Source organism: Comamonas terrae (assembly GCF_001544075.1).
Lineage (GTDB): Bacteria > Pseudomonadota > Gammaproteobacteria > Burkholderiales > Burkholderiaceae_C > Comamonas > Comamonas terrae.
Genome location: NZ_BCNT01000010.1, coordinates 1 through 57,375 on the forward strand (window position 1 = coordinate 1; position 57,375 = coordinate 57,375).

Genomic DNA, 57,375 nt, shown 5'->3' on the forward strand with positions numbered 1-57,375 from the left:
AGCTGCTGGCGCCCAGTGAGCCTTCTCTTCAGCCTTGTTGATTGTCAGAAATGATGACTGGCCGGCGCAGAAAGCTATCAATACAGAAGCAGCCGTGCAACTTCAGCGGCCGCTGTCGCCGCCCGTGCGCTTGACCCTGGGTTCCGCATAGGTCAAGGGCTCGTTGCGCGCGCCCTGCTTGTTGTTCATCTGGTCCTCGGTCTGGCTGGCCTGCTGGGCCTGCTCCACCGCCTGGGCGCTGGCACGCCACAGCGATTGAAGGTGCTCGATCAGCATCTTGGAAATCGGCTCCTTGGGCGGCTCCTTCACCTCTTCCTTTTGCTTGACTTCCTCGGCCAGCGTCCAGTCACGGTTCTTCTGGTCCGCATTCGACGGCTTTTCGGGACTGCGCACGCTGCGCCCTTCGCCGATCTTGTCGACGGATTCGGTGGCATTGGCGGCATGCACGGGCCGCACGGGGACCGCTCCCGACGCGCCCGTGGAATACAGGTCTGCTCCCTGGGTGCGCCAAGAGGCGTGCGATCGGTCGACCGGTGGAATTTGCATGGCTGGGCCCCTCTGTGTGGTTTGTCTGCAGACGGGCGTGGAAATCCCGCCCTCGCCTCGTTATCGGCAGGCCTTGAGAAATCTGAAGCACTTTCCCACAAAATAATTTGATAGCAACCGCCACTTGCCCGGCAAGCTCCGGGGCCTGAAAACACAAAAACCTTGCCGCAATGCAGCAAGGTTTTTCAACGGCGCATCTCCGGCGACTCAGAGAAAGCGTTCAAGCAGCTTGCGCGAGTGCTTGTCCAGGGCGGCTGTATTCGGCACCTTGAACTGCACGCCATCCTGGCCCGCGATCAGCAGCTTGCTGCGGCCCGAGAGCTTGCGGATGTCCTCCTCGGCCTTGAGCACCATCTGCGTGGGCCCGCGGTCGGTCAGCAGGTCCCAGGTGCTGGGCGTGGAAAAGCTCGAGACCTTGAGGATGCGCTCGATGGTCGGCACGAATTCGCGCACCGCCAGGTCCTGCTCGATCAGCTGGCGCGCCTGCGGGTCCAGGTCGGCCATATGGGGTATCCACAGTGCTTCCTTGCCGTCGGCCGCGACCAGGGACAGGCCGTCCTCGGGCGCGCCCAGGGGAAAGGCGCGCACCGGCACCACGGATTCGAAGCGCGTGCCGTCGCCCAGGGTCAGCACCAGGCGGCCATGGGCGTTGCGCTCCAGGCGCATGCCGGCCGCGCCGGAATGCGGTGCGGGGTTCGGAGCGTGGGGGTCGTGCAGCATGGCTTATTCCTCGGTCGTCATTTGCAGGGTCAGGCCCGCAGCCTGGGCGTCTTCCTCGGCGCGGCGCGCCTGCGCCTCGTACAGGCGCCAGTAGTGGCCCTTGAGGGCCATCAGCTCGTCGTGCGGGCCGACTTCGACGATCTCGCCGCGGTCCATGACCACGAGGCGGTCCGCCTTGCGCAGCGTGGACAGGCGGTGGGCGATCGCGATCGTGGTGCGCCCCTGCACCAGGTTGTCCAGCGCCTTCTGGATCTCCTTCTCGGTCTCGGTGTCCACGGCCGAGGTCGCCTCGTCCAGGATCAGGATGCGCGGATCGATCAGCAGCGCCCGCGCGATCGAGATGCGCTGTCGCTCGCCGCCCGACAGGCCCTGGCCGCGCTCGCCCACCAGCGAGTCGTAGCCGTGCGGCAGGCGCAGGATGAATTCATGGGCATGGGCGGCGCGCGCCGCGGCCACGATCTCCTCGCGCGTCGCATCCGGCTTGCCGTAGGCGATGTTCTCGGCGATCGTGCCGAAGAACAGAAAGGGCTCCTGCAGCACCAGGCCGATGTTGCTGCGGTAGTCGGACACGGACATGCGGCGCACGTCCACGCCGTCCAGCTGTATCGAGCCCTCGGAGACGTCGTAGAAGCGGCAGATCAGATTGACCAGCGTGCTCTTGCCCGAGCCGCTGTGGCCCACGAGGCCGATCATCTCGCCGGGTCGGATCTGCAGGTCCAGATGCTTGATGACGGCGCGGCTGCCGTAGCGGAAGCTCACGTCCTCCATGGTGATGGCGCCCGTGGTCCGGGGCAGCTTCACGGGATTGACGGGTTCGGGCACGTTGCTCACGTGGTCGAGGATGTCGAAGATGCGCTTGGCGCCGGCCGCGGCCTTCTGCGTGACCGAGACGATGCGGCTCATGGAGTCCAGCCGCGTATAGAAGCGGCCGATGTAGGCGATGAAGGCCGTCAGGATACCCACGGTGATCTTCTCGTGGGCCACCAGGTAGATGCCGAAGCCCCAGACGATGAGCAGGCCGATCTCGGTCAGCAGCGTGACGGTGGGGGTGAACAGCGACCAGGTCTTGTTCACCTTGTCGTTGGCCTGCAGGTTGACCTGGTTGGCATCGGCAAAGCGGTCGGATTCGCGCTTTTCCTGGGCGAAGGCCTTGACCACGCGGATGCCGGGAATGGTGTCGGCCAGCACATTGGTCACCTCGGACCAGACGCGGTCGATCTTCTCGAAGCCCGTGCGCAGGCGGTCGCGCACGGTATGGATCATCCAGGCGATGAAGGGCAGCGGCACCAGCGTCACCAGCGCCAGCCAGGGGTTGATCGAGAACAGGATGACCGAGGTCATCACGATCATCAGCACGTCGGTGGCGAAATCCAGCGCGTTGAGCGACAGAAAGAGGTTGATGCGGTCGGTTTCGGCGCCGATGCGCGCCATCAGGTCGCCCGTGCGCTTGCTGCCGTAGTAATCGACCGACAGCGTCAGCAGGTGGTTGTAGGTGGTGGTGCGCAGGTTGGCGCCGATGCGCTCGGACACCTTGGCCAGCACGAAGGTGCGCGCCCAGCCCAGCGCCCAGGCCAGCAGGGCCGAGCCCAGCAGCGCGCCCAGGTAGAAGGTCACCAGGCCCGGGTCGATCTTCTCGCCGTTCTGGAACGGAATCAGGATCTTGTCCATCAGCGGGATGGTCAGGTACGGAGCCACGAGTTGCGCGCCGGTCGTGGCCAGCGTCAGCAGAAAGCCCAGCAGCAGCTGGTTTTTGTAAGGTTTGGCAAAACGCCAAAGCCGCAGTAACACCCAGGTCGAGGTCTGAGGCCCCTGCTGGCGCGCGCAGGCCGGGCATTCCTCGGTGTCGGGCGGCAGCACCGTGTGGCAGACCGGGCAGTGGGCGGTTTCCTCGTCTTCCTGGTCCACATAGTCCTGGCCGCGCGCCATGCGTTCGCGCTGGCGGTCGAACTGCTGCATCAGCAGCACGATGGAGGTCTGGTGGGTGAGCGTGATATGCCACAGGCCCAGGCGCCGGTCGTGGTCGTGCAGCTCCAGATTGCCCACGCCGCCATGGTCCTGCAGGCGCAGGCTCTGATCCACAGCAAGCGGCCACTCACGCCATTGGTGGTCGACCGGATCGCAGGCCAGCAGGCGCTCCTGGGTCAGTGCCAGCAGACCGTTTCCGAAGCGCAGATCCGCGCTCAGGTCAACCGGGACGATAGCTAGTACGTTTTCTTGGGGAGCGAGCCTGGCTCGCAGTTCGTCCCCCAAAGGACCGGCAAACACGGCCGAAGCGTCCACAGTATGGTGATGTTGCATGTTGAGTTATTTTCTTTCCGCCTCCGGCGGCTCCTTGGGCCTTGCGGCAGCCGCCAGGCAGGACGAACGCGGCAGGGCCGTGCGCTCGATATACCCTGGTTAACGCGCGAACCTGCATTTAGGCTGACAGCCCGACAATATGATGATTCTGGGCGCACAATGCCTTTCCCTCCTGCGCAGCGCCTAAACGCCTGCCCCTCATTTCGCTATCCGCTTACCCGCTGACCACGACATGGCCAAATTCAACGACATCCAACTCCTGCGCACCACTTTTCTGCGTGGCCCCAGCGTCTGGACCTACCGCCCCGTGCTGGAAGTCTGGCTGGACCTGGGAGAGCTGGAAGACTATCCGTCCAACAAGATTCCCGGCCTCAACGAGCGTCTGACCACCTGGCTGCCCGACCTGATCGAGCACCACTGCGGCGTCGGCGAGCGCGGCGGCTTCATCCAGCGGCTGGAGGGCGGCACCTGGATGGGCCATGTGCTCGAGCATGTCATCATCGAGCTGCTCAACCTCTCGGGCATGCCCGCCGAATTCGGCCAGACGCGCGAGATCTCCAAGCGCGGCATCTACCGCATGGTGTTCCGCTGCCCCGAGGAGGCCGTGGCCCGCGTGGCGCTGGAACAGGGCCACCAGCTGCTGATGGCCGCCATCAACGACGAGCCCTTCAATCTCAAGCAGGCCATCCACGCCATCAAGACGGCCATCAACGACCGCTACCTGGGCCCCAGCACGGGCTGCATCGTCGATGCGGCCGGCGAGCGCCGCATTCCCCATATCCGCCTGAACGACGGCAACCTCGTGCAGCTGGGCTACGGTGCCGCGCAGCGCCGCATCTGGACCGCCGAGAGCGACCAGACCAGCGCGATTGCCGAAGGCATTGCGCAGGACAAGGACTTCACCAAGCGCCTGCTGGCCGCCTGCGGCGTGCCCGTGCCCGAGGGCCAGATCGTGCACTCGCCCGAGGAAGCCTGGGAAGTGGCGCAGGACATCGGCTTTCCCGTCACCGTCAAGCCTTCGGACGGCAACCACGCGCGCGGTGTGACGCTGGAGCTGTCCGAGGAAGAAGACATCAAGGCTGCCTTCGCGCTGGCCCAGCCCGAGGGCTCGGACGTCATCGTCGAGAAGTTCATCGACGGCGTGGAGCACCGCATCCTGGTCGTCGGCGGCAAGGTGGTCGCGGCCACCAAGGGCGAGACCGTGAGCGTGCACGGCAATGGCAAGTCCACGCTGCGCGAGCTGGTGGAAGTGCTCAACCAGGACCCGCGCCGCGGCCCCGAGCAGGAATACCCGCTGGACTGGATCAATCTCGACTCGGGCGCCGTCAAGCTGGAACTGAACCGCCAGCACGTGACGCCCGACTCCGTCATCGCCCAGGGCCAGAGCATCCTGCTGCAGCGCAACGGCAACATGGCCATCGACTGCACCGACGACGTGCACCCCGACGTGGCCTACTACGCCACGCTGGCCGCCAAAATCGTGGGCCTGGACATCGCGGGCATGGACATGATCCTCAAGGATGTGTCCCAGCCCATGAAGGGCCAGGGCGCCATCCTCGAAGTCAATGCCGGCCCTGGCCTGCTGATGCACCTCAAGCCCACCAGCGGCGCGCCGCGCCCCGTGGGCATGGCCATCGTGGACCACCTGTTCCCGCGCACCGAGGAAGGCACGGGCGCAGGCCGCATTCCCATCGTCGGCATTGCCGGCACACGCGAGAACGCCTTCATCTCGCGCCTGGTGGGCTGGCTGCTGCAGCTGTCGGGCAAGCTCACGGGCGTGGCCAGCAGCGAGGGCATGTTCCTGGCCAACCGCCAGACGCAGAAGACCAACACCGCCAACTGGGCGGGGGCGCACCGCCTGCTGACCAACCGCCTGGCCGAGGCCGCGGTGATCCAGACCACTTCGCGCTCCATCCTCGAGGAAGGCCTGGCCTACGACCGCTGCCTGGTCGGCGTGGTCACCGACATGGACGGCTACGAGGAGCTGGCCGACCACGACGTGCTCGAGCCCTCCAAGATGCGCCGCGTGCTGCGCACCCAGATCGACGTGGTGCTGGACGAAGGCGCCGGCGTGCTCAATGCCGACCTGCCCGAGGTGGCCGACCTGGCCGAGCTGTGCGACGGCGAGGTGATCTTCTACAGCGCCGATGCCGGCAACGCCGTGGTCGCTGCGCACCGCCAGAGCACCGAGAAGAACCACGACGGCGGCCGCGCCGTGCTGGTCAAGGGCCAGAACGTGGTGCTGGCTTCGGGCGGCCAGGAACGCGTGCTGGGCACGCTGGCGGCGCTTTCGCTGCCCGGCGGCAAGCGCCCCGACACGCCGGCCCTGCTCGCCGCCATCGCCACGGCCTGGGCCCTGGATATCACGCCCGATCTGATTGCCGCAGGCATCAAGACCTTCGAATACAACGCCTGATACGCCGCCCACGACGAAATGCCAACCGCCCGTGCCCGACGCCGGGCGGCCATCTGAAAGAACCACTATGCAGATCACCCGCATCCGAGCCTTGCGTGGCCCCAACCTCTGGACCCGCAGCACCGCCATCGAAGCCGTCGTGCAATGCGAGGAAAGCGAACAGCTCTACACCGCCATTGCCGGGTTCGAGGACAAGCTGCGCGCGCGCTTCCCGACCATCGGCACGCTGCAGCCCCACGGCGCCGACCAGAAGCTGTCCCTGGCCCATGTGATGGCCGTGGCCGCCCTGTCGCTGCAGGCGCAGGCCGGCTGCCCGGTCACCTTCAGCCGCACGCACGAGACCGTGGAGCACGGCACTTTCCAGGTCGTGGTCGAGTACACCGAGGAAGCCGTGGGCCGCCTGGCCATGGAGCAGGCCGAGGCCTTGATCCAGGCCGCGCTGAACGACACGCCCTTCGACAGCGGCAAGGTCATTGCCCAGCTGCGCGAACTTGACGAGGACGAGCGCATCGGCCCCTCGACCGGCGCCATCGTCGAAGCGGCCGTCGCCCGCGGCATCCCGTTCCGCCGCCTGACGTCCGGCTCGCTGGTGCAGCTGGGCTGGGGCTCCAAGGCGCGGCGCATCCAGGCGGCCGAACTGGACTCCACCAGCGCCGTGGCCGAGTCCATCGCGCAGGACAAGGATCTGACCAAGCGCCTGCTGCATGCGGCCGGCGTGCCCGTGCCCATGGGCCGCCCCGTGACCGACGTGGAAGACGCCTGGGCCGTGGCCCAGGAAGTGGGCCTGCCCGTGGTGGTCAAGCCCCAGGACGGCAACCAGGGCAAGGGCGTGGTGGTCAACATCACCACGCGTGAAGGCCTGGAGGCCGCCTACAAGACCGCCAGCGAATTCGGCGACGAAATCATGGTCGAGCGCTTCCTGCCAGGCCACGACTTCCGCCTGCTGGTGGTCGGCGGCCAGCTCGTGGCCGCGGCCCGCCGCGAGCCGCCCCAGGTGCTGGGCGACGGCAAGCACACCATCCGTGAACTGGTGGACATCGTCAACCAGGACCCGCGCCGCGGCTCGGGCCACGGCACGGCGCTGACCAAGATCCGCCTGGACGACATCGCCATCGCACGCATTGCCTCCGAGGGCCTGACGCCCGACTCCGTGCCGGCCCAGGGCCAGCGCGTGGTGCTGCGCAACAACGCCAACCTGTCCACCGGCGGCAGCGCCACCGACGTGACCGACGACGTGCACCCCGAAATCGCGGCCCGCGCCATCGAGGCGGCCCAGACCATAGGCCTGCACATCTGCGGCGTGGACGTGGTCTGCGAGACCATGCTGCGCCCGCTCGAGGAGCAGAACGGCGGCATCGTCGAAGTGAATGCCGCTCCAGGCCTGCGCATGCACCTGGCGCCTTCGTTCGGCCGGCCGCGCAACGTGGGCGTGCCCATGGTGGACGAGCTGTTTGCGCCCGGCAACGACGGCCGCATTCCGCTGGTGGCCGTGACCGGCACCAACGGCAAGACCACGACCACGCGCGTGATCGCCCACCTCTTCACCTCGCACGGCTGGCGCACGGCCATGACCAATACCGACGGCGTCTACGTCAACGGCCGCCAGATCGACAGCGGCGACTGCTCGGGCCCCAAGAGTGCGCGCAACGCCCTGGCCCATCCCGAGACCGACGCAGCCGTGCTCGAATGCGCACGCGGCGGCATCCTGCGCGAAGGCCTGGGCTTCGACCGCTGCCAGGTGGCCGTGGTCACCAACGTGGGCGAAGGCGACCACCTGGGCCTGAACTTCATCACCACCAAGGAAGACGTGGGCGTGCTCAAGCGCGTCATCGTGCAGAACGTGGCCACCGACGGCTACGCCGTGCTCAATGCGGCCGACCCGCTGGTGGCCGCCATGGCCACGGCCTGCCCCGGCAAGGTGATCTTCTTTGCCGCCGACCGCCACCACCCCGTGATGGCCACGCACCGCGCCCAGGGCAACCGCGTGGTCTATGTGGACGGCGACAGCGTCGTGGCCGCCGAAGGCTCCTGGCGCGAGTCCATCCCGCTGCGCGAGATTCCGCTCACGCGCGGCGGCGCCATCACCTTCCAGGTGGAAAACGTCATGGCCTCCATCGGTGCCGCCTGGGCGGTCGGCCTGCCCTGGCAGACCATCCGCCGCGGCCTGGCGGGCTTCATGAACGACAGCGACAACGCTCCGGCGCGCTTCAACGTCATGGACTACCGCGGCGCCACGGTGATTGCCGACTACGGCCACAACCCCGACGCCATCCGCGCCCTGTCCCAGGCCGTGGAGGCCATGCCGGCCAAGCGCCGCAGCGTGGTCATCAGCGGCGCCGGCGACCGCCGTGACCAGGACATCACCGAGCAGACCCAGATCCTGGGCAAGGTGTTCGACGATGTGATCCTCTACCAGGACGCATGCCAGCGCGGCCGCGAGGACGGCGAGGTGCTGGCCCTGCTGAGAAAGGGCCTGGAAGGCGCGCCGCGCACCAGCTATTCCACCGAGATCCATGGCGAATTCATCGCCATCGACCATGCCCTGGCGCGCCTGCAACCCGGCGACCTGTGCCTGGTGCTGGTCGACCAGGTGGAAGAAGCGCTCGAGCACCTGCGCAAGCATGTGAGCGGCAGCGTGGGAACGGCCACGGCTTGAAGTCCATGAAACGCCTGTCCATCGCCCTGACCGCGCTGGCCACTGCCGTGGGTGCCCTGCTTTTGCTGGGCACCGGCCGGGCCGAGACCATTGGCTCGGTCGATACCGTGTTCAAGCTCATCGGCCCCGACCACAAGATCGTGGTCGACGCTTACGACGATCCCCGGGTGCCCGGCGTGACCTGCTATGTCTCGCGCGCCAAGACCGGCGGCATCAAGGGCGGGCTGGGCCTGGCCGAGGACCGCTCCGAGGCGTCGATCGCCTGCCAGGCCACGGGCAACATCCAGTTCCCCGCGCCGCTGCCGCAGCAGGAGGAAGTGTTCACCGAACGCACCTCGCTGCTGTTCAAGCGCCTGCGCGTGGTCCGCATGGTCGATGAAAAGCGCAACACGCTGGTCTACATGACGTATTCGGACCGCGTCATCGAAGGCTCGCCGCAAAACAGCGTGACGGCCGTTGCCGTGCCGCGCGGCACGCCGATTCCACTGAAGAAATAAAGGCCCGGCAGCCTGCGCCATGGCGGCGCAGGCTGCCGCGGCCACAGGCCGTTCACCCGGGCACCATCCCGCCCGCATCCAGCGCCGGCGGCCGCAGCAGGTCCTCGTTCACGCCCATGGCCTGGCTGGCGCGCTCCACGGCCTGCCAGAGCGGCGCAGGCATCCGCAAAATGGCTTCGGGCGATTCGGCGGCCGCAATCCAGCGGCTGATCTGAAAGTGCTGCTCGCTGGTGAGCAGGTCCAGGTGCAGCATCTCGTCAATGGTCTTCATGCCGCCATCATGCACCGTCTTCCGGCACGGACTGATGGCAGGCCTGCACAAAAGCCTGCAGTGCGGGCGAGCGCCGCTTGCCCTCGCGCTGCACCAGCGAGAAATGCCGCCACATGCGCGGCAGCGCGGTCGGCAGGATCACCAGCTCGCCGGAGGCCAGCTGCGCCTGCACCAGCACCCGCGACAGGCAGCTGATGCCCAGGCCCTGGGCCACGCAGCGCGCAATGGCCTCGGAGCTGCCCATGGTGGACGACGCCGGCATCTGGTGCAGATGCGGCAGCAGCGCATGCTCGACCATTTCGCGCGTGCCCGAGCCCGGCTCGCGCAGCAGCCAGGCGGCCTTGCGCAGCGCCGCCACGCCCAGCGGCTTGTGCGCGGCCTGGGCCACCAGCGCATGGCGGGGCGAAGCCACCATCACCAGCTCGTCGCGCAGCCAGGGTTCCACCTCCAGGCCCGGCCAATGGCTGCTGCCCTCGATCAGGCCCAGGTCCACCTCCAGCGCCTGCACGGCTTCGCCGACTTCACGCGTGTTGGCGATCTGCAGGTCCACGCGCACCTTGGGATGGGTGCGCGCCAGCCGCGCCAGCACCTGGGGCAAGGCATAGGTGCCGATGGTGGTGCTGGCCGCCACGCGCAGGTGCACGGGCAGGTCGGCCGCGCTGGCGGAGAACGCCTGCTCTATGCTGCGCGCCTGCTCCAGCGTGCCCAGCGCCTGGGGCAGCAGCGTGCGGCCCGCATCGTTGAGCGCCAGGCGCTTGCCCACGCGCTCGAACAGCTGCACGCCCAAGGCCTGCTCCAGCTGCTGCAGCGCCGCGCTGGTGGCCGATTGCGACAGCGCCACGGCCTGGGCCGCAGCCACCGTGGAGCCGGTCTGGGCCACGGCACAGAAAATCTCGAGCTGACGCAGCGTGAGGTGCAGCATGGGAGACCCTTCAACCTGTTTTATCGATTGATGTTAGAAAAACTATTCGTTATACAAATATAACCAACAAATCTAAAGTGCTCTTCACCGCGGCAGAAAGCCTGGCTTCCGCAGGCCGCTGCGCTGCAAGACACCATGAACACCTCGTCGATTTCCGCCACCGCCCAGCCCGCCGCACAGCCCGGCTGGCTGCACAAGCCCCTGGGCATGCTGCCCGGCCTGCTGCTGGCAGGCGCCATTGCCGCCTTGGGCCTGTGGGCCGCGCGCTTTCCCTCGGTCGCTGCCCATGGCCTGAGCGCGCTGACGCTGGCCATCGTCATCGGCCTCGTCATCGGCAATACGGTCTACCCGGCCATGGCGGCCCGCTGCGGCAGCGGCGTGGGCTTTGCCAAGGCCCGGCTGCTGCGCGCGGGCATCATCCTCTATGGCCTGCGCCTGACCTTCCAGGACATCGGCCAGGTCGGCATGGCCGGCGTGCTCATCGATGCGCTGGTGTTGTCCAGCACCTTTTTGCTGGCCCAGTGGATAGGCCAGAAGCTGCTGGGCATGGACCGGCGCACCACCTTGCTGATCGGCGCGGGCAGTTCCATCTGCGGCGCGGCGGCCGTGCTGGCGACCGAGCCCGTGGCCAAGGGCCGCGCCGAGGATGTGGCCGTGGCCGTGGCCACCGTAGTGGTGTTCGGCACCATCGGCACCTTTCTCTACCCCGCGCTGTTCCACTGGAATGCCGAGCACGGCTGGTTCGACATCGGCCTGCAGCAATACGGCCTGTACGTGGGCTCAACGGTGCACGAGGTGGCCCAGGTGGTGGCCGCCGGCGAAGCCGTCGGCAGCCAGGCCGCCGACGTGGCCGTGATCTCCAAGATGGTGCGCGTGATGATGCTGGCCCCCTTTCTGCTGTTCCTGTCCATGTGGCTGGCCCGCAGCGAGCGCGGCCAGGGTGGTGAAGGCGGCGCCGGCGGCAGCCGGATCACCATCCCCTGGTTTGCGCTGGGCTTTGTGCTGATGGCCGGCATCCACTCGCTGGGCGTGCTGCCCGACGGCCTGGTCGCCGCCGGCGTGGAGCTGGACAACGTGCTGCTCACCCTGGCCATGGCAGCCCTGGGCCTGACCACCCACATCGGCGCCGTGCGCGCCGCGGGCACCCGGCCGCTGCTGCTGGCCTCGCTGCTCTTCGTCTGGCTGCTGGTCGCGGGCTGGGCCTTGAATCTGTGGATTCCTGCGCTGTTCTGAATGCGCTATGGTTTTGCAAGCTATCTACGCTGGTGGAATAGCATTTTCAAGGCCTAAATCCATCAAAACCCTTCCAAAGAGAGCGCCATGCGCTCTCTTTTTTTATCAGAACCTAGTAAATACCCTTGGATTTCGATTGCAAATAAATTAGCTTGAATTGCAAATTAATTGCATGAACATCAAAATTCGGCCATGTCTTTTGCCGATGCTCCCGATCGCGCCCGCCTGGGCTTTCTCATGGTCACCCTGGTACGCCAATGGCGCCGGCTGGTGGAGGAACAACTGGCGGCCAACGGCCTGACCGATGCCACCTGGACGCCGTTGCTGCACCTGCGCGCCTGGGGCGACGGCGTGACGCAGAAGGAGCTGGCCGAACGCGTGGGCCTGGACGGCTCCAGCCTGGTGCGCCTGCTCGACATCCTCGAAAGCCGCGGCTGGGTGGAGCGCCGCGCGGACGCCTCCGACCGCCGCAGCAAGCGCATCTTCCTCACCGATAGCGGCCATGCCGAAGTCAGCGGCATCCGCGCCACCATGCTGGATGCCGAACTGGCCATGCTGCAGGACCTCAGCGACGCCGAGGTCAGCGCCATGCTGGGCGGCATCCACAAGATCCGCGCGCGCATGGAACAGATCCACGGCACCCGCAAGCTGCCCGCAGGCGAAGGGGAAGCCCAGTGACCGTCGCCGCCTACGACCGCTTCCTCGAACGCGCCGCGCACTGGGGCTTCGACAGCGCGCGGCTGCGCCAGCACCTGCGCACGGCCTTTGCCGCCTGCCTGGCGGTGCTGGCCGCCTGGGCCCTGGGCCTCGAACATCCGCAATGGGCCGGCATGACGGTCTGGGCCGCCTCCCAGCCGCTGCGCGGCCAGCTGCTCGAGAAAAGCTTTTTCCGGACCACCGGCACCGTCGTCGGCACCGCCGCGGGCATAGGCCTGGTGCTGCTGGCCCATGGCGACCTGCTGTGGCTGGTCACGGGCCTGGCGCTGTGGCTGGGCCTGTGCGCGGGGCTGGGCAATCTGCAGCGCGGCTTTGCCTCCTACGGCACCATGCTGTCCGGCTACTCGGCGGCCATGGTGGCGCTGCTCGATGCCGGCCATCCCGAGCATGTCTATGCACTGGGCTGGGACCGCCTGTTCACCGGCCTGACCGGCGTGGCCGCCGCCCTCGTCGTGGGCTGGCTGTTCACGCCCGTGGGCGGCGAGATTCCGGGCAACGGCCAGGTGCGGCGCCTGTGCGCGCGGCTGCTGCGCGACATCGCGGCCGCAGCCCGTGGCCAGGCCGGCTTCTCGCGCCAGGCCCTGGCCGAACGCCTGTCGGCCATGGCCGTGATCGAGGAAGGGCTGGATCCCCATGCGGCCGGTTCGCAGCGCTCGCGCCGCGCCGTGCGCGCCCTGCGCCGATTGATCAACACCCAGATTTCGGCCCTGCTGTGGCTGCGCGACGATACGTCCCAGCAGCGCGGCGCGCACTTCACCCCTGCGCAGGCCACCACCTTGGCCGAGGCACTGGAGCAGGCAGCGCTGGCGCTGGAAACCCAGAGCCTGCCGCAGTCCGCCGTGGACCAGCTGGCCCGCGCCGGCGCGGCGGCTGCCGGCTGGGGCGCGGCGCAGGGGCTGATCGAGAACCTGCGCCTGGCCCTGCATGCCCATCTGGTCGCTTCCACCGACGAGCCCCTGCCGCCCCAGCACCGTGCGCGCCAGCTGCCCGTGGTGCTGCACCGCGACTGGGTGGGCGCGCGCCGCGCCGCGCTGCGCGCCGCGCTGGCCGTCTTCATCGTCGGCATGGTCTGGGTGCTCACGGGCTGGAGCGGCGGCATCTACATGCTGCTGGGCCTGTCCATCATGATCACCGTCTTCTCCTCGTTCGAGAACCCGGCCTTCACCATGCGCTATGTGACGGCGGGCCAGGCCCTGGGCGTGCTCGTGGCGCTGGCCTGCCAGTGGCTGGCCTGGCCGTTCGCCCACAGCCAGCTGCAGATGGTGCTGTGGATGATGCCGTTCATCGTCCTGGGCGCGCTGCTCTTCAGCCACCGCCGCACCATGCTCAGCGGCTACGACTGCAACATGGTGCTGCTGCTCCTGCTCTCGCCCCATTACCCGCAGACCGGCACCCTGCCGCACTCGCTGGCCCTGGGCTTTGCCGTGGTCACCGGCCCGCTGGCCGGCTGGGCCACCTACCGCTTTTTGCTGCCCGTGACGCTGCAGGGGCGCCTGCAGGCCCTGCGCGCCATGATGGTGCACGAGATCCAGGACATGGCCGCACGCCCGCTGGCCACGCGCGACGCCAGCGCCGACGAGCGCACGCAGCGCGTCTGGCGCGCGCGCCTGTACCACCGGCTGCTGCGCCTGGTGCGCACCGCCGAAAAGGCCGGCGCCCAGCAGGCCCAGGCCGCCGCCGACTGCGGCCTGGCCGCGCTGCGCGTGGGCAAGTCCGTCTACCTGCTGCAGACCCTGTCCCGGGACGGCTCGCTGGGCGAAAGCACGGCGCGCTGCGTGCGCAGCGCCCTGCTGCGCCTGCAGCGGCTGCAAAGCGCCCCGGCCAAGGCCTTGCCGCTGCAGGAAGCCGTGGGCCGGCGCATTGCTCCGCAGGCGCCCGAGAAGGCCCTGCTGCTGCAACAGGCCGCGCAGGACATCGCCAGGCACACATGGTTTTTTTCAGCGTAAATCCGCCATCTGTTTCAATTTGTTTCTATCTCAATATATGATCGGCAACCGCCTGGCGACCCGGCCAGCCTCACCCGACGGGCCGACTGGCGCAAGCAAGAGAGTTGGCCCTTTACCATGACCCCACGGCAAAGGAAAACTTCTTCATGCAGCACACAACCTCCCCCTTCTGGAAACTGAGCCTGACTGCCGCAGCCTGCGCAGTACTGGCCGCCTGCGGAGGCGGCGGTAGTAGCGACAATAACAATGGCGGCGGCGCCAGCGTCTCGGGGGTCGCAGCCACGGGCGCTCCCATTCGGCAAGGGACGGTCAGCCTGCTATGTGCCTCGGGTAGCGCTCAGGTCAAGACCGACGAAAACGGCCGCTGGGAGGTCACAACGCTCAAGCCCGATGCCTTTCCCTGCGCCATTCAGGTGTCAGGAGGCGGCGTGACTCTGCATTCGATTGCACAGCAGGCAGGCACAGCCAACATTACGCCCCTGACGGACTTGATGACGGCTGCGGCTCTGGGCCGGGCCGACCTATCCATTTGGTTCCAAAAGCCGAACCTGAATGGCTTCCAGTTCCCGGCCGATCTTCTGGGCACACTCGGCACCGCTCTGGGCTCGCTAGGCCTGAGCCTGCCCGCTGACACCAACCCGATCACGACACCCTTCAAGGCCGAACATGGCAACGCCCTTGACGATTTGCTGGAAGGCTATGCAAGTGCCCTGCAAGTTGCAGGTCTGACGCACAGCGATACCAGCAGGAGCATGGCCGATAAAAAAACTGAGCTTACTCAGAATTTCAATGCCTACACCGGTTTCACTACGCCTTACCGCAGCCCATTTATCGCCGGTTGGGACACCATCACCAACACGCTGTCCCTCTACGATCCGGTGCGCAAGATGCTGCTCAAGAACAGTGTGAGCAAGGACGCCGAGGGAAATCTGAACCTGACGATGACGACGAGCGGAAGCTTCACCAACATTGTCAGCTTGCACGGCAACCGCATCGCCACGCTGTGCGTTGCGGGTCCTGGCGTCCATGACGATTCGACGCATCAGCAGCATCCAACGCATTCTCAGTACATCTACCTGTCGAGCGATTTCAAGCTGGTGAGAGACAAGGAGGAAATCCGGCAGGCGCTGCTGACCCACTCCTTCACGGAATACGAGGACTGTGTACCCAAGAACATCGGCACTTTCCAGCTGGATGCACAAGGCAATGTTCTGAACAGCGATGGGGATGACATCCTGGACATGAATGACTTCGTGGGGGACAACACCGTAGAGGAGCACTACAACGGTGGCACCTCCATCAAGCGCATCCGCATCTACAAATACCAGACATCCGGTAAGACCGTCTACGCTGCAGTAGACATCGGAAGCGACAAAAACGGCAGCACAAACTACGATCCGACCAAGGACTGGAACAACATCATTCTGACCGTGTCGAACCCCCAATAATCCGGTCGCAGCGCAAAGCACAACGGCCCGCCAAAAGCGGGCCGTTGTGCATCTAACACCAAGCCCTTACACGCAGGTGATGGCCACCGCCTTGGACACCAGATAGGCCTCCAGCGCCTCGGGGCCGCCCTCGGAGCCGTAGCCCGAATCCTTGATGCCGCCGAACGGCAGCTCGGCCGAGGGCAGCGCGGGCTGGTTCACCCACAGCATGCCGGCTTCCACGTCCTGCGCCAGCTGGTGGGCCGACTTGAGCGAGCGCGTGAATGCATAGGCGGCCAGGCCGTAGGACAGGCGGTTGGCCTCCTGAATCGCGTCCTCGAGCCTGTCGAAGCCGCGGATGGCGGCCACGGGGCCGAAAGGCTCCTGGTTGAAGATGTCGGCCTCCAGCGGTACTTCGGACAGCACCGTGGGCGCGAAGAAGTTGCCCGAAGAACCGAAGGATGCGCCGCCCGACAGCAGCTTGGCGCCCTTTTTCTCGGCGTCCTGAATGAACTGGGTCAGCGCCGTGACCCGGCGCGGATTGGCCAGCGGGCCCATCTGCGTGCCCTGCTCCAGGCCGTTGCCCACCTTCAACGCCTCGGCATGGGCGACCATGGCGCGCGTGAATTCCTCGCGCACGCTGTTGTGCACCAGAAAGCGTGTGGGCGAGATGCAGACCTGGCCGGCGTTGCGGAACTTGGCCGCGCCCGCGGCCTTCACGGCCAGCTGCACGTCGGCGTCCTCGGCCACGATCACGGGCGCATGGCCGCCGAGTTCCATGGTGGAGCGCTTCATGTGCTGGCCGGCCAGCGCGGCCAGCTGCTTGCCCACGGCCGTGGAACCCGTGAAGGTCACCTTGCGGATCACCGGATGCGCGATCAGGTACGAGGAAATCTGCGCCGGATCACCATAGACCAGGCCCACCACGCCGGCGGGAATGCCGGCATCGACAAAGCACTTGAGCAGGGCCGCGGGCGAGGCCGGGGTCTCCTCGGGCGCCTTGACCAGGAAGGAGCAGCCCGAGGCCAGGGCCGCGCCGATCTTGCGCACGATCTGGTTGACGGGGAAGTTCCAGGGCGTGAAGGCCGCCACCGGGCCCACGGGCTCCTTGATCACCAGCTGCTGCTGCTCGGGCTTGCGCGAGGGCACGATGCGGCCGTAGATGCGCAGCGCCTCGTCGGCAAACCACTCGAGGATGCCGGCGCCGGCCACGATCTCCACCTTGGCCTCGGCCAGGGGCTTGCCCTGCTCCTGCGTCAGCAGCGCGGCGATCTCGTCGGCACGCTCCCTGAGCAGGGCCGCCGCGCGGCGCATGACGGCACCGCGCTCATGGGCAGACACCTTGCGCCAGACCTGGAAGCCCTGGTCGGCCGCGGCCAGCGCACGGTCCAGGTCGGACACATCGGCATGGGCCACGCGGCCGATCACCTCGCCCGTGGCGGGATTGCGCACATCGATCTTCTTGCCGCCGGCGGCGTCCTGCCACTGGCCGCCGATCAGAAGCTGGGTATCGGGATATGTGGGATATGCAGTGCTCATCACAGCTCTCATCTGTGCCGGCCTCCATCCCCCTGCAGATGTGCAAGGCCGGGCGTGGTGAATGACAGGGTGCCTGAGAGCGTTCGCGATCCCTGCAGATGCCGGCGACCATGAACACGCTCCGAAAACCAGGCGCGGAAAAATTCTAGCCGTCCATGCTAACGCGCGATGACAAGCGCGGGACGCCAGGCGCCCGGGCAACCCTTTCCGTTTCGCGAGTTCTTGCTATCGCAATCAAAGCCTGCGGCCAGGGTCATCCCTGTGGCAACGAACCGCCGGGCGGCATCAATCGATGTGGGCGCCCGAGTCCCTGACCACCTGCCTCCAGTGCGCCAGCTCGCCCGGCAGCATGGCCTTGAAGCTTTGGGGGCTGGATTCCACGCGCTCGGCGCCCAGGGCCTTGAGGCGCTCGCCCATCTCGGGCTTGGCCAGCACGGCGCGAACGGACTGGTACAGCCGGTCCACGATGGGCTGGGGCGTGCCGGCCGGCGCGAACAAACCGTACCAGCTGGTCACGGCCAACTCCTTGCCCAGCGGGGGGATCTCGGGCGCCAGCGTGGTGGGCCTGTCGGAAGCCACACCCAGCACGCGCAGCTTGCCGCTGGCGACAAACGGCATCACGCCCGGAAAGCTGCCGAAGGTCATGGGCAGCTGGCCGGCCACCACGTCGGTGGCGGCGGCCGAGGCGCCCTTGTACGGCACGTGCAGCAGCTCCACGCCCTTTTGCTTCTTGAGCATCTCGCCCAGCAGGTGGTTGAGCGTGCCGTTGCCGGCCGACGCATATTCCACCTTGCCCGGATTCGCCCTGGCATAGGCCACCAGCTCGTCCAGGTTCCTGGCCGGAAAGCTCGGGTTGACCACCAGCAGGTAGGGCGCCACGGCCAGCTGCATCACGGGCGTGAAATCCTTGACGGGATCGAACGGCACCCTGGAGTACAGCGCGGGGTTGATGGTGTAGGCGCTTTGCGCCGTCACCAGAAAGGTATGGCCGTCGGCCGCCGCGCGCGCCACCTGGCCCGTGCCCAGGTTGCCGTTGGCGCCGGGCCGGTTCTCCACGATCACGGGCTGGCCCAGTGCGTTCTCCAGGCCCTGCGCCACGGCGCGGGCAATCACGTCGTTGGCGCCGCCGGGCGCCTGGGGCACGACAAAGGTGATGGGCCTGGCAGGCCAGCCCGATTGCGCCAGGCCCAGGCCCGGGCCTGCGCAGACGGCGGCAGCCGCCGCGGCCATGAGTTTGCGTCTTTGCATCATGCGCTTGTGTCTCCTTGCGAATCGTTTTTGTCTACAGCAGCACCAGCCCCGGCGGCAGGCTGTCGCCAAAACTGCGCCTGTGGTCCTCGGCCTGCATCTGCACCGCCTGCTCCACCATGGCCGTCCAGCGCGCAGGCGCGCCCGCGGCGCGCATCTTCTCCAGCACGCGTGCGCGCACCTCGTCCGAAAGATCGCGCGCGCGGTCGCCCGTCATGCGGGCCATCTGCACGGCGGCGAACATGGCCGTCTCGTTCTTGCGCCAGTCCTGGGCCAGCGTGGCGTCCAGGAACTCCTGCGCCGCCTCGGGCGGCATCACCAGGTGCGCATTCGCAGCCAGCGGCTGGCGCGCTGCCAGTCGGCCCAGGGCCCACCAGGTCTGCACGCTTTCATCGGGGCGCTTGAGGCGCTGCAGCATCCACTGCCCCATTTCCTGGCGGTACTGCCAGGGCACGGCCTCCATGGCGGCAAACAGGCGCAGCATATCGTCATAACTGCCGTGGCTGCTCTTGCCACCACTGCGCGCGGTTTGCTGCACGGCCTTCTGCATATGACCGGCCACGTCCTCGAGCAGCTCCATCTGCTGTGCCTCGTTGAGACCCGCCGCCACGCGGCGCCAGAAGACCCACCATTCGGTCCAGTTGCCGGCCTCCTTGCCGTGGCCCAGGCCCTGGGCGTACAGCGCCCAGACCTGCTCCATGCGCCAGGCATCGAGCTCGGCGCCCACGCCAGGGCGCAGGCACCAGCCCGCAAGATTGAGCCAGACGCGCTCGTGCTCCACCGTACGGCGGCGGCGCTTGGCGCGCGCCAGCAAGGCGTCGAACAGCACACGCAGCAGGCCGATGCTCCAGGCCTCGCGCGGGCCCAGCACCTTCTCCAGCGACTGGCGCAGCTGGCGCACCTCCTTCACGTCCACCGCCCGGGCCTGCTGGCCGAAGATGCGGTCTATCAAATCAATAGCTGCTTGCGATTTACCATCGACTATTTCAGGTGGTTTTTCATCTGAATCCTTTTCTGATTCAGCACCAGAAGCTATCGAATCAGAAGCAGCCACGGCATCGCGCACGGCAAACGGCAGCAGCCAGGATTGCGCCGCATCCTCCACGGCCACGCAGCGCACCTCCAGCGTGCCCACCTCGGTCATGCAGGCCTGCAGCTGCACCTCGACCTGGGCTTTGTCACGGCCTTCGGGCGCGGGCAGCACGGCGGACAGCGGCGGCAGTTCCACCCAGCCTTCGCCACCCACCTCCGCGATCTGTCCGGCCTGCGCGGGCTGGTTGCCACGGCTGCTGGCCAACAGGTTGAAGCGCACAGCCTGGCCCAGCCTCAAGGCAAAGCGCCGGCCCGAGAGCACGATGCGCACGCCCTCTTCCGTGCCGCGCGGCAGCAGGCAGATGCCCTGCGGCCGGCCGCCGGCCTTGGCGGGCAGCAGCAGCCAGTAGCTGCGCGCCGAGCCGCCACCGATCTGCGGCAGACGCGGTGCAACCACGGGCTTGCCGGTTTTGCGGTCTGCCTGGCCTGGAGCCGACTTTTCCTCGGCCATCGGCTGAAAGCGCGCCAGCCCATAGGCCGCCGCGCCGCGCGCCACGGCCCAGTCGGGGTGCGGGTTGTGCAGCACGCGCACGGGGCTGCCGCGCCAGACCGAGAGCTGCTCGGTCAGCCGCTGCACCACCGCATGCGCATGGAAGACGCCGCCGTTGAGCAGCACGCTGTCGGGCAGTTCACCTTCCGCATGCTGCGACAGGAACTGCGCCAGATGCCGCGAAATGGCCGCATCGGCCGGATACGGCAGGCCAAAGCCGCGCAGCGCGCCCTGGCGCCGGGCCGGCACATCGCCGATCCGCGCGGGCGGCAGAAAGCCTTCCACCACCCATTGCCGCACCTGCTCGCGCGTCAGCGTGGCGCTGCGGGTCTGGGCCAGCAGGCGGCTGCCGCCGCCCAGCAAGGTGACGGCCACGCTGTCGGGCGCGTCCGCGGCCAGCAATTGCTCCTTGGCAACGCGGCAGCGCTGCACCAGATGGGCAAACCGGGGCGCCGGCAGGCGTTGGCCCTGGCCTGCAAACTGCGCCTCCAATTGGTGCGCCAGCGCCAGGTCCATGTTGTCGCCGCCCAGCATCAGGTGATCGCCCACGGCCGTGCGCGTGAGCACGGGCAGGCCGCCATCGGGCGGGGCCTGCACGCGGATCAGCGTCAGGTCGGTGGTGCCGCCGCCCACGTCCACGACCAGCACCAGCCGGCTGCCGGCCAGCTGCTGCGCGAGCTGCCCGCCCTGCAGCACCAGCCAGTCGTGGAAGGCGGCCTTGGGCTCTTCGAGCAGATGCACGCCCGGCAGGCCGGCCAGCTTCGCAGCCTCCAGCGTCAGCGCGCGCGCGCCTTCGTCGAACGAGGCGGGCACGGTCAGCACCACGGTCTGGGCGTACAGCGGGTCTTGGGGGTGCTGGCTGTCCCATGCGGCCCTGACATGGGCCAGGTACGAGGCCGATGCCGCCAGCGGCGAGACTTTGGCCACGTCCTCGCTGGCGCCCCAGGGCAGTATGGGCGCCGTCCGGTCCACGCCGGTGTGCGACAGCCAGCTCTTGGCGCTGGCCACCAGCCGCCCCGGCACGGCAGCTCCCAGCTCGCGCGCCCAGCGGCCGATGACGGCGGGCGCCTGTTCATCCGCATCCTGCGCCGGCCAGGGCTCGCGCCAGGCATCGCCCAGCTCGCCGGGCGCGGCCTGGTAGCGCACCGAAGGCAGCAGCGGCTGGGCCACCACTTCGCCGGCCGTGCTGCGCTGGGGAATATCGAGCAGCGCGATATCGCTCGCATGGCCCGCCAGCGGCGCATGGGCCACGACCGTATGGCTGGTGCCCAGGTCTATGCCCACCACATAACGTGCGGGGCCAAAAGAAGTGCTTTCAGTCGCGGCAGTCATGCGGCAGGCGGTTCAAGCCATCAGTACGCTGCGGGCTCGGCGTCGGCGGCCGTGGGCTCGGCGCGCACATCGAACTCCACCTTCCAGCGCTCGCTGCCGCCCACGGGCACGGCATTGAGTTCCAGCGTGCCGATGTCGGTCACGCGTGCATGCAGGGTGACGGGCACGACTTCGCCGCTGGCACGGCCTTCGGCCGGCAGATGGGCTTCGATCTCCTGCAGCTCCACCAGCTCCTCGGGGCCCCAGAAGTCCAGCATGGTGCCCACGGCATCGCTGCGGCGCACGCTGGAGCCGAAGAAGCGCAGGCGCACGGGCTCGCCGACGACCAGGCCGAATTCCTGTGCGTCCAGCGCCACCTCCGTGCCCTCTTCCATGCCGAAAGGTGCCAGGCACAGGGCCGAGATCGGCGGCTCCATGCCGGGAATGGCGGGCATATTGGATTCCACACCCACGTAATTGCTTTGCGCCGTGCCGCCGCGGATGCGCACGCCGCGGCCCTGGCGCACATGGCCGTAGTAGGCGGCGCCGCGCGCCACGGCCAGGTCCAGGTTGGCGCCCTCCAGCAGGCGCGCGGGCTGCGCACCTTCAGCCACCAGCCAGCCGTTCACCACCTCAAGAATGCGCTGCTCGATCTGCGCGGCCTTGAGCACGCCGCCGTTGAACAAAATGGCCGTGGGGTGCAGGAAAGAAGCGTCCGCGGGCTGCGTGCCCTGCAGGCCCTCGATCTGCTCGGTGGCGCCGGCCTGGCGCGACAGGAAGGCCGCCAGGTGGCGCGTGACGGCCGCGTCCTGCGCATAGGGCAGGCCCAGCTGCGTGAGCGCGCCGCGCGCGCGGGTCAGGGGCTTGTCGCTGACGGCAACCTTGGGGAAGAAGCCTTCGACCAGCATGGCCAGCACTTCGGCGCGCGTGACTTCGGTGCGGATGCTGCCGCCGATGAGCCTGCTGCCGCGGCTGGGCACCACCACGGGCACGGCCTGCAGGCTCTCGTCGGCCAGAAGCTGTTCCTTGGCCGCGCGGCAGCCGTGGGCCAGCGCGCGAGTCTGCCAGGCGTCGAGCTGCCTGCCTTCCTGCGCGAGCTTGCGCGCCACGCCATAGGCCAGGGCCAGGTCCATGTTGTCGCCGCCGAGCAGGATGTGCTCGCCCACGGCCACGCGCTGCAGCGCGAGGTTGCCGTCCTTTTCGAGCACGGCGATCAGCGACAGGTCGGTGGTGCCGCCGCCCACGTCCACGACGAGGATGACGTCGCCGTTGCTGACCTGCTTGCGCCAGTCGCCGCCGCTGGCCTGGATCCAGCTGTACAGCGCGGCCTGGGGTTCCTCCAGCAGCGTGAGGTTGTGGAAGCCCGCGGCCTTGCAGGCCTCGGCCGTGAGCTCGCGCGCGGCGGGGTCGAACGAGGCGGGAATGGTGACGGTGATGTCCTGGGCGTCGAACGGCGCCTCGGGATGGGCCTGCTCCCAGGCCCAGCGCAGGTGCGAGAGGTAGCGGATGGACGCCGTCAGCGGCGAGACGCGGTGCACCTCGGGCGGCGCATCGGCCGGCAGCAGCGGCGAGCGGCGGTCCACGCCGGGGTGGCACAGCCAGCTCTTGGCGCTGGACACCAGGCGTATGGGCGTGGCCGCGCCGCGCGTGCGCGCCATCTCGCCGACGACGAAGTCCTGCTGTGCGCCCCAGGGCAGCGCCATGTCGACGGCCGTGAGTTCGCTCTCGTGCGGCAGGTACAGGAAGGACGGCAGCAGGGGTTTGGCTTCCACGCTGGCCGGGCCGGTGAGCTGGGGAATGTCCAGCACGCCCTGCACCACTTTCTCGCCGTCGCTGGCGGCCTTGTCCACCCAGGACAGCGCGCAGTGCGTGGTGCCCAGGTCTATGCCTATGCTGTACTTGGCTTGGTGGTCCATGTTCACAGCTCCACCTCGGCTTGCGCGATGATCTTGGCGGCCTGGATGTCGGTGAGCTGCGGCAGCCGCACTTCGGTGACCTGCCAGCCGCGGTGGCCCAGGGTGCCGGTGAACGGCGCCTGGCCCACCACATTGCCGGTCAGGCGCACGGCGGCGGCGTCGAAGCCGGCCTGCAGCGTGACGCGCGAGCCCTCGGCTTCGCTGCGCACGGGCTGGATCGCGAAATGCTCGCGCAGCACCTTGCGGCAACCTTCGTGCACCACGCGGGCGGCGGCGCCGATCTCGGCATCGGTATAGGGCGCGACCTCTTCCTGGATGAAATCCACGAAGCGCGCCTCGCGCTGCAGCAGGCCCAGCAACTGCAGCGCGGCGGTGTCCGTGGGCACTTCGATGGTCTTCTCGACCAGTTTCTCGACCGGCACCTCGACGCGCTTTTCCACGGGCACTTCCACGCGTACTTCGACGATCTTCTCGACCGGGACTTCGACACGCACTTCGCGCGGCTCGACATCGGCGGCCAGGGCTTCGCCGCCGCGCAGGCGGCTCACGTCGCCGGCCAGGCGGCCATTGCCGAGGATGGCGAAGAAGCTGCCGATCGCGATGGCGATGCGGCTGAGGAATGAGGGGGGAGTGTTGGCAGTCATGGAATCTGTCTCAAAACAGGCGCACGCATGCCAGGATCATCCTGCGGCACCCTTGCGGGGCCGGCACTGCGCGAACCGGAAAAAAAGGCCGGGCCGGCAGCATCCGCACGGCCCCGGCCCTGGCGGCACGAGGCAGGACGCGCCGGAACCATATGTGCGCGCGGGCCTGTGCAATAGGCGCAGATGTTACCCAAAAAGTGCAAACTGCCGCCCTGCTACGGCTTTGGCGCCTGCGGCGTGGGCCACAGGTCATACGCCGGGAGCATGACCTTCTTCCGTTTCATCGTTATGAAGGCGCCCCCAAATTGCCGGATAGTTGACGCAGGCACTTGACGGCCGGCGCACGACGCCGTCCGGCATTCCCATCATTTCCGAGGAGACTTCCCCCATGCGCCTGATGACCGCGAACATGACGCTGGCATGCACCGCCCTTGTAACCGCCCTGGCCGCCTTCGACGCCCAGGCCCAGACCATGCCCGGCGGCACGCTGGACAAGATCCAGAAGACCGGCAAGGTCGTCATCGGCGTGCGCGAAAGCTCCGCCCCCATGGCCTACGCCATCGGTGCCAACCACCGCTTCACGGGCTACCACGTCGAGCTGTGCGAGAAGGTGCTGGCCCAGATCGCGCCCGCCGCCAAGATCGAATACATGGCCATCACCGCCCAGAACACCATGCCCCTGGTGCAGAACGGCACGGTGGACATGGGCTGCGGCCCCACGACCAACAACCTCAGCCGCCAGAAGCAGGTCTCGTTTGCGGTCACCACCTATGTGAGCCAGGTGCGCATGGCCGTGCGCGCGGATTCGCCCGTCACCTCGTTCAAGCAGCTCGACGGCAAGACCGTGGCGGCCTCGGCCGGCACCACCGCCGTGCAGCTGCTGCGCAAATACAGCCACGAGAACAATGTGAAGCTGCCCACCCAGCTGGGCAAGGACCACTTCGAGAGCTTTCTGATGCTGGAGTCCGGCCGCGCCGACGCCTTTGTGCTGGACGACAACCTGCTGGCCGGCGTGATCGCCAACTCCAAGGACCCCAAGGGCTACAAGATCGTGGGCGAGGTGCTGGGCTCCGAGCCCATCGCGCTGCTGATGCGCAAGGACGACCCCGCGTTCAAGAAGGCCGTGGACGACGCGCTGGTGCGCATGATGAAGTCCGGCGAAGTGGCCAGGATCTACGACAAGTGGTTCATGCAGCCCATCCCACCCAAGGACATGCCGCTGAACCTGCCCATGAGCGACACGCTCAGGCAGCTGCTGCAGGAGCCCAACGACAAGCCGCTGGAAGCCTATAACAGCTAAGAACGTGTCCATGAGTCGACTTTGATTCGATAGCTGGCAGCGCCCTGTGGACGGGCACTTAAGCCGCTTTTCGACCTCAAACCTTGCAAGGAGCTGCGCTGGCAGCTCCTTTTTTCATAGGCATCATGCAGCCGAAGACGGAGCGAATTCCTGCGCGGCCTGCTTGAGCCAGCGTTGGAAGGCCTGCAGCGGCGGATAGGCCGAACGGCTGCTCGGCCAGGCCAGGTAATAGCGCTCGGCGCTTTCCACTTCGGGCAGTTGCGGCAGCGCCTGGACCAGATCGCCGGTCTGCAGCTCGCGCGCGATCAGGAACTTGGGCAGCAGGGCCACGCCCACGCCGGCGATGGCGGCCTGCGCTGCGGTGGCGAACTGGTCGAACAGCATGCCCTGCATGTCGCTGGCCTGGCAGCCCTGGCTGGCGAACCAGCGCTGCCAGGCATCGGGGCGCGAGGCCAGGTGCAGCAGCGGCGCGCGCAGCAGGTCCCGGGGCTCGGCGAACCGGTGCTGGGCCGCCAGCTCCGCGCTGCAGGCCGGCACCACCGTCTCGCTCATCAGGAACTCCAGCTCGGCGCCCGGCCAGTGGGGCAGGCCGAAATGGATGGCCGCATCCACGGCCTCGAGCTGGAAGTCGAACTGCGACAGCCGCGTGGTCAGGTTGATGGTGATGCCCGGATGCGCGCTGAAGAACTGCGGCAGCCGCGGCGCCAGCCAGCGCGTGCCGAAGGTCGGCAATATGGCCAGGTTCAGGCTGCCGCCCTGGGGATTGGTGCGAAAGCCTAGCGTGGCGTTGGAGATGCGTACCAGGGCCGCGCGTATCTCCTGCGCATAGGCCTGGCCCGCGGGGCTCAGGCGCACGGTCTGGCGCTCGCGCACGAACAGCTCGGTACCCAGGCGCTCCTCCAGCGCACGTATCTGCCGGCTGACGGCGCTTTGCGTGAGGTGCAGCTCTGCCGCGGCCGCGGTAAAGCTCTGGTGCCGCGCCGAAGCCTCGAAGGCGCACAGCAGGGACATGGGGGGCAGGAAGCGGCGGGACAGCTGCATGGATGGAACAGGTGAGTGTGGGCTGCGCAAGCAGGTTCATTCCGTTTGGGTATGACCTGCAGGCCGGATTATCGTTTGACCGAAGTCAGGACAGCGCAGAACATGCTGCCTGTCCTTGCGGCCCCGCCTGCGGCGCGGCCGCTGCACTCACAACCCAGCCCTTCTGTCCCGTCATGAGCGCCACGCATTCCACCAGCCCCCGCTTTGTTTCCGCCAACGACATCCGCACGCGCTTCTCGCGCGCCATGTCCGAGATGTACCGCAAGGAAGTGCCGCAGTACGGCACGCTCATCGACCTGGTGGCCGACGTCAACGCACTGGCGCTGCAGGACGATCCGGAACTGCGCCGGCGCATGGCCGGAAGCGGCGAGCTGGAGCGCCTGGATGTGGAGCGCCACGGCGCCATCCGCGTGGGCACGGCCGAGGAACTGGCCACGCTGCGCCGCCTGTTTGCCGTGATGGGCATGGAGCCCGTGGGCTACTACGACCTCTCGGTGGCCGGCGTGCCCGTGCATTCCACGGCCTTTCGCCCCGTGCATGACGACGCCCTGCTGGCCAACCCCTTCCGTGTCTTCACCTCGCTGCTGCGCCTGGAGCTGATCGCCGATGCGGCGCTGCGCGCGCAGGCCGCGGCCATCCTGGCGCGCCGCCGCATCTTCACGCCGCGCGCGCTGGAGCTCATCGCCCAGGCCGAGCGCGACGGCGGCCTGGACAGCCAGGACGCCGATGACTTCGTGCAGCAGGCGCTGGAGACCTTCCGCTGGCACAGCGATGCCACGGTGGACGCCGCCACCTACGAGGCGCTGCAAAAGGCCCACCGCCTGGTGGCCGACGTGGTCTGCTTCAAGGGCCCGCACATCAACCACCTGACGCCGCGCACGCTGGACATCGACGCGGCCCAGGCCGGCATGCCCGCGCGCGGCATGGATGCCAAGGACGTGGTCGAAGGCCCGCCGCGCCGCGCCTGTCCCATCCTGCTGCGCCAGACCAGCTTCAAGGCGCTCAAGGAAGCCATCCACTTCACCGGTGCCGATGCCGCGGGTTCGGCCGGCGCCCACACGGCACGCTTCGGCGAGATCGAGCAGCGCGGCGTGGCGCTCACGCGCAAGGGCCGCGCGCTGTACGACGAGCTGCTGGCCCAGGTGCGCAGCATGGACAATGCGGGCAGCGCGGCGCCCGACTATGCGCAGCGCCTGCAGCAGGTCTTCGCGCAATTTCCCGACACGCATGAAGCCCTGCGCCGGCAGGGCCTGGCCTTCTACCGCTACCGCCTCACGGAGCGGGGCCTGGCCGGCGGCGTGCAGGCCGCGGACGATGAAGACATGGAAGCGCTGATCGCCCGGGGCCTGGTGCAGGCCGAGCCCATCACCTACGAGGACTTCCTGCCCGTGAGCGCGGCCGGCATCTTCCAGTCCAACCTGGGCGGCGAGGAGCAGAAGCAATACCAGGCCCATGCGGCGCAGCAGGCTTTCGAAAGCGCGCTGGGCGCGCGCGTGCACGACGAGATCGCCCTGTACGAGGCCACCCAGCAACAGTCCCTGGCCCAGGTGCGCCAGGCGCTGGCCGGAGCCCTGGCATGAGCCGGGAGCTCCATGCCGCACCGCACGTCGTTCAGGCGCTGGGCGCCATCGTGGGCGAGCGCGGCCTGCTGCTGGGCGCCGACATGGCCGGCTACGAGCAGGGCGCGCGCTACGGCCAGGGCCAGGCCCTGTGCGTGGTGCGCCCGGCCAGCGTGGAAGAGGTGCAGGCCGTGGTGCGCTGCTGCGTGGCGCACGGCGTGCCCCTGCTGCCCCAGGGCGCCAACACCGGCCTGGTGGGCGCGAGCACGCCCGACGCCAGCGGCGCCCAGGTGGTGCTGTCCACCAGCCGCCTGCGCGGGCTGTGCGACATCGATGCGGCCAACCGCAGCGTGACCGTGGACGCGGGCGTGACGCTGCAGGAGCTCAACGAGAAGCTGGAGCCGCACGGCCTCTGGTTCCCCATCGACCTGGGCGCCGATCCCACGGTGGGCGGCATGATCGCCGCCAACACCGGCGGCACGCGGCTGATCCGCTACGGCGACGTGCGCCACAACCTGCTGGCCCTGCAGGCCGTGCTGCCCACGCCCGAGGCCGAGGTGCTGGAGCTGGGCCGCGCCCTGCGCAAGGACAATACCGGCCCGGACCTCAAGCAGCTGTTCGTGGGCACCTCGGGCGCGGGCGCGGTGATCACGCGCGCCACGCTGGAAGTGCACGTGCGGCCGCAGCAATCGGCCACGGCCCTGGTCGTACCGACCTCCGACGACGCCGTGCTGCAGCTGCTGCAGGCGCTGGAGCGCGAGCTGGGCGACTACCTGAGCGCCTTCGAAGGCCTGTCGGGCCATGCCATGCAGGCGGCCATCGACCATGTGCCCGACCTGCGCAATCCCTTCGCACCCGAGCCGGCGCCGGACTTCGCCATCCTCATCGAGCTGGAAGCGGCCAGCAGCAAGGCTTACACGGGCCTGGACCTGCAGGAGGCGCTGAACCAGTTCCTGCAGGACCAGTTCGAGCAGACCATAGAGAACGCCGTCATCGGCAACGGCCACGAGCTGTGGCACCTGCGGCACAGCATCAGCGAAGGCGCACGCGCGCTGGGCAAGCCCATTGCCTTCGACGTGTCCGTGCCGCGCTCGCGCATCATGGCCTTCTGCCGCGCCGCGCGCGCCGTGGTGGCGCGCGAGTTCCCCTTCCTGCACGTGGTGGACTTCGGCCATGTCGCCGACGGCGGCGTGCACTTCAACGTGATCTGGCTCAGCGACGCCGCCCAGCCCTACGACGCGGCCGTGGTGCAGCGCCTGCGCGACCGCATCTACGCCATGGTGGTGCAGGACTATGCGGGCAGCTACAGCGCCGAGCATGGCGTGGGCCCGCACAACCTCGCCTATTACCGCCGCTACACCGCGCCCGCCAGCCGGCGCCTGGCCCAGGGCCTGCGCCGGCTCACCGATCCGCAGCAGCTGTGCGGCACGGTGGATTTCGGTGACCACGAGGCGCAGTGAACGCGCATCCGCACCGGCCTGACTTCCCCCGCTTTCCGCCCATGACTGCTTCCACTGCCCCCGCACCTTTCGCCGCCGCCTTCGCCGAGCCTGCGGGCTCGCCCATACGCGAGCTGTTCCCCTACCTGTCGCGCCCCGGCATGATCTCGCTGGCCGGCGGCTATCCCTCGCCCAGCCTGTTCGACGCCGAAGGGCTGGCCCAGGCCGCCCGGCAGGCCTTGCTCCAGGGCGCGGGCGCGCTGCAGTACGGCGCCACCGAGGGCCTGCCCGCGCTGCGCGAAGCCCTGGCACTGCAGGCGCGCGAACGCGGCATGCAGGCCGGCGCAGGCGACATCCTGGTGACCACCGGGTCGCAGCAGGGCTTCGACCTGCTGGTGCGCGTGCTGGTCGAGCCCGGCGACACGGTGCTGGTGGAAGTGCCCGCCTATCCGGCCACGCTGCAGGCCCTGCGCCTGGCGCAGGCACGCATCCTGCCCGTGCCCATGGACGAGCACGGCCTGCAGACCGATGCCCTGGCCGCGCTGCTGGCCGGCCTGCCCGCCGATCAGCAACCCAAGCTGCTGTACACCGTGCCCAATTTCTCCAACCCGCGCGGCACGCTGCTGGCGGCCCAGCGGCGCCAGGCCCTGGTGCGTCTGGCCCTGCAGCACGGCTTTCGCGTGGTGGAGGACGATCCCTATGGCGAACTGCGCTTCGACGGCGAGACCGGCACCCCTCCGCCCATGCCGCCCACCGTGCGCGCCGTGGGCGAGCAGCTGGCCCCGGCGGACAGCAACCCCGTGGTCTATCTCTCCAGCCTGTCCAAGACCGTGGCGCCCGCGCTGCGCGTGGGCTGGATGCTGGCCGACGCCGCCGTGCTGCGCCGCTGCGCCGTGGCCAAGCAGACCGCCGACCTGTGCACCTCGCCGCTGACGCAGACGGTGGCGGCCTGCTACCTGCAAAGCGGCCGCTATCCCGCCACCGTGCAGCGCGCGCGCCAGGAATACCAGCGCCGCATGCAGGCGCTGGTGCAGGGCCTGGCCTCGGGCGACAGCGGCATACGCTGCTCGCGCCCCGCGGGCGGCATGTTCGTCTGGGCCAGCCTGGATACGCGCATCGAACCGCAAAAGCTGTTCGACGCCGCCGTGGCCCAGGGCGTGATCTATGTGCCCGGCAAGGCCTTCTACCCGCAGGATCCCGACCTGCACACGCTGCGCATGTCGTTTGCCGCGCCCGAGGTGCCGCAGATCGAGCAAGCCGTGCAGCGCCTGCGCACGGCCGTGCAACAGGCGGGCTGACACCGGCAGCGGCGGCAGGGCCTTGGCCGGCCCGTGCTGCGCACGCCGATGGTGCGCGGCATAATCGTGGCCTCGGATTTTCTTTTGCCCATGGCCTGCACCCACCTGTCCACCGCCGCCCGCCTGCGCCGCCTTGCACTGGCGGGAGAGCCGTGCGCGCGTGCCTGCGTGCTGCGTGCGCTGCACACCCGCCGCCATGGCATTCCCACCGCATTCGTGAGCCTGAGCGGTGTCACGGCCATGCTTTCCGCCGCCGTGCGGATGGCATAAGGCACAACACCTCGCTCTCCGCACGGCCCCAAGCACTGCTCACCACCGGTGCGTGGGACAGGCACGGCCACATCCGCCATCAAGCCCTCGCCACGCGCCCGATTTCCCCGACGGATTCCGGAGGCTTGGCCATGGACATGGAACTCACTCAGAACTTCTTGCGCGGCAAGAACCCCTGCGCCGCAGGCTATCGCTGGTTTGTGCGCAACAACCTTGCCGGCGGCGACTACCAGGCCGCCATGGACACCCAGGTGCGCGCGGGCCGCGTGGAGGATGCGCGCTGGCTGCTGCAGAACTTCGGGCCCACGAATGCGGTGCTCGAGGTCGAGCACCTGGAGGCCGACAACCTGGTCTTCGCGGGCACCGTGATCGTGCATGGCGACGTGCGGGTCTCCGGCACGCTGTTCGTGGGCCGCAGCCTGCAGGCCGGCGCCGGCATCCGCGCGGGCCGGCTGGAGGCGGGCGAGGACATCCACAGCGGCGGCGCCATCTTCTGCGGGGAACTGCTGCAGGCCGGCGGCGGCATCAAGGCCGCCTGGAGCGTGGAGACCCAGGGCGACCTGCGTGCCGGGGAGCTGCGCACGGGGTGGGAGCTGCGCTGCGGCGGCCATGTGGATGTCCAGGGCAACATCCATGCGGGCCAGGAGGTGGACGTGCAGGGCGGCCTGCGCTGCGGCAAGAGCCTGCGCGCGGGCGCCGGCATCCAGGTGCAGGGACTGCTCGACGTGGGCCACGGCATCGCGGCGGGCGACCATATCGCCTGCGGCAACCACATCCAGGCCGGCTGGGGCATCAAGGCCCTGGGCGACATGCGTGCGGCCTGCAGCATCCGCGCGGGCGAGACCCTGCAGGCCGAGGGCGAGATCGCCGCAGGCCCCGGCTACGGCGTGTTCGCGGGCATGAGCGTGCAGATGGACGCCTGGCCCGACTGCGCCTGGGTGCGCGCGCTGCGCAAGCCCTCCAGCCTGGTGAGCGGTTTCTGGGAGGACCGGCCGTCCTTCGCCTGAATGCCGGCCGGGTTACGGGGGATGCAGGCAAAATGGCCTTTTTGGCCCCGGGCTGCCCTTTCCCCCCGCAGCCCGCTGATAGGAAAGACTTTCCCGTGTTTACCGGCATCATTCAGGCCGTGGCAAAGATTGCCGCGCTGCGCGACCAGGACGGCCTGCGCACCTTCACCATGGAATTTCCCGAAGGCTTCTGCCAGGACCTGGCCATAGGCGCCAGCGTCTCGCACGACGGCGTGTGCCTGACGGTGACCGAGAACCTCTCGCCCACCCGCGCCAGCTTCGACGTGATGCTGCAAAGCCTCAGCATCACCACGCTGGGCCAGTACCAGGTCGGCGACACGCTCAACGTGGAGCGCGCCGCCAGGGATGGCGCCGAGATCGGCGGCCACCCGCTGTCGGGCCACGTGGACTTCACCGCCCCGGTGCTAGAGGTGATGCAAACCGAGACCAACCACAAGATCCGTTTCGGCATTCCCGAGGCCTTCCGCCCCTATGTGTTCGCCAAGGGCTATATCGCCGTCAACGGCGCCAGCCTCACGGTATCGGAAGTGAACCGCAAGGAAGGCTGGTTCGAGGTCTGGCTGATTCCCGAGACCCTGCGCATGACGGTGTTCGGCCACAAGAAGGTGGGCGACCTGGTCAACATCGAGATCGAGCGCAGCACCCAGGTGGTGGTGGACACCGTGCGCGAGACCGTCGAGGCCAGCCTGGGACGGCTCAAGCCGGTGCTGGAGGCCCTGCTGCAGGAAAAGGGGCTGAGCCTGGATGATTTTGTGGATGTGCCCAGGCTGAAGCAGTAGCCGGGCGTTCAAATCCCGGTTGTTTTTGTGCGCGCTATTGTGTATGCCGCACGCGGCAGAGGCCGGGTCTCGGCCCGGCTGCCGACTTACCTTCTTGCGCGTGCAAGAAGGTAAGCGAAGAACACGCCCCCACTGTCTGCGACCCTGCGCTGCGCTCCGGGCAACCTGCGTCACGAGGCTTACGGGGTGCGCCGCCAAACTCACTACGCGCTGCGCGCTTCGTTCAAACAAACGGCGGCAAGTCAGTCTACGAAGCGCCTGCACTCTGCGGTGCAGCCGCCACCCCGCAAGCCTCGTGCCACAGGCGCAGACACAGGGGGAGGAAACAGCCCGGCGCCCAGGCCAAGCGCAGCGACGGCCCGTGTGGCTTCCGCACCCACACCCTTTTGGCTGCGCCTGCGGCGCCTGGTTCGGGCTGCGGGCAACGCTGCCGCAGGACAGCGTTGCTTCGTGATCTGGCTTGCGCCCGTTTGTCTGAACGAAGCGCTTCAGCGCGTAGTGAGTTGGGGCGCACCGCAGACGGAATCGGGTGACGCAGGTTTGCCCGTAGCGCAGCGCAGGGCCGCAGACAGCGGGGCGCGCTTCTTCTGCCTACTCTGCTTGCGCGAGCAAGAAGAGTAGGTCGGCTGGCGGGCCGAGACCCGCCATCTGTCGACGGCTTCCCATCCGCCCAAAAAAAATAGCCGCCATCGCTCGAAAAACAACAATCCCAAATACAAAACCTATTGAAATCATTACTGATAGAGCGATGACAGCTCCTGTTTTCTACAAACCTCCAACCCAGTCCATCAAGGTCTGAACCGCTTCAGCCGCAAGGCGTTGGAGAGCACGAACACGCTGGACAGCGCCATGGCCCCCGCCGCGAACACCGGCGACAGCAGCGTGCCGTTGACCGGGTACAGCAGGCCTGCCGCCACGGGGATCAGCGCCACGTTGTAGGCAAAGGCCCAGAACAGGTTCTGCCGGATGTTCTTCATCGTGGCCTTGGACAGGGCGATGGCCCTGGGCACGCCGCCCAGGTCGCCCGACATCAGCACCACGTCGGCCGCCTCGATGGCGATGTCCGTGCCCGTGCCTATGGCCATGCCCACATCGGCCTCGGCCAGCGCGGGCGCGTCGTTGATGCCGTCGCCCACATAGGCCAGGATGCCATGCTCGGCCTTCAGGCGCCTGACGGCGTCGACCTTGCCGCCGGGCAGCACCTCGGCCACCACTTCGTCTATGCCCAGCTGGCGCGCAATCGCCTCGGCCGTGCGGCGGTTGTCGCCGGTGACCATGGCCACCTTCAGGCCCAGGGCGTGCAACGCGTCGATGGCGGCGCGCGTCGTGGGCTTGATGGGGTCGGCCACGGCGATCATGGCCGCCAGGCGCCCGTCGATGGCCGCGTACAGCGGGGTCTTGCCTTCGTCGCCCAGGCGCGCGGCGTCGGCGGCAAAGCCGTCCACGCCCAGGCCCAGTTCGCGCATGAAGCGATCGGCGCCTATCTCCACCCTGGAGCCGTCCACCATGGCGCGCACGCCGAAGCCGGTCACCGATTCGAAGGACTGCACGGCCGGAATGTCCAGCCCCCGGGCCCTGGCCGCAGCCACGATGGCGCGGGCGATCGGGTGTTCGGAGCGGTCTTCCACGGCCGCCACCTGCGCCAGCACGGCGCCGCGCTCGAAGCCTTCGGCCAGCAGCAGGTCGGTCAGCTCGGGCCGGCCCTTGGTGAGCGTGCCGGTCTTGTCCACGGCCACCACCCTGGCGTCGCGCAGCTGCTGCAGCGCCTCCCCCTTGCGCAGCAGCACGCCCATTTGCGCGGCGCGGCCCGTGCCCACCATGATGGAGGTCGGCGTGGCCAGGCCCATGGCGCAGGGGCAGGCGATGATGAGCACGGCCACCGCATTGACCAGCGCAAAACTCAGCGCCGGCGACGGGCCCCAGATCAGCCAGGCCGCAAAGGTCAGCAGGGCCGCGGCCATGACGGCAGGCACGAACCACATGGTGATCCGGTCCACCAGCGCCTGTATGGGCAGCTTGGATCCCTGGGCCTGCTCGACCATGCGGATGATCTGCGCCAGCAGGGTGTCGGCGCCGACCTTGGTGGCCCTGAAGGCCAGCGCGCCGTTCTGGTTGACGGTGCCGCCCACGACTTCGGCGCCCGCGGTCTTTCCCACGGGCACGGGCTCGCCGCTGATCATGGATTCGTCGACAAAGCTGCTGCCTTCGAGCACCTCGCCGTCCACGGCGATGCGCTCGCCGGGGCGGACCTCGATCACGTCGCCCGCGCGCACCTGGGCGATGTCCAGCTCCTGCACGGTGCCGTCGCGGCGCACGCGCGCCGTCCTGGCCTGCAGCTGCACCAGGCGGCGTATGGCTTCCGAGGTATTGCCCTTGGCGCGCGCCTCCATGAAGCGGCCCAGCAGGATCAGCGCCACGATGACGGCGGCCGCCTCGTAGTACACGTTGACCGTGCCCTCGGGCAGCCAGTGCGGCGCGAAGGTGGCCACCACCGAATAGGCAAAGGCCGCCGAGGTACCCACGGCCACCAGCGAATTCATGTCGGGCGCGCCGCGCAGCAGGGCCGGCACGCCTTTTTCGAAGAAGCGCCGCCCCGGCCCGAACAGCACGATGGCCGTGAGCGCGAACTGCAGGTACCAGCTGTTCTGCGTGCCCAGGGTGCCGGCGATCCAGTGGTGGAAGGCCGGCACCATGTGGCCGCCCATCTCCAGCAGGAACACGGGCAGGGCAACCACGGCCGCAAAGATCAGCGAGCGCCTGAGCGCGGCGCGCTCGGCGGCCTGGCGCTGCGCGGCCGAATCCCCGGCCCCCGCCACGGGCGCGGCCTCGTAGCCGGCCTTGGCAATGGCGGCGATCAGCGCCTGCAGGTCCGTGCCCTCGCTGGCTTCGACGCTGGCGCGCTCGGTGGCCAAGTTGACGCTGGCGGACTGCACGCCGGGCACCTTTTTCAGCGCCCGCTCCACGCGGCCCACGCAGGAGGCGCAGGTCATGCCGCCGACCTGCAGATCGAACCGGCGCTGCGGCACGGCATAGCCGGCCTTCTCCACCGCCGCAATGGCGGCGGGCACCACGGCCTGGGCCTGCAGCGGATCGGCCAGGCGCAGGCTGGCCTTTTCGGTGGCCAGGTTGACCACGGCATCCTGCACGCCGGGCACTTTCCGGAGCGCGCGCTCCACACGGCCCACGCAGGAGGCGCAGGTCATGCCCTGCACCGGCAGCTCGACCAGGGCAGCGGGCACGGCGCTTTTCGTCAATGCATTCATGGCTTTCTCCATCAGGTTGAAGCCACTGTAGAGATTGACATCATGTCAATGTCAAGCATGACGCGAAAATTTTCCTGCCACGGCCCAGGGCTGCACCCGGGACCGGCCCCCTTACACAGAAAGCGAGTCCGGCCCTCAGAAAAGCATGCCTACTTGCCGGCGGCAGCTGTCGGAGGCTGATAGCTCGGCACCATATTGCGCACCGGAGGCTGGGATTTGAGATAGGCGAACATGGCCTGCAGGTCCGCATCCGTCAGCTGGCCGAACGACTGCCAGGGCATGGGCGGCGCGATGGGACGGCCCGAGCCGGCATGCTTGCCGGTGCGCAGGGACTGCACGAACTGCTCCGCCGTCCAGGCGCCCAGGCCCGTGGCATCGGGCGTGAGGTTGGCCGAGTAGCTCACGCCCCAGGGTCCCCAGAACGCCGTGTTCGTGCCTGCGCCGCCCCAGATCCAGGGGCCGCCGGAGGCGGCCGGCGCCTGAAGCACCTGCCCCTGGGGATGGCCCGACAGCCCGCGCGAGAGATCCGGCTCGGGGCCGCGCGGGCCGGGCTTGAGCGGCGTGTGGCAGTCCGCGCAGCCCATGCTGCGCACCAGGTAGGCGCCGCGCGCCACCGGCGTATCGGCATCGCCGGCCTGTGCGCCGGCATGGGAACCCAGGGCTGCCAGCGCCAGGGGAACAGAAAGAATGTGCAGGGCTTTCATGGCGGCCTCCGTCAAGTCAGCTGAGCCAGGGCAAGGGCAGCGGCGCGCCGTCGGGCTGGCAGGTGGGCACGGGCGAGCGGCCGAAGATGCCCAGCGTTTCCAGCGGCTGCGTGCCGACATTGAAAAGCTGGTGCACCTGGCCGCGCGGCAGGACCAGGGTGCTGTGCGCGCCAAAGCGCTGGCGCTGCCCGCCGATGTGCAGTTCGCCTTCGCCGGCCAGGCAGAGCACCACCTCGTCGCACTCGTGCCGGTGCGGGGGCGTGGCGGCGCCCGGAGCCATCGACTGGCGCCATACGGACAGCTGCGACAGGCCCTGGGCCTGGCCTGCCCAGGTGGCATGGGCAATGCCGTCGATGGCGGTGGAAGCGGGCGGGGATTGTGCGATCACGGACATGGCGTTGCCTTTCGCTGTTCAGGCGTGGGATAAAAAGGACGTTTGCCGCGGCCACGGACGGCGCCAGTCTGGCACCGGCGGACGGTTTCCGGAACCACCGCGGGCGCCTTAACATTGCCGAAACAAATTCCTCAATCCTGCCCATGAACAGCCTGCAGCAACTGATGGCGTTCTCGCACACCGCGCGGCTGGGCAGCTTTGCGGCCGCGGCCCGCGAGCTGGGATGCGCGCCGTCCACGCTGGCCAAGAGCGTGGCCCGCCTGGAATCCGCGCTGGGCGTCAAGCTGTTCCACCGCACCACTCGGCAGGTCAGCCTGACGCCGGACGGCGAGCACCTGTACTGCCGCTGCGAGCGGGTGCTGGCCGAGCTGGACGAGCTGCAGACCGAGGCGGCGGGCAGCCGCGGCACCGTGAGCGGCACGCTGCGGCTGGATGCGCCCCAGACCTATGGCCGGCGCGTGGTCCTGCCCCTGCTGGCCCGGTTGCTGCAGGCACATCCGGCGCTGACGCTGGACCTGCGGCTGCGCGACAGCTATGCCGACCTGGCGCGCGAGGGCCTGGACGCCGCGATCCGCGTGGGCGCCTTGCGCGACTCCAGCCTGGTGGCTCGGCGCTTCGACTGGCAGCGGCTGGTCCTGGTGGCCAGCCCCGGCTATGTCGCGGCCCACGGCCAGCCGGCCTGCATCGCCGAGCTTTCGGCCCATGCGGCCATCGTCTTTCGGCTGCCCTCCACGGGCCGCGACCGGACCTGGCAGTTCTCGGGTCCGCAGGGCCTGGTCGAATGGCAGCCGCAGGCCCGGGTGCAGATGAATGACGGCGAAGCCATGGTGGCCGCGGCCCTGGTGGCTGCGGGCTCACGCAGGTGCCGGACAACATGGTGGCGGACGAACTGCAAAGCGGCGCACTCGTCGAGCTGTTGCCGCAATGCCGCCCGCCGCCCATGCCCATCAGCGTGGTCATGCCCTCGGCACGGCTGCAGCCGCCCCGGGTACGGGCCCTGCTGGCGCTGCTGGAAACCCTGAACACGACCCGCGGGCCCTGAAACCGGCACGGCCCCTGCAGCCCGGCTGCGCCGATAGGCCGTACGCCCTTCCCATAGAGCATGCAGCGCGCAAGACGGAGGCGCTGGACCCAGGGGAAGCCGTGCAGCGGTCCAGGGGTGGGATTCAGGCCTTGATATGCGCCAGCACGCCACCCAGCGCCTGGGCCGAGCCGGCCTGCGCCATCAGGGCAATGCGCCCGCTCCTGTGGGCGATGACCTGCATTTCCATCTTCATGGCTTCCATGACGGCGATCACGTCGCCCTCCCGGACCTGGGCCCCGTCTTCCACCTTCCAGGCGTGCAGATTGCCTGCGATGGGCGAGACCACGGCATCGGGGTCCACGGCCTGCGCGGCGCCTGGAGCCGGGGTGGCCGCACCGGAGGCGCCGGCAAGCCCCTGCAGCAGCATGGCAGGCAGGCCCAGCTGCACGCGGCGGCCGTCGATCTCGATGGCGGTGCGCACCAGGCTGGCGTCGGGCCCGGGCTCGGCGCGCAGGGCGGCGGCCAGCGGCTCGGCAAAGTCCGACTCGATCCAGCGTGTATGCACCTTGAAGCCATGCTTACCCACGAAGTCCGCATGTTCGATCACGGCGCGGTGGAAGGGCAGCACCGAGGCCACGCCTTCGATCCTGAACTCGCGCAGCGCGCGGCGTGCGCGGGCCAGCGCCTGTTCGCGCGTGGCGCCGCTGACGATGAGCTTGGCCATGAGCGAATCGAAGGTCCCCGGCACCACCGAACCGCCCTGCACGCCCGAATCCACGCGCACGCCGGGACCGCTGGGCGCCTCGAAGCGCGCCACCGGGCCGGGCACAGGCAGAAAGCCGCGGCCCGCATCTTCGGCGTTGATGCGGAACTCGATGGAATGGCCGAGGGGCCTGGGCGTTTCGGTGATGCTCAAAGGCAGGCCGTCGGCCACGCGCAGCTGCTCGATCACCAGGTCCACGCCCGTGGTCTGCTCGGTCACGGGATGCTCGACCTGCAGGCGGGTGTTGACTTCGAGGAAGGAAATCGCGCCGCTGGTGGACAGCAGGAATTCCACCGTGCCCGCGCTCACATAGCCGGCCTCGGCGCAGATGGCACGCGCCGCGCCGTGGATGCGCTCGCGCTGCTCCTCGCTGATGAAGGGCGCGGGCGCCTCCTCGACCAGTTTCTGGTTGCGGCGCTGCAGCGAGCAGTCGCGCGTGCCCAGCACCACCACGTTGCCGTGGGTGTCGGCCAGCACCTGGGCCTCGATGTGGCGCGGCTTGTCCAGGAACTGCTCGACAAAGCATTCTCCGCGGCCGAAGGCCGTGACGGCCTCGCGCACGGCCGAGTGGTACAGCTCCTCCACCTCATCCATGCGCCAGGCGATCTTCATGCCGCGCCCGCCGCCGCCGAACGCGGCCTTGATGATGATGGGCAGACCGTGCTGTTCGGCAAAGGCCAGCACCTCGCCGGCGTCCCTGACGGGATCGGGCGTGCCGGCCACCAGAGGCGCCCCGACCTTCAGGGCGATCTTGCGCGCCTCGACCTTGTCGCCGAGCTTGGCAATGGTCTCGGGCCGCGGGCCGATCCAGGCCAGGCCCGCGTCGATCACGGCGCGTGCAAAGGCCTCGCTTTCCGACAGAAAGCCGTAGCCGGGGTGCACGGCATCGGCGCCCGACTTCTTCGCAACCGCGATCAGCTTGGCGATATCGAGATAGCTGTCCGCGGGCTTGTCGCCATCGAGGCCGTAGGCTTCGTCGGCCATGCGCGCATGCAGCGCGTCGATGTCGGCATTGGCATAGACGGCCACGGATTTCACGCCGTAGTCGGCGCAGGCGCGGATGATGCGGACGGCGATCTCACCTCTGTTGGCAATCAGGACTTTGGAAATCATGGCGTGAGCTCTTCGAAGGAACGAATGGGGTTGAATCGGATCCAGGCGCCGACGGGAATCTGCCCCGCCAGGTCCAGGTGGTGCGGAGCCACGCAGCCGATCACGGGATAGCCGCCGGTCAAGGGGTGGTCGGCCAGGAACAGCACGGGCTGGCCGCTGGCGGGCACCTGGATGGCGCCCAGCGGCGTGCCTTCGCTGGGCAGTTCATGGGGGATGGCACGGGCCAGGGCCACGTCGCCGGCCAGGCGCAGGCCCACGCGGTTGGACTGGGGCGTGACCTGCCAGCGCTGGCCGGCCAGCAGGGCCACGGCCTCGGGCGTGAACCAGTCGGTGCGCGGGCCCAGCGTGACGTCCAGCACCACGTCCTGCCCGGCCGCGGGCAGGCCGGCGGGCGGCTGCATTGCCTCGCCGACGATGGCATGCGCTGCGGTATTCACGGCCAGTACCTGCCCCACGCGCAAGGCCTCGGGCCCCACATGGGCCAGGGTGTCGGTGCTGGCGCTGCCCAGCACGTTGTCCACCGCATAGCCGCCGCGCACGGCCACATAGCAGCGCGCGCCGGCCACGGGCTGGCCGATGCGCAAGGTATCGCCATCGGCCAGCGCCAGCGGCGCATGGCCGGGCACGGCCCACTCGCGGCCGTCGGGCGTGGCGAGCGTGAGCGGCGCATCGGCGCCCGTGATGGCGACCACCTGCTCGCCCAGGCTCTGCAAGGCCAGGCCGCCGCCCACGGTTTCCAGCGCGGGCCGGTCGCTGGCATTGCCGACGAGGCGGTTGGCGGCCTTGAGCGCGCCCTGGTCCATGGCGCCCGAAGCCGATACGCCCTGCCCGGCCTGGCCATGGCGGCCCAGGTCCTGGAACACGGTGAGCAGCCCGGTGGCGCGGACCTTCAAGCCGTTTTTCGCTTCTGATTCAGTAGCTTCTTGCGCCTGCCTTTTCGCGCTTTCAGAGACATTCACCTTCAATTCTCTTGAATCACCAGCGCCAGCAGCTAAGTTTTCCAGAGCAGCCGCATCGACAAAGCGCACGCGGTAGCCGGGCTGCAAGAGCGCGGGCAGGTCGCGCGACAGGTCCCACATGGCCGTATCGGTCACGCCGATGATCTGCCAGCCGCCCGGGCTGGCCTGGGGATAGACGGCGCTGAAGCTGCCGGCCAGGGCCACGGCGCCGGCCGGCACCCTGGTACGCGGCGTGGCGCGGCGCGGCACGTTGAAGATGGGGTCGCCTCCGGCCAGATAGGCAAAGCCCGGCGCGAAGCCGGTGAACGCCACCGACCATTCGCTGCCCGTGTGGCGGCGCACCACCTCCTCGGCGCTGACGCCCAGGATCTGCGCCACCTCGGCCAGGTCCTCGCCGTCGTAGCGCACCGGAATCTGCACCAGCACGTCGCTGCGCTGCACGTTGCCGCCCAGCTCGCGGCCGGCGATCTCGCGCACCAGCGCCGCGGCCGAGACAAGGTGCGGCGCGAACTGCACGAGGATGGTGCGCGCGGCCGGCACCAGCTCGCGCACGCCAGGGATAGGCCTGGCCTGCAGCGATGCCAGCAGCGCCAGGGTCTGGCCCAGGTCGGCCATCTCGACCATCAGCGCCTGGGAATTGACGGGCAGGAAACGCATGCTGTTCACCCGGCCGTTCATCCGGCAAAGGAGGCGATCTTCACGCCTTCCTGCTCGAAGCGCAGGCGCAGCTGGCGCGCAATCGCCACCGCGCCGGGGCTGTCGCCATGCACGCAGATGGAGTCGGCCTCCACGCGCACCAGGCTGCCGTCCACGGCTTCGATGACGCCGTCGCGCACCAGCGTGAGCATGCGCTCGGCGATCCGCTTTTCATCGTGCAGCACGGCGCCTTTTTCGCGGCGCGAGACCAGGGCGCCCTGCGGCGTGTAGCCGCGGTCGGCAAAGGCCTCGGCCACCACGGTCAGGCCCGCGTCGCGTGCCCAGCCGATCAGCGGCGAGCCGGCCAGGGCCATCAGCACCAGCGAGGGATCGATGGCCCGGATGGCGTTGATCACGTCGGTGGCCTGGCGCCTGTCCTGGGCAATGGTGTTGTAGAGCGCGCCATGGGGCTTGACGTATTTCACCGCCGTGCCGGCCGCGCGGGCCAGGCCCTGCAGCGCGCCGATCTGGTAGATCACGTCGGCCACCAGATCGCTGCTGGCCACGTCCATGTTGCGGCGCCCGAAACCCGCCAGATCGCGGTAGGCCACGTGGGCGCCGACGACCACGCCGCGCGCCTGGGCGGCCTGGAGCGTGGCCAGAATGCCGGCCGCATCGCCGGCATGGAAGCCGCAGGCCACGTTGGCGCTGCTGACGATGTCGAGCATGGCGGCATCGTCGCCCATGGTCCAGGCGCCGAAGCTCTCGCCCAGGTCGCTGTTCAAATCCATTTTCATAATTCTCTCCTGGCACCTAGTGCCAAACACAAGCCGATGCTGGGGCTCCGGTCTTGCCACATAAGACTGGCGCACTCCACGCCAGGGATGCCGAGCAAGGGCCGCCCCGCAGCGAGGGCAGCGTCCCCCTGCCGCGAAGCGAGAGAGGGGGAAGCCGCGCAGCGGCTCAGGGGGTGCCCTATCCTCAATGCAGCTGGCCGGCGTTCTCGCGCAAATCCTCGTGCACGGTCATGGCCGTGCGGATGGCTTCGCGCAGCGCCCTGACCTGGGTTTCCAGCGCCATGCTGGGCATGCCGGGATGCCTGGCCGCCTGCTCCGGCAACGCCGGCACGTGGATGAAGCCGCCGCGCACGCCCGGGGCCGCGCGGCGCGCCAGGCGGTGCATGAGCGCGTAGAACAGGTGGTTGCAGACAAAGGTGCCGGCGGTGTTGGACACCGCGGCCGGAATGCCCTGCTCGCGCAGATTGCGCACCATGGCCTTGATGGGCAGCGTGGAAAAGTAGGCGGCGGGCGCATGCTCGATCACGGCCGCATCCACGGGCTGCCTGCCCGCGTTGTCGGGTATGCGCGCGTCGTCGATGTTGATGGCCACGCGCTCGGGCGTGATCTCCGGGCGGCCGCTGGCCAGGCCCAGGCTGATGACCAGCACGGGCTGGTGCTCGGCCAGGGCCTCGTCCAGCGCACGCATCGCATCGCCGAACACGCAGGGCAGCTGCACGGCGCAGACCCGTGCCTGCGCAATGATTTCGCCGTCCAGAGCACGCGCCACTTCCCATGACGGGTTGATCGGGTCCCGGTCGAACGGCTCGAAGCCGGTGAGCAGGATGCGGGGAATGGTCGGCGCGGTCATGGTTCGATCCTTCAACGGAACATCAGGAAATTCAACAGGAAGACATTGCAGATGAGCAGCACCAGGGCCGTGGGCACCTGGGCGCGGATCACCGCGTTCTTGTCGATTTCCAGAAGGGCGGCAGGCACCAGATTGAAGTTGGCGGCCATCGGTGTCAACAAGGTGCCGCAGTAGCCCGAGAGCATGCCCACGGCCGCCATTACGGCCGGATCGCCGTGGTAGACGCCGACCAGCACGGGCACGCCCACGCCGCCGGTCATCACGGGAAAGGCCGCGAAGCCATTGCCCATGATGACCGTGAACAGCGCCATGCCGACCACATAGACGGCCACCGCCACGAAGCGGACGTCCATGTTGATATAGGTGGTGGTCACATGGGCCACGGCCTTGCCCACGCCGGCGTCGGAGAACACCAGGCCCAGCATGCCCAGCATCTGCGGCAGCACCAGGGCCCAGCCCAGCGCATCGGTCAGGCGGTGCGATTCGCGCAGGCCCTGCATGGGCGTTTCGCGCGTCATCCGGCAGGCCAGGCCCAGCGCGATCACGCAGCCCACGCCCAGACTCACCAGCGTGGTGTTCTTGGGATCGAGCAGCGGCGTGCCGCCGAACACCAGGTACTTGGCCGACAGCGTCCCCAGCATGGTGATAAGCGGAATGGCCAGCGCGGGCACGAAGAGCTTGTTGCCCAGGCGCCTGGCGCTTTCCAGGTATTGCGCATCGGTGCGTGGCTGGTGCCTGCCGCCCAGCACACCGCCAAAGCCGGCGATCACGGCCATGAGCACGGCTATCGCACCCACCCACACGGCCGGCAACAGGACGCCGACCAGGAACACGATGGCATACAGGGCCCAGAACAGGCCGGCCGAATAGCGGCGCGGGTTGCTGGCATCGCGCAGCGTCATCACTGCCGTGATGGCCAGCACGATGCCGACCAGGTAGTACAGGTACTGGATGGGGATGATCATGCCTGCTCTCCCTTGGCATTGTGTTTTTCTTCGGCAATCTCGCGCGCCAGCACCTTGTCCAGGCGGCGCAGGCGCACGGCATGGATCACAAAGGCGCAGACCGCCGTGGGGATGCCCCACAGCGCCACGTGGATGGGCTCGACCTCGATGCCGGCCTCCTTGAGGAAGGTGGTCATCAGCACGATGGCGCCGAAGGCCACGAAGATGTCCTCGCCGAAGAACAGGCCCACGTTGTCGGTGGCCGCGCTGAAGGCACGCAGCTTGTCGCGCACCTTCTGCGAGAGCTTGCCGTAGCGTGCCTCGGTCGCGCCTTCGGCCATGGGCGCCAGCAGGGGGCGCACCATTTGCGGATGGCCGCCCAGGCTGGTCAGGCCGATGGCCGCGGTGAGCTGGCGCGCGGCCAGGTAGACGATGAGCAGGCGGCCCGCGGTGGCCGACTTGATGGAGCTGATCCAGTTCTGCGCATGCTGGCGCAGGCCGTGGCGCTCCAGCAGGCCGATCACGGCCAGCGGCAGCAGGATGATGAGCGGCAGATTGCGCGTCTTCACAAAGCCCGTGCCTATGGTGGCCAGCACCTTGTCGATGGGGAAACCGGCCGCCAGCGCCGTCCCGATGGCGGTGACGATCACCACCAGCATGGGATTGAAGCGCAGCGCGAAGCCGGCAATGATGATGAGCACGCCGATCAGCGGCCACAGGTTGATGTCAGCAGGCATGGATACCTCCGAAAGCTCCTCAAGATCCTGCGCCGCCCTGCAGCCGGACCACCCTTTGGCGGATCGGGCCCGCGCTTTGCCCAGGCCGTTTCTCCGCACCGTGCACAAGTCCGTCGATCCTGTTTTGAATCAATCAATCACACCAGATTGTTGAACAATTCAAAGTTGATAGCTGCACAATATTTATTGTTTACAGAACAATAAATCTTCTGAAATAGAGAAAACCCTTAGCTTTAGCATCCCGTGGCAGGCACGCGTAAGCAGGTGCAAGCTGGCTACACTGAGGCCTTCGTTGTCCGAGCCGTTATGAAAGCCACCACCGATGCCCTGAACCTGACCGACAGGGTTGCGCAGCAAGTCCGCGCCAAGCTGATCCATGGGGAGTTCGTCCCGGGTCAGCGCCTTTCCGAGGCCTCCCTGAGCGAGGCGCTGGAGATTTCGCGCAACACCTTGCGCGAGGTGTTCCGCATCCTGACCAAGGAAGGGCTGCTGGTGCACGAGCCCAACAAGGGCGTCTCGGTCGCCGTGCCCAGCATGGCGTCCATCATCGACATCTACCGCGTGCGCCGCATGATCGAATGCCAGGCGCTGGCCCAGGCCTATCCCATGCATCCGGCGCGTGCACTGATGCGCGAAGCCGTGGACGCGGCGCTTCGCCACCGCGATGCGGAGGACTGGTCGGGCGTGGGCACGGCCAACATGGCTTTCCACAAGGCCATCGTGGAACTGGCCGACAGCGAGCGCCTGAACGAAATGTTCTCCCACCTGCTGGCAGAACTGCGTCTGGCCTTCGGCCTGCTGCGCGACCCGCATTTCCTGCACGCGCCCTACGTGAACATGAACCAGCGCATTCTCCAGCTGTTCGAGGAAGGCCAGCCCGCGCAGGCCGCCCAGGCGCTCAACGACTACCTCGTGCATTCGGAGCGCATCATCCTCGCGGCCTATGCCCGCAGGCTGGCCGAAACCGGCAACAAGGGCCTGTGATGCAGCACTCCAGCCCTGCGCCCCTCACACGCCACTCCTACGACCTGCTGCTCTCCGACCTGTTCCAGCGGCTGGAGGCCAGCCCTTTGTGCTCCAGTGCCGAACAGGCCCATGACCTGCTGACCTCCACATGGCTGGCCGTCAACGAGCAGCGCCAGGCACCCGAGGAAGTGCTGCGCCATCTGCGCCGCCGCAAGCTGATTGCCGAGCATGGCTGGCACAACCTGGACGGCGACCCCTGCTACCGCCAGGCCGACGAGGCACCCGACATCCGCATCAACCTGCACCGCAATGGCGCCATCGTCTTCGAGCGCCTGACCGAGGATGCCTCCACCGTGCTCTTCGTGTTGCCGGGCAGCCAGGCGCCCTGAGGCTTTTCACGAACCGGGGCCACGGCCCCCATTGGCGACGAGCAGCCCTCGGCCCGCCAAGAACGGTCCCGCCCCCGTCGCAGGAATCGCGGCCCGGCAAAGAAAAAGCGCCCCTGGGAGCGCTTTTCACGGGAATAACGGTCAGCTCATTCCACCGTCACGCTCTTGGCCAGATTGCGTGGCTTGTCCACGTCCGTGCCGCGGGCCACGGCCGTGTGGTAGGCCAGCAGTTGCAGCGGCACCACGTGGATGATGGGGCTCAGCGCGCCGTAGTTCTCGGGCATGCGGATGACGTGCATGCCTTCGCTGCTCTCGATATTGGTCTTGGCATCGGCCAGCACATAGAGCACGCCACCGCGCGCGCGCACTTCCTGCATGTTGCTCTTGAGCTTTTCCAGCAGTTCGTCGTTCGGCGCCACCGTCACCACGGGCATGGCGCTGTCGACCAGGGCCAGCGGGCCGTGCTTGAGTTCACCGGCCGGATAGGCCTCCGCATGGATATAGCTGATTTCCTTGAGCTTGAGCGCGCCTTCCAGCGCGATCGGATAGTGGATGCCACGCCCCAGGAACAGGGCGTTTTCCTTGCGGGCGAAGTCTTCGGCCCAGCTGATGATCTGCGGCTCCAGCGCCAGCACCGATTGCAGGGCGACCGGCAGGTGGCGCATGGCGGCCAGATACTGCTGTTCCTTTTCCTCGGTCAGCCGGCCCTTGGACTGGGCCAGCGCCAGGGTCAGGAGGAACAGGCCGGCCAGCTGCGTGGTGAAGGCCTTGGTGGAAGCCACGCCGATTTCCACACCGGCGCGCGTGATATAGGCCAGCTCGCATTCGCGCACCATGGCGCTGGTCGCCACGTTGCAGATGGTCAGCGTGTGCTTCATGCCCAGGCCTTGCGCATGGCGCAGCGCGGCCAGGGTGTCGGCCGTCTCGCCCGACTGGCTGATGGTGACGACCAGGGTCCGGGGGTCCGGCACGCTGGTGCGATAGCGGTATTCGCTGGCCACTTCCACGCTGCAGGGAAGACCGGCCAGGGCTTCGATCCAGTACTTGGCGGTGCAGCCGCTGTAGTAGCTGGTGCCGCAGGCCAGGATCAGGATGCGGTCGATTTCCTTGAACACGCGCCATGCGGCGGCACCGCTCTTGCCCTCCGAGGTCACGCCGTCGAACAGCTCGGGAACAATGCTCTGCACCCCTTCCAGCGTGTCGCCGATGGCGCGCGGCTGCTCGAAGATTTCCTTTTGCATGTAGTGGCGGTAGGGGCCGAGCTCGGCCGCGCCGCTGTGCGCGAGCACGGTCCGCACGGGGCGCTGTTCGGCGCTCAGCTGCGTCCCGCCCTTGCCGACGATCCAGTAGCGGCCCGGCTGCAGGTCCACCAGATCGCCCTCTTCCAGATAGACGATCTGGTCCGTCACGCCGGCCAGCGCCATGGCATCGCTGGCGAGGAAGTGCTCGGAGCCGTTGCGCCCCACGCCCAGGATCAGCGGCGAGCCGGCACGCGCGCCCACGACGCGGTGCGGCTCGTCCTTGTGCATGACGGCAATCGCAAACGCGCCATGCAGGCGGGCCGTGGCGGCCTGCACCGCGGCGAACAGGTCTCCGTCATACAGGCTGTCGACCAGGTGGGCGATGACTTCGGTATCCGTCTGGCTGGCGAACACATAGCCCTTGGCCTGCAGTTCGGCACGCAGCGTTTCGTAGTTCTCGATGATGCCGTTGTGCACCAGGGCCACGCGGGCCGGAGCATCCGCATCGGCCACGGGCGAAACGCCCTGGCCATGGCTGAAGTGGGGATGCGCGTTGCGCACGGCCGGTTCGCCATGGGTGGCCCAGCGCGTATGCGCGATGCCCGTCAGGCCGTCGACATGCTCGTTCTTCACCTGCTCCATCAGCTCGGCCACGCGGGCCGTGGAGCGGGCGCGCTGCAGCCCGAAGCCCAGGCCGCCTTCACGGGCGGCCTGCACGGCCACGCCGCAGGAGTCATAGCCCCGGTACTCCAGGCGCTGCAAGCCCTGGACCAGAACAGGAACGATATCGCGATGGGAAACTGCTGCAACGATGCCACACATAAGCCAAGTCCTTCGTTGGAATAGCCGGCATGCTACGCGGAGCGAAATGAAATTTCCAAATAAAATGAAACGAAAAATGAATACTGATTTCAATAACTTATTGAAATGAAATAATTTTCCATATACAAGATAACCATGATAGAAAATTCCGCCACTCTGGATGCCATCGACCTGCAGCTGCTGCGCGAACTGCAGGGGGATGCAGGCCGCAGCAACCTGGAGCTGGCGCGGCTGCTGCATCTTTCGCCTCCCACCTGCCTGCGCCGCATCAAGCGCCTGCAGGCCCAGGGCTTCATCGAGCGGCAGGTGGCCATATTGAGCCCCGCACGCCTGGCCGAATCGCAGGGCCACGGTCTGCAGGCCATCGTGGAGGTCTCGCTGGACAGGCAGGACAGCACCTCGCTGATGCTGTTCGAGAAAAAGGCGGTGGCCGAGCCGCTGGTGCAGCAATGCTGGCGCGTCTCCCCGGGGCCGGATTTCATCCTCGTCATGGCGGCGGCCGACATGCCCGGCTATCTGGAGCTGAGCCAGCGCCTGTTCACCCAGGATATGAACGTGCGAAACGTCAAAAGCTTTTTCAGCATCAAGCGCGCCAAATTCGGCACCGAGATCCCCATTCATCAGCCGGACAGATAACGCCGGCCATGGGGTGCCGGTATTGCACGCAAACCGGGCCTGTGCATGCGCTTGTCAATATGGGCGGAGAAACATCGTTGTGCTTGCACATCGATTTTGGATACAAATTGAAGCATTTCAATTATCCTCAGCTCCTTTCGACATCCGCCCGTCCTACCGATGCCCATGCGCAAGCGCATACACCGCCGGATTTATCCCTTGCGGGCCTCCAATATGGCCGCGGGAGGCTTGGTGGTCACCGCCAGCCTGGCGGAGCAGGTGCCGGATATGGCGCTCTGGGCATTTGCCTTGATCAGCGCGCTGGCCTGGCCGCACATTGCCTATCTGCATGCCAGCAGGAAAAAGGACTCCTATCGCGCGGAGCAGGCCAATGGCCTGATGGACGGGTTCATCGTGGGCTGCTGGATTCCGCTGATGCAGTTCAGCCTGCTGCCCAGCATCTGCGTCGTGGCCATCAGCGTGGCCGACCGCTTCTACACGGGCCTGCGCAAGCGCTGGATCAAGACCGGCTGCATGACGCTCATGGGCATTGCCTTCATGTCGGTCTATTCATCGGTCCAGCCGCAATGGAATGCCAGCCTGCTGGTGCAGTTCAGCCTGCTGCCGATGATTCTGGTCCACAGCGTTTTTGCGGCCTGGTCGTCGCGGCGCATGGTGCGGGCCCTGGCCAAACAGAATGTGCAATTGCAGGTATTGGGCCGCATCGATCCCCTGACCACGGTATACAGCCGTGAATATTGGTGGCAAAAGGCCCGCACGGCCCTGCGCCAGCACCACAGCGGCGCGGAAATCAACAGCCTGCTGATTATCGATATCGACCATTTCAAACAGGTCAACGATACCTACGGCCATACCGTCGGCGACGAAGTGCTGCAATCGATCGGCCTGACCATACGCCATTGCCTGCGCAGCAACGATATTGCGGGCCGTTATGGCGGCGACGAGTTTGCCGTGCTGTGCCGCAATACCCGCACGGACGATGCCTGCGCCGTGGCCCTGAGGGTGCGCGACCAGCTGGCCATGATCCGCGTCAGGGAGCATCCGCAGCTGCGCATCAGCGCAAGCATCGGCGTGGCCGAGGCCAGCACCGAATTCACTTCGGTCAAGCAGTGGATAGAGGCGGCCGACAGTGCGCTGTACGACGCCAAGGCCGCCGGGCGCGACCGCATCCATACCGAGCCGGCCCGGCGCAATAGCCCGGCCACGATTCCCATGCCGGCCGAAAGCACGGCCCTGCCGCCATCCCACGCCACGCCCCATGCCCCACGGGAGCCTGCCGGCGACGATCAGCGGACCCTGCGGCCGACGCATGTCGCCGACTGAGAGCGCCTAGCGCCTGTCCCAGCCGCCCGGCCAATGCAGGGTCACGCTGCAGCCCTGCCCCGGCGCCGCCGCGATGGAGGCATCGCCGCCCATGCGCCGGCAGGCGGTGCGCGCCAGGGCCAGGCCGATGCCCACGCCCTCGTATTCGGTCTCGCGGTGCATGCGCTGGAAGATGCCGAAGAGCGCGGCCGCGCGCGCGGCATCGAAGCCCACGCCGTTGTCGCGGACCGTCAGCGTGATGCCGCCCCCTTCGGCATGCCGCTCCGCCGTGACCTCAATCCGCGGCTGGGCCACGGCGCGCGTGAACTTGAGGGCATTGGCCAGCACGGCCTGCAGCGCCTGCCGCAGCAACGGTATATCGGCCCGCACGGCCGGATACTGCGGCGGCAGCTGCCATTGCACACGGTCCGTGTCCGGTTGCTGCAGCTGCGCAATCTGCTCCTGCAGCAGCCCGCCCAGATCCACCGGCTGCCATTGCAGCGGCTGGCGGGCCGCGCGCGAGAGCAGCAGCAGGCCATCGAACATGGCGGCCATGCGGCGGGCCGAGCGGTCCATGGTCTGCAGAAAGCTGCGCGCCTCCTGCACATCTTCCGCCGCGGGCCGCTCGGCCTGCAGCAGCTCCGTCACCAGCGGACCGAACGACAGCACATGGCGCAGCGGCGCACGCAGGTCATGCGAGACCGCGTGCACCCATTCCTGCTGCACCGCGCGCAGCGCCGCCAGCTCCTGCTCTCGCTGCGCCAGCAGCTGCAGTGCCTGCTCCAGCGTCTGCGGCACGCTGGGTGTCAGTGCCGCCTCGTCACGCGAAGGGGTTTCGGGATGCGGTGGTTCCTTGTGCATGGCGCCAGAAGCTATGCCTTGGGCTGCTTGAGGGGACGTTTCCAGGAAGTGATGCTGACCTGCTTGCCGCGTCCCACGGTCAGCACGCCGGGCTCGGTGTTCTTGGTGATGGTCGAGCCGCCGCCCACCGTGCCGCCCGCGCCAATGGTCACGGGCGCCACCAGCACGCAGTTGCTGCCGATGTGCGCGTCGGCCTCGATCACCGTGCGGTGCTTGTTCACGCCGTCGTAGTTGGCCGTGATGCTGCCCGCGCCGTAGTTGACGCGCTCGCCCACCGTGGCGTCGCCCAGGTAGGCCAGATGGTTGGCCTTGGCGCCGTCGGCCAGCTGGGAATTCTTCACTTCCACGAAGTTGCCGATATGCACTTGCCTGCCCAGCCGGGCGCCGGGGCGCAGGCGGGCGAACGGGCCGATCAGGGCCCCGGCGCCCACGTCCACCCCGGCCTTCTCGCCGTCGATATGGGTGAACGGGTGGATCACCGCGTCCTCGGCGATCACGGCATTGCTGATATGGCAGTTGGCGCCGATCCGGGCACCTGCCCCGATGCGGACCTGGCCGGTGAAGATGCAGTTGGCGTCGATGTCCACATCCTGGCCGCACTCCAGGCTGGCCTTGGTGCCGCGCGCATCGTCGCGCAGGTCGAAGCGGGCGGGGTCGGCCAGCCGCACGCCCTGCTCCATCAGCCGGCGCGCCTGGCGCAGCTGGTGCGCGCGCTCCAGTTCGGCCAGCTGCAGCGGGCTGTTCACGCCGGCCACCTGCAACGCATCGGCAATGCGGTGGCCCACCACGGGCACGCCGTCGGCCACGGCCATGGCGACGATGTCGGTCAGGTAGTACTCGCCCTGGGCGTTGTTGTTGTCCAGCTTGCCCAGCCACCGCGTCAGGTGGCGCGCGGGCACGGCCATGATGCCGCTGTAGATCTCGGTGATGGCGCGCTCGGCCTCGCTGGCGTCCTTTTGCTCCACGATGCGCTGCACGGTGCCGGACTCGTTGCGCACGATGCGGCCATAGCCCGTGGGATCGGGCATGGTCACCGTCAGCAGGGCCAGCCTGTCGCTGCCCGCGGCATCCACCAGCGCCCGCAGGGTGTCGGCCTGCGTGAGCGGCACGTCGCCGGAGAGCACCACGACCATGCCGTCGTCCCGCAGCGCCGGCACGGCCTGCTGCACCGCATGGCCCGTGCCCAGCTGCGGCTCCTGGCGCACGAACCGGAGGTCGTAGCCGGCCTCCCCCCCCTGGGCACCGGCGATGGCGGCTTCCACCTGCTCTGCACCGTGGCCCGTCACCACCACGGCGGATCGCGCCTTGAGCTGCGCGGCCGTATCCAGCACATGCTGCAGCAGCGCCCGGCCGGCGAGCTTCTGCAGGACCTTGGGGTGGCGGCTTTTCATGCGGGTGCCTTTGCCGGCAGCCATGATGACGATATCCAGAGGTGCAGTCATAGTTGTTCGCAAGATCAGAAACCGGCCCATTATCGGCCCAGACCCATGCAACCAACTGCAAGCAAGGGCGAGCGGCTGTTCCGCTCCGTAAACCCCGTATGCTTGCCACCGCCATGCCACATGCCACGACCCATCCCACGCCGCTGCTGCGCACCCGGCCCATAGGAGCCGGCCACCTGCGCGCCTTCATCGCGGTGGCCAAGCACCTGAATTTCCGCGCCGCCGCCGACGAGATGGCGCTGACCCAATCGGCCGTCAGCCGCCAGATCCAGTCGCTCGAGGACGAGGTGGGCGTGCCGCTGTTCCTGCGCCACTCGCGCGCCGTGGAGCTGACGGGTGCCGGCGCCCAGCTGCTGCACAGCGTGCTGCCCGCGCTGGAAGCGGTGGATGCCACGGTGCGCCAGATCCGCCAGACCGTGGGGCGCAAAAGCGTGGCCATCACCACCTGGGCCAGCTTTGCGGCCATGTGGCTGATTCCGCGGCTGCAGGATTTCCAGCAGGCCTGGCCCGACATCGACATCCGCATCGACACGGGCGACGCCGTGGTCGACCTCGAGACCACCGATGTGGACCTGGCCATACGCTACAGCCGCGCCCAGGAAACCGGCTCCGGCAGCGCCCGGCGGCTGTTCGGCGAGGAGCTGGCCGTGGTCGCCAGCCCGGCGCTGCTGCAAGACGGCCCGCCGCTGCGCGAGCCCGCCGATGCCGCGCGCTACACGCTGATCGAAACCGGCGACGTGCACCGCATGCCCCAGCTCGAATGGCTGAGCTGGCAGCGCTGGTTTGCCGCCCACGGCTGCGACCAGCTGCAGCCGCCGCGCTGGCTGTACTTCAACTACGCCCACCAGATCGTGCAGGCCGCGCTGGCCGGGCAAGGCCTGGCCATCGCGCGTCTGCCGCTGGTGGCCGATGCGCTGGCGGCCGGGCAGCTGGTCGAAGTCCTGCCCCGGCACCGGCTGGCCTCGCCGCTGGCCTACTGGCTGCTGCCGGGCCCGCGCAGCGGCCAACGGCCCGAGGTGCAGGCCTTTTGCCGCTGGCTGGTGGAGCAGGCAGCGCTGACGCGCGCTGCAATAGAAGGAGCTTGCAGCGCCTGATCTGCAATGTTTTCAGATGTAAAAGTATCTGAAAACCTTGTCAGGCGGGCGCTACCAGCTCCTGTTTCAGGACAGCGTGACGCGCGCGAACTTGCGCTTGCCCACCTGCAGCACGAAAGTGCCGGCATCCAGCTTGAGGCCCCGGTCGCTGATTACCGTGCCGTCGATGCGCACCCCGCCGCCGTCGATCAGGCGGTTGGCCTCGCTGGTCGAGGGCGCGAGATTGGCCTGCTTGAGCAGCGCACCGATGCCCAGGGGCGCGCCCGGCAGGCTCACTTCGGGAATGTCGTCGGGAATGCCGCCCTTGCTGCGGTTGATGAAATCCTGCTCGGCCGCATCGGCCAGCGCCGCGCTGTGGAAGCGCGCCGTGATTTCCTTGGCCAGCGCCACCTTGGCATGCTTGGGGTTGCCGCCGGCGGCGATCTCGGCCTTGAGCACGGCGATGTCGGCCAGGCTCTTGAAGGACAGCAGCGTGTACCAGTCCCACATCAGCTCGTCGGAGATCGACAGCACCTTGGCGAACATGGTGTTGGCGTCCTCGGTGATGCCGATGTAGTTGTTCTTGGACTTGGACATCTTGTTCACGCCGTCCAGGCCCACCAGCAGCGGCATGGTGAGCACACACTGCGGCTCCTGACCCCATTCCTGCTGCAGATGGCGACCCATCATCAGGTTGAACTTCTGGTCCGTGCCGCCCAGCTCCAGGTCGGCCTTGAGCGCCACCGAGTCATAGCCCTGCAGCAGCGGGTAGAGGAATTCGTGCAGGCTGATGGAGCTGCCTTCGGTGAAGCGGGTGTGGAAATCGTTGCGCTCCATCATGCGCGCCACCGTGTACTTGGCCGACAGCTCGATCATGCCGCGCGCGCCCAGCTGGTCGCACCACTCGCTGTTGTAGCGCAGCTCGGTCTTGGCCGGATCGAGGATCTTGTAGGCCTGGTCGCGGTAGGTCTCGGCGTTGACCTTGATCTGTTCGGCCGTCAGCGGCGGACGCGTGCTGTTGCGGCCCGAGGGGTCGCCGATCAGCGTGGTGAAGTCGCCGATCAGGAAGATCACCTGGTGGCCCAGGTCCTGCAGCTGGCGCATCTTGTTGAGCACCACGGTGTGGCCCACGTGGATGTCGGGCGCCGTCGGATCCAGTCCCAGCTTGATGCGCAGCGGCACGCCCGTGGCTTCGGACCTGGCCAGCTTCTGCACCCATTCGTCCTTGGGCAGCAGTTCATCGACACCGCGTAGAGTGACTTCCAGCGCTTGGTTCACTCTGTCGGTCACGGGAAAGGTTGTAACAGCAGATTGATTCATAAGGGTTTTTCGGCAGGCGCGGTAGGACGCGGTCGATATACTTCAGGGTTTGTCGCTGCGGCGAATTCTAGACTGCTCCCTTATATAGACCTCTTTGGGCGGACATCTCGGCAGAGCTCTGGCAGGTTTCGAGCGGACTGAACGCGTGCCACACCGCAACGTGACGCAGCGTGAATGGGCATTTCCCCTGGACACGCCACCCCCAAGGATCTGATGTTTTGATGAATGGCTTGAAGAATGCCGGCGGCGCTTTGGTAGCCCGGCTAGCCCTGTTTGGCGAGCGCCTGCAAACGCAGCTGCATGCCCATCCCAGGCGCATCGCGGCCGCCGTGGCCGCGGTCCTGATGACCGGCGGCAGCGCCGCCTTTGCCGTGGCCAGCCTGGGCCCGGACCCGGCCGACCTGCCGGTGCGCACCCTGACCGAATCCGTGGCCTCGCTGGCCGACGGCCATGAGCTGTCCGAGCTGACGGACCTGCAATCGTTCTCGCTGTACCGCTCCGAAACCACGCGCCCCAGCGACACGGCCGAAACCCTGCTGCAGCGCCTGGGCATCGCCGACCCCCAGGCCGCCGCCTATCTGCGCGCCGACGACCAGGTGCGCCAGAACGTGCTCGGCCGCGCGGGCCGCCTGGTGTCCGCCGAGACCACGCCCGACCAGCAGTTGCTGAAGCTGACCGTGCGCTGGGCGCCCGATGAGGACGGCACATTCCGCCGCCTGGTCGTGGAACGCAAGGACGGCCGGCTCGCCACGCGCATCGAGACCGGCAAGCTCACGGCCAGCCCGCGCCTGGCCGGCGGCGTGATCCGCTCCACCTTCTTCGCCGCCACCGATGCGGCCGACATCCCCGACAGCGTGGCCATGCAGATGGCCGACATCTTCCAGGGCGAAGTGGACTTCCGCCGCAGCCTGCGCAAGGGCGACCGCTTCGCCGTGGTCTACGAATCGCTGGAAGCCGACGGCGAGCCGCTGCGCGCCGGCCGCGTGCTCAGCGCCGAATTCCACAACGACGGCAAGACCAGCCAGGCCCTGTGGTTCCAGGAAAACGGCCAGAAGGGCGCCTACTACACGCTGGACGGCAAGAGCAAGCGCCAGGCCTACCTGAACTTCCCCGTGGAGTTCTCGCGCATCAGCAGCGGCTTTGCCATGCGCCTGCACCCCATCCAGAAGACCTGGCGCGCCCACCTGGGCACCGACTTCGCGGCCCCCACGGGCACCAAGGTGCGCACCGTGGGCGACGGCGTGGTCTCGTTCGCCGGCGTGCAGAACGGCTACGGCAACGTGATCTTCGTCGACCATGCGAACAACCACACCACGGTGTACGCCCACCTGAGCCGCATCGACGTGCGCAAGGGCCAGCATGTGGACCAGGGCGACACCATCGGCGCCGTGGGCCAGACCGGATGGGCCACGGGACCGCACCTGCACTTCGAGTTCCGCGTCAACGGCCAGCAGCAGGACCCGCTGACCATTGCCCAGGCCACCGATGCCGCCCGCCCCATCTCCAAGGCCGCCCGTCCGGCCTTCGACAAGCTGGCTGCGCAGATGCGCGTGGAGCTCAACGCGGGCGAACAGCTCTTCACCACGGCCAGCGCACGCTGACCGGCTCCGCGCCTCTCCCCAAGGGCTGCTGCATGCAGCCCTTTTTCTTTGCATCAAATACCTCCGACACGCCCATCTGGCAAGCGCTGCCCGCTACAGCTAAGATAGTAGCCAGCCCCACTATCCTCGCCACTGCCATGCCTTCAGCCGCTGCTGCCCCGTCCTCTCTGTATATCGGCCTGATGTCGGGCACCTCGCTCGACGGCGTCGATGGCGTGCTGGTGGACTTCGCGCACGGAACCCGGGTGCTGCAGCATGCGAGCTGCGGCTTCGATCCGGCCCTGCGCGCCGAGCTGCTGGCCCTGAACTCGCCCGGCGGACAGGACGAGCTGCACCGTGCGGCGCTGGCCGCCAATGCCCTGGCGCGCAGCTATGCCGGCGTGGTTGCCGAGCTGCTGCGGCAAGCCGGCACGCCGGCCGCGCAGGTGGCCGCCATCGGCGCCCACGGCCAGACCGTGCGCCACCGGCCGCAGCTGTTCGACGGCTGCGGCTATACGCTGCAGCTCAACAGCCCGGCATTGCTCGCGGAATGGACAGGCATCGCCGTGGTGGCCGACCTGCGCAGCCGCGACGTGGCGGCCGGGGGCCAGGGCGCGCCCCTGGTGCCGGCCTTCCACCAGGGACTGTTCGGCCGGCCCGGCGAAACCACGCTGGTGCTCAACATCGGCGGCATCGCCAACCTGAGCGTGCTGGCCGATGACGGGGTGCTCGGCTTCGACTGCGGCCCCGGCAATGCGCTGATGGACGGCTGGTGCCTGCAGCACACCGGCCAGGCTTTCGACAACGGCGGTCAATGGGCTGCCTCGGGCCGGGTGCTGCCAGAGCTGCTCGCGCAATTGATGGGCGAGCCCTTCCTGGCCCAGCAGCCGCCCAAGAGCACGGGCCGCGACCTGTTCCATGCGCACTGGCTGCAGCAGCATCTGGCGCGCTGCCCG

General features: G+C 68.1%; 46 protein-coding genes and 1 pseudogene (1 of these 47 only partly in view). 23 read left to right on the forward strand and 24 right to left on the reverse strand.

Annotated features, from left to right (window positions below):
• Nucleotides 1–102: 102 nt before the first annotated feature.
• The 3 genes from Cte04_RS14610 to Cte04_RS14620 all read right to left on the reverse strand — a co-directional run bounded on the left by Cte04_RS14610 (nt 103) and on the right by Cte04_RS14620 (nt 3,564).
• Nucleotides 103–546 carry a hypothetical protein gene (locus tag Cte04_RS14610; RefSeq protein ID WP_066479428.1) on the reverse strand — a complete coding sequence of 148 codons (444 nt, stop codon included), beginning with the start codon at nt 544–546 and terminating at the stop codon, nt 103–105.
• 207 nt (nt 547–753) lie between these two features.
• A complete protein-coding gene (locus Cte04_RS14615) occupies nt 754–1,266 on the reverse strand; it encodes a cyanophycin metabolism-associated DUF1854 family protein (protein ID WP_066479435.1) in 513 nt (170 codons plus the stop codon).
• A 3-nt stretch (nt 1,267–1,269) separates the two neighbouring features.
• On the reverse strand, nt 1,270–3,564 hold the full coding sequence (locus tag Cte04_RS14620; RefSeq protein WP_066479438.1) for a cyanophycin metabolism-associated ABC transporter: 2,295 nt from the start codon (nt 3,562–3,564) through the stop codon (nt 1,270–1,272).
• A 232-nt stretch (nt 3,565–3,796) separates the two neighbouring features.
• Between Cte04_RS14620 and Cte04_RS14625 the strand changes: the two genes are divergently transcribed.
• The 3 genes from Cte04_RS14625 (at nt 3,797) to Cte04_RS14635 (ending at nt 9,133) form a co-directional block, all read left to right on the forward strand.
• Nucleotides 3,797–5,980, forward strand: a complete 2,184-nt coding sequence (locus tag Cte04_RS14625; RefSeq protein WP_066479443.1) for a cyanophycin synthetase — start codon at nt 3,797–3,799, stop codon at nt 5,978–5,980.
• Between the two features lie 67 nt (nt 5,981–6,047).
• The gene (cphA, locus tag Cte04_RS14630; protein ID WP_066479446.1) at nt 6,048–8,636 is read left to right on the forward strand and encodes a cyanophycin synthetase; all 2,589 of its coding nucleotides are present in this window, start codon (nt 6,048–6,050) and stop codon (nt 8,634–8,636) included.
• 5 nt (nt 8,637–8,641) lie between these two features.
• Nucleotides 8,642–9,133: a CreA family protein gene (locus Cte04_RS14635; protein WP_245633392.1), complete on the forward strand. Its 492-nt coding sequence runs from the start codon at nt 8,642–8,644 to the stop codon at nt 9,131–9,133.
• Between the two features lie 52 nt (nt 9,134–9,185).
• Here the strand turns inward: Cte04_RS14635 and Cte04_RS14640 are convergent, their stop codons facing one another.
• Nucleotides 9,186–9,404 (reverse strand): hypothetical protein, encoded by a 219-nt coding sequence (locus Cte04_RS14640; RefSeq protein ID WP_066479853.1) that lies wholly within the window; start codon nt 9,402–9,404, stop codon nt 9,186–9,188.
• Between the two features lie 7 nt (nt 9,405–9,411).
• Nucleotides 9,412–10,326 carry a LysR family transcriptional regulator gene (locus Cte04_RS14645; protein ID WP_066479454.1) on the reverse strand — a complete coding sequence of 305 codons (915 nt, stop codon included), beginning with the start codon at nt 10,324–10,326 and terminating at the stop codon, nt 9,412–9,414.
• Between the two features lie 135 nt (nt 10,327–10,461).
• Here Cte04_RS14645 and Cte04_RS14650 point away from each other — a divergent pair, with 135 nt between their 5' ends.
• The 4 genes from Cte04_RS14650 (at nt 10,462) to Cte04_RS14665 (ending at nt 15,670) form a co-directional block, all read left to right on the forward strand.
• Nucleotides 10,462–11,559: a YeiH family protein gene (locus tag Cte04_RS14650; RefSeq protein WP_066479461.1), complete on the forward strand. Its 1,098-nt coding sequence runs from the start codon at nt 10,462–10,464 to the stop codon at nt 11,557–11,559.
• Between the two features lie 192 nt (nt 11,560–11,751).
• On the forward strand, nt 11,752–12,237 hold the full coding sequence (locus Cte04_RS14655) for a MarR family winged helix-turn-helix transcriptional regulator (protein ID WP_066479465.1): 486 nt from the start codon (nt 11,752–11,754) through the stop codon (nt 12,235–12,237).
• Nucleotides 12,234–14,222: an FUSC family protein gene (locus Cte04_RS14660; protein WP_066479468.1), complete on the forward strand. Its 1,989-nt coding sequence runs from the start codon at nt 12,234–12,236 to the stop codon at nt 14,220–14,222. Before Cte04_RS14655 ends, Cte04_RS14660 begins: the two co-directional genes overlap by 4 nt.
• 146 nt (nt 14,223–14,368) lie before the next feature.
• A complete protein-coding gene (locus tag Cte04_RS14665) occupies nt 14,369–15,670 on the forward strand; it encodes a hypothetical protein (protein ID WP_157082043.1) in 1,302 nt (433 codons plus the stop codon).
• A 66-nt stretch (nt 15,671–15,736) separates the two neighbouring features.
• Here Cte04_RS14665 and Cte04_RS14670 read toward each other — a convergent pair whose 3' ends face one another.
• The 5 genes from Cte04_RS14670 to Cte04_RS14690 form a co-directional block, all read right to left on the reverse strand.
• Nucleotides 15,737–17,188, reverse strand: a complete 1,452-nt coding sequence (locus tag Cte04_RS14670; protein ID WP_066479479.1) for an NAD-dependent succinate-semialdehyde dehydrogenase — start codon at nt 17,186–17,188, stop codon at nt 15,737–15,739.
• 285 nt (nt 17,189–17,473) lie between these two features.
• A complete protein-coding gene (locus Cte04_RS14675) occupies nt 17,474–18,439 on the reverse strand; it encodes a Bug family tripartite tricarboxylate transporter substrate binding protein (protein ID WP_066479482.1) in 966 nt (321 codons plus the stop codon).
• A 31-nt stretch (nt 18,440–18,470) separates the two neighbouring features.
• Nucleotides 18,471–21,350, reverse strand: coding sequence for an Hsp70 family protein (locus tag Cte04_RS14680; protein ID WP_066479484.1), 2,880 nt, complete (start codon nt 21,348–21,350; stop codon nt 18,471–18,473).
• A 20-nt stretch (nt 21,351–21,370) separates the two neighbouring features.
• Nucleotides 21,371–23,245 carry an Hsp70 family protein gene (locus tag Cte04_RS14685; protein WP_066479490.1) on the reverse strand — a complete coding sequence of 625 codons (1,875 nt, stop codon included), beginning with the start codon at nt 23,243–23,245 and terminating at the stop codon, nt 21,371–21,373.
• A 2-nt stretch (nt 23,246–23,247) separates the two neighbouring features.
• Entirely contained in the window at nt 23,248–23,889 is a 642-nt protein-coding gene (locus tag Cte04_RS14690) for a DUF2760 domain-containing protein (RefSeq protein ID WP_066479491.1), read from the reverse strand.
• A 388-nt stretch (nt 23,890–24,277) separates the two neighbouring features.
• Between Cte04_RS14690 and Cte04_RS14695 the strand changes: the two genes are divergently transcribed.
• Nucleotides 24,278–25,189, forward strand: coding sequence for a transporter substrate-binding domain-containing protein (locus tag Cte04_RS14695; protein WP_066479492.1), 912 nt, complete (start codon nt 24,278–24,280; stop codon nt 25,187–25,189).
• Nucleotides 25,190–25,312: 123 nt separating this feature from the next.
• Here Cte04_RS14695 and Cte04_RS14700 read toward each other — a convergent pair whose 3' ends face one another.
• Nucleotides 25,313–26,230 carry a LysR family transcriptional regulator gene (locus Cte04_RS14700; protein ID WP_066479495.1) on the reverse strand — a complete coding sequence of 306 codons (918 nt, stop codon included), beginning with the start codon at nt 26,228–26,230 and terminating at the stop codon, nt 25,313–25,315.
• 173 nt (nt 26,231–26,403) lie between these two features.
• On the opposite strand from Cte04_RS14700, the gene hglS reads away from it, so the two are divergent.
• The 6 genes from hglS to Cte04_RS14730 all read left to right on the forward strand — a co-directional run bounded on the left by hglS (nt 26,404) and on the right by Cte04_RS14730 (nt 32,603).
• Nucleotides 26,404–27,810 (forward strand): 2-oxoadipate dioxygenase/decarboxylase HglS, encoded by a 1,407-nt coding sequence (hglS, locus tag Cte04_RS14705; RefSeq protein WP_066479500.1) that lies wholly within the window; start codon nt 26,404–26,406, stop codon nt 27,808–27,810.
• Complete coding sequence (locus Cte04_RS14710; protein WP_066479503.1) at nt 27,807–29,249, forward strand: FAD-binding oxidoreductase; 1,443 nt, start codon at nt 27,807–27,809, stop codon at nt 29,247–29,249. The genes hglS and Cte04_RS14710 overlap by 4 nt, the downstream gene beginning before the upstream one ends.
• A gap of 41 nt (nt 29,250–29,290) precedes the next feature.
• Nucleotides 29,291–30,526, forward strand: a complete 1,236-nt coding sequence (locus Cte04_RS14715; RefSeq protein WP_066479505.1) for an aminotransferase-like domain-containing protein — start codon at nt 29,291–29,293, stop codon at nt 30,524–30,526.
• 33 nt (nt 30,527–30,559) lie between these two features.
• Nucleotides 30,560–30,796, forward strand: coding sequence for a hypothetical protein (locus Cte04_RS14720; protein ID WP_245633393.1), 237 nt, complete (start codon nt 30,560–30,562; stop codon nt 30,794–30,796).
• Between the two features lie 131 nt (nt 30,797–30,927).
• The gene (locus Cte04_RS14725; RefSeq protein WP_066479507.1) at nt 30,928–31,803 is read left to right on the forward strand and encodes a hypothetical protein; all 876 of its coding nucleotides are present in this window, start codon (nt 30,928–30,930) and stop codon (nt 31,801–31,803) included.
• A gap of 95 nt (nt 31,804–31,898) precedes the next feature.
• Complete coding sequence (locus Cte04_RS14730) at nt 31,899–32,603, forward strand: riboflavin synthase (RefSeq protein ID WP_066479512.1); 705 nt, start codon at nt 31,899–31,901, stop codon at nt 32,601–32,603.
• 788 nt (nt 32,604–33,391) lie between these two features.
• On the opposite strand, the gene Cte04_RS14735 is transcribed toward Cte04_RS14730, so the two are convergent.
• The 3 genes from Cte04_RS14735 to Cte04_RS14745 form a co-directional block, all read right to left on the reverse strand.
• On the reverse strand, nt 33,392–35,866 hold the full coding sequence (locus Cte04_RS14735; RefSeq protein ID WP_066479866.1) for a heavy metal translocating P-type ATPase: 2,475 nt from the start codon (nt 35,864–35,866) through the stop codon (nt 33,392–33,394).
• Between the two features lie 149 nt (nt 35,867–36,015).
• Nucleotides 36,016–36,570 (reverse strand): c-type cytochrome, encoded by a 555-nt coding sequence (locus Cte04_RS14740; protein ID WP_066479868.1) that lies wholly within the window; start codon nt 36,568–36,570, stop codon nt 36,016–36,018.
• Nucleotides 36,571–36,586: 16 nt separating this feature from the next.
• On the reverse strand, nt 36,587–36,964 hold the full coding sequence (locus tag Cte04_RS14745; RefSeq protein ID WP_066479513.1) for a cupin domain-containing protein: 378 nt from the start codon (nt 36,962–36,964) through the stop codon (nt 36,587–36,589).
• Between the two features lie 164 nt (nt 36,965–37,128).
• Here Cte04_RS14745 and Cte04_RS22155 point away from each other — a divergent pair.
• Nucleotides 37,129–37,746 (forward strand): annotated as a pseudogene (locus Cte04_RS22155) (LysR family transcriptional regulator); the annotation flags it as partial.
• A 92-nt stretch (nt 37,747–37,838) separates the two neighbouring features.
• On the forward strand, nt 37,839–38,006 hold the full coding sequence (locus Cte04_RS22160; RefSeq protein WP_281178781.1) for a type 2 periplasmic-binding domain-containing protein: 168 nt from the start codon (nt 37,839–37,841) through the stop codon (nt 38,004–38,006).
• A gap of 124 nt (nt 38,007–38,130) precedes the next feature.
• Here the strand turns inward: Cte04_RS22160 and Cte04_RS14755 are convergent, their stop codons facing one another.
• The 6 genes from Cte04_RS14755 to Cte04_RS14780 all read right to left on the reverse strand — a co-directional run bounded on the left by Cte04_RS14755 (nt 38,131) and on the right by Cte04_RS14780 (nt 44,787).
• A complete protein-coding gene (locus Cte04_RS14755; RefSeq protein WP_066479871.1) occupies nt 38,131–39,861 on the reverse strand; it encodes an acetyl/propionyl/methylcrotonyl-CoA carboxylase subunit alpha in 1,731 nt (576 codons plus the stop codon).
• The gene (locus Cte04_RS14760) at nt 39,861–41,480 is read right to left on the reverse strand and encodes a 5-oxoprolinase subunit B/C family protein (protein WP_066479873.1); all 1,620 of its coding nucleotides are present in this window, start codon (nt 41,478–41,480) and stop codon (nt 39,861–39,863) included. Before Cte04_RS14760 ends, Cte04_RS14755 begins: the two co-directional genes overlap by 1 nt.
• Before the next feature lie 17 nt (nt 41,481–41,497).
• The gene (locus Cte04_RS14765) at nt 41,498–42,256 is read right to left on the reverse strand and encodes a LamB/YcsF family protein (protein ID WP_066479514.1); all 759 of its coding nucleotides are present in this window, start codon (nt 42,254–42,256) and stop codon (nt 41,498–41,500) included.
• Nucleotides 42,257–42,440: 184 nt separating this feature from the next.
• Nucleotides 42,441–43,106 carry a pyroglutamyl-peptidase I gene (gene pcp / locus Cte04_RS14770; protein ID WP_066479515.1) on the reverse strand — a complete coding sequence of 222 codons (666 nt, stop codon included), beginning with the start codon at nt 43,104–43,106 and terminating at the stop codon, nt 42,441–42,443.
• Nucleotides 43,107–43,117: 11 nt separating this feature from the next.
• On the reverse strand, nt 43,118–44,071 hold the full coding sequence (locus tag Cte04_RS14775) for a DUF979 domain-containing protein (RefSeq protein WP_066479517.1): 954 nt from the start codon (nt 44,069–44,071) through the stop codon (nt 43,118–43,120).
• Nucleotides 44,068–44,787: a DUF969 domain-containing protein gene (locus Cte04_RS14780; protein WP_066479519.1), complete on the reverse strand. Its 720-nt coding sequence runs from the start codon at nt 44,785–44,787 to the stop codon at nt 44,068–44,070. The genes Cte04_RS14775 and Cte04_RS14780 overlap by 4 nt, the downstream gene beginning before the upstream one ends.
• 306 nt (nt 44,788–45,093) lie before the next feature.
• Here Cte04_RS14780 and Cte04_RS14785 point away from each other — a divergent pair, with 306 nt between their 5' ends.
• Together Cte04_RS14785 and Cte04_RS14790 are read left to right on the forward strand one after the other, a co-directional pair.
• Nucleotides 45,094–45,771 (forward strand): GntR family transcriptional regulator, encoded by a 678-nt coding sequence (locus Cte04_RS14785; protein WP_066479522.1) that lies wholly within the window; start codon nt 45,094–45,096, stop codon nt 45,769–45,771.
• The gene (locus Cte04_RS14790; RefSeq protein WP_066479524.1) at nt 45,771–46,142 is read left to right on the forward strand and encodes a hypothetical protein; all 372 of its coding nucleotides are present in this window, start codon (nt 45,771–45,773) and stop codon (nt 46,140–46,142) included. Before Cte04_RS14785 ends, Cte04_RS14790 begins: the two co-directional genes overlap by 1 nt.
• Nucleotides 46,143–46,288: 146 nt before the next feature.
• Here the strand turns inward: Cte04_RS14790 and glmS are convergent, their stop codons facing one another.
• On the reverse strand, nt 46,289–48,205 hold the full coding sequence (gene glmS, locus Cte04_RS14795; RefSeq protein ID WP_066479527.1) for a glutamine--fructose-6-phosphate transaminase (isomerizing): 1,917 nt from the start codon (nt 48,203–48,205) through the stop codon (nt 46,289–46,291).
• Between the two features lie 135 nt (nt 48,206–48,340).
• On the opposite strand from glmS, the gene Cte04_RS14800 reads away from it, so the two are divergent.
• Both Cte04_RS14800 and Cte04_RS14805 read left to right on the forward strand, forming a co-directional pair.
• Nucleotides 48,341–48,841 (forward strand): Lrp/AsnC family transcriptional regulator, encoded by a 501-nt coding sequence (locus Cte04_RS14800; RefSeq protein ID WP_066479530.1) that lies wholly within the window; start codon nt 48,341–48,343, stop codon nt 48,839–48,841.
• 198 nt (nt 48,842–49,039) lie between these two features.
• Nucleotides 49,040–50,164 (forward strand): diguanylate cyclase, encoded by a 1,125-nt coding sequence (locus Cte04_RS14805; protein WP_245633394.1) that lies wholly within the window; start codon nt 49,040–49,042, stop codon nt 50,162–50,164.
• Between the two features lie 6 nt (nt 50,165–50,170).
• On the opposite strand, the gene Cte04_RS14810 is transcribed toward Cte04_RS14805, so the two are convergent.
• Nucleotides 50,171–51,004, reverse strand: coding sequence for a sensor histidine kinase (locus tag Cte04_RS14810; protein ID WP_083526685.1), 834 nt, complete (start codon nt 51,002–51,004; stop codon nt 50,171–50,173).
• Between the two features lie 11 nt (nt 51,005–51,015).
• On the reverse strand, nt 51,016–52,446 hold the full coding sequence (gene glmU / locus Cte04_RS14815) for a bifunctional UDP-N-acetylglucosamine diphosphorylase/glucosamine-1-phosphate N-acetyltransferase GlmU (protein WP_066479534.1): 1,431 nt from the start codon (nt 52,444–52,446) through the stop codon (nt 51,016–51,018).
• A 113-nt stretch (nt 52,447–52,559) separates the two neighbouring features.
• Here glmU and Cte04_RS14820 point away from each other — a divergent pair, with 113 nt between their 5' ends.
• Nucleotides 52,560–53,540, forward strand: a complete 981-nt coding sequence (locus Cte04_RS14820) for a LysR substrate-binding domain-containing protein (protein WP_066479883.1) — start codon at nt 52,560–52,562, stop codon at nt 53,538–53,540.
• A gap of 66 nt (nt 53,541–53,606) precedes the next feature.
• On the opposite strand, the gene tyrS is transcribed toward Cte04_RS14820, so the two are convergent.
• On the reverse strand, nt 53,607–54,839 hold the full coding sequence (tyrS, locus tag Cte04_RS14825; protein ID WP_066479538.1) for a tyrosine--tRNA ligase: 1,233 nt from the start codon (nt 54,837–54,839) through the stop codon (nt 53,607–53,609).
• A 221-nt stretch (nt 54,840–55,060) separates the two neighbouring features.
• Here tyrS and Cte04_RS14830 point away from each other — a divergent pair, with 221 nt between their 5' ends.
• Both Cte04_RS14830 and Cte04_RS14835 read left to right on the forward strand, forming a co-directional pair.
• On the forward strand, nt 55,061–56,440 hold the full coding sequence (locus Cte04_RS14830) for a M23 family metallopeptidase (protein WP_066479891.1): 1,380 nt from the start codon (nt 55,061–55,063) through the stop codon (nt 56,438–56,440).
• 137 nt (nt 56,441–56,577) lie between these two features.
• Nucleotides 56,578–57,375, forward strand: partial view of an anhydro-N-acetylmuramic acid kinase gene (locus Cte04_RS14835; protein WP_066479549.1) — the 5' portion only. It continues 339 nt past the right edge of the window; the window shows 798 of its 1,137 coding nt (coding positions 1–798); it begins with the start codon at nt 56,578–56,580; its stop codon lies off the right edge, out of view.

Excerpts from the sequence above, each read along its gene's own strand:
- Cte04_RS14610 (WP_066479428.1), bottom strand. The coding sequence starts at position 546 with ATGCAAATTCCACCGGTCGACCGATCGCACGCCTCTTGGCGCACCCAG.
- Cte04_RS14615 (WP_066479435.1), bottom strand. The coding sequence starts at position 1,266 with ATGCTGCACGACCCCCACGCTCCGAACCCCGCACCGCATTCCGGCGCG.
- Cte04_RS14620 (WP_066479438.1), bottom strand. The coding sequence starts at position 3,564 with ATGCAACATCACCATACTGTGGACGCTTCGGCCGTGTTTGCCGGTCCT.
- Cte04_RS14625 (WP_066479443.1), top strand. The coding sequence starts at position 3,797 with ATGGCCAAATTCAACGACATCCAACTCCTGCGCACCACTTTTCTGCGT.
- cphA (WP_066479446.1), top strand. The coding sequence starts at position 6,048 with ATGCAGATCACCCGCATCCGAGCCTTGCGTGGCCCCAACCTCTGGACC.
- Cte04_RS14635 (WP_245633392.1), top strand. The coding sequence starts at position 8,642 with ATGAAACGCCTGTCCATCGCCCTGACCGCGCTGGCCACTGCCGTGGGT.
- Cte04_RS14640 (WP_066479853.1), bottom strand. The coding sequence starts at position 9,404 with ATGAAGACCATTGACGAGATGCTGCACCTGGACCTGCTCACCAGCGAG.
- Cte04_RS14645 (WP_066479454.1), bottom strand. The coding sequence starts at position 10,326 with ATGCTGCACCTCACGCTGCGTCAGCTCGAGATTTTCTGTGCCGTGGCC.
- Cte04_RS14650 (WP_066479461.1), top strand. The coding sequence starts at position 10,462 with ATGAACACCTCGTCGATTTCCGCCACCGCCCAGCCCGCCGCACAGCCC.
- Cte04_RS14655 (WP_066479465.1), top strand. The coding sequence starts at position 11,752 with ATGTCTTTTGCCGATGCTCCCGATCGCGCCCGCCTGGGCTTTCTCATG.
- Cte04_RS14665 (WP_157082043.1), top strand. The coding sequence starts at position 14,369 with ATGCAGCACACAACCTCCCCCTTCTGGAAACTGAGCCTGACTGCCGCA.
- Cte04_RS14670 (WP_066479479.1), bottom strand. The coding sequence starts at position 17,188 with ATGAGCACTGCATATCCCACATATCCCGATACCCAGCTTCTGATCGGC.
- Cte04_RS14675 (WP_066479482.1), bottom strand. The coding sequence starts at position 18,439 with ATGATGCAAAGACGCAAACTCATGGCCGCGGCGGCTGCCGCCGTCTGC.
- Cte04_RS14680 (WP_066479484.1), bottom strand. The coding sequence starts at position 21,350 with ATGACTGCCGCGACTGAAAGCACTTCTTTTGGCCCCGCACGTTATGTG.
- Cte04_RS14685 (WP_066479490.1), bottom strand. The coding sequence starts at position 23,245 with ATGGACCACCAAGCCAAGTACAGCATAGGCATAGACCTGGGCACCACG.
- Cte04_RS14690 (WP_066479491.1), bottom strand. The coding sequence starts at position 23,889 with ATGACTGCCAACACTCCCCCCTCATTCCTCAGCCGCATCGCCATCGCG.
- Cte04_RS14695 (WP_066479492.1), top strand. The coding sequence starts at position 24,278 with ATGCGCCTGATGACCGCGAACATGACGCTGGCATGCACCGCCCTTGTA.
- Cte04_RS14700 (WP_066479495.1), bottom strand. The coding sequence starts at position 26,230 with ATGCAGCTGTCCCGCCGCTTCCTGCCCCCCATGTCCCTGCTGTGCGCC.
- hglS (WP_066479500.1), top strand. The coding sequence starts at position 26,404 with ATGAGCGCCACGCATTCCACCAGCCCCCGCTTTGTTTCCGCCAACGAC.
- Cte04_RS14710 (WP_066479503.1), top strand. The coding sequence starts at position 27,807 with ATGAGCCGGGAGCTCCATGCCGCACCGCACGTCGTTCAGGCGCTGGGC.
- Cte04_RS14715 (WP_066479505.1), top strand. The coding sequence starts at position 29,291 with ATGACTGCTTCCACTGCCCCCGCACCTTTCGCCGCCGCCTTCGCCGAG.
- Cte04_RS14725 (WP_066479507.1), top strand. The coding sequence starts at position 30,928 with ATGGACATGGAACTCACTCAGAACTTCTTGCGCGGCAAGAACCCCTGC.
- Cte04_RS14735 (WP_066479866.1), bottom strand. The coding sequence starts at position 35,866 with ATGAATGCATTGACGAAAAGCGCCGTGCCCGCTGCCCTGGTCGAGCTG.
- Cte04_RS14740 (WP_066479868.1), bottom strand. The coding sequence starts at position 36,570 with ATGAAAGCCCTGCACATTCTTTCTGTTCCCCTGGCGCTGGCAGCCCTG.
- Cte04_RS14745 (WP_066479513.1), bottom strand. The coding sequence starts at position 36,964 with ATGTCCGTGATCGCACAATCCCCGCCCGCTTCCACCGCCATCGACGGC.
- Cte04_RS22160 (WP_281178781.1), top strand. The coding sequence starts at position 37,839 with ATGGTGGCGGACGAACTGCAAAGCGGCGCACTCGTCGAGCTGTTGCCG.
- Cte04_RS14760 (WP_066479873.1), bottom strand. The coding sequence starts at position 41,480 with ATGCGTTTCCTGCCCGTCAATTCCCAGGCGCTGATGGTCGAGATGGCC.
- Cte04_RS14765 (WP_066479514.1), bottom strand. The coding sequence starts at position 42,256 with ATGAAAATGGATTTGAACAGCGACCTGGGCGAGAGCTTCGGCGCCTGG.
- pcp (WP_066479515.1), bottom strand. The coding sequence starts at position 43,106 with ATGACCGCGCCGACCATTCCCCGCATCCTGCTCACCGGCTTCGAGCCG.
- Cte04_RS14775 (WP_066479517.1), bottom strand. The coding sequence starts at position 44,071 with ATGATCATCCCCATCCAGTACCTGTACTACCTGGTCGGCATCGTGCTG.
- Cte04_RS14780 (WP_066479519.1), bottom strand. The coding sequence starts at position 44,787 with ATGCCTGCTGACATCAACCTGTGGCCGCTGATCGGCGTGCTCATCATC.
- Cte04_RS14785 (WP_066479522.1), top strand. The coding sequence starts at position 45,094 with ATGAAAGCCACCACCGATGCCCTGAACCTGACCGACAGGGTTGCGCAG.
- Cte04_RS14790 (WP_066479524.1), top strand. The coding sequence starts at position 45,771 with ATGCAGCACTCCAGCCCTGCGCCCCTCACACGCCACTCCTACGACCTG.
- glmS (WP_066479527.1), bottom strand. The coding sequence starts at position 48,205 with ATGTGTGGCATCGTTGCAGCAGTTTCCCATCGCGATATCGTTCCTGTT.
- Cte04_RS14800 (WP_066479530.1), top strand. The coding sequence starts at position 48,341 with ATGATAGAAAATTCCGCCACTCTGGATGCCATCGACCTGCAGCTGCTG.
- Cte04_RS14810 (WP_083526685.1), bottom strand. The coding sequence starts at position 51,004 with ATGCACAAGGAACCACCGCATCCCGAAACCCCTTCGCGTGACGAGGCG.
- glmU (WP_066479534.1), bottom strand. The coding sequence starts at position 52,446 with ATGACTGCACCTCTGGATATCGTCATCATGGCTGCCGGCAAAGGCACC.
- Cte04_RS14820 (WP_066479883.1), top strand. The coding sequence starts at position 52,560 with ATGCCACATGCCACGACCCATCCCACGCCGCTGCTGCGCACCCGGCCC.
- tyrS (WP_066479538.1), bottom strand. The coding sequence starts at position 54,839 with ATGAATCAATCTGCTGTTACAACCTTTCCCGTGACCGACAGAGTGAAC.
- Cte04_RS14830 (WP_066479891.1), top strand. The coding sequence starts at position 55,061 with ATGAATGGCTTGAAGAATGCCGGCGGCGCTTTGGTAGCCCGGCTAGCC.